The 57,671-nt window shown below is 73.7% G+C and carries 44 protein-coding genes (1 of these 44 running past the window's edge); 31 read left to right on the top strand and 13 right to left on the bottom strand.

What is annotated here, in order from left to right:
• Together GCU60_RS16250 and GCU60_RS16245 are read right to left on the bottom strand one after the other, a co-directional pair.
• Positions 1-409 carry the start of an NAD-dependent epimerase/dehydratase family protein gene (locus GCU60_RS16250; protein ID WP_345770644.1) on the bottom strand. The gene continues 422 nt to the left of window position 1, outside the view, so only the first 409 of its 831 coding nucleotides appear in the window; it begins with the start codon at positions 407-409; the stop codon falls past the left edge of the window.
• Between the two features lie 77 nt (positions 410-486).
• Positions 487-1,296, bottom strand: coding sequence for a purine-nucleoside phosphorylase (locus GCU60_RS16245; RefSeq protein WP_345770643.1), 810 nt, complete (start codon positions 1,294-1,296; stop codon positions 487-489).
• A gap of 68 nt (positions 1,297-1,364) precedes the next feature.
• Here GCU60_RS16245 and GCU60_RS16240 point away from each other — a divergent pair, with 68 nt between their 5' ends.
• The 6 genes from GCU60_RS16240 to meaB all read left to right on the top strand — a co-directional run bounded on the left by GCU60_RS16240 (position 1,365) and on the right by meaB (position 9,661).
• Positions 1,365-1,913 (top strand): GNAT family N-acetyltransferase, encoded by a 549-nt coding sequence (locus GCU60_RS16240; protein ID WP_163207125.1) that lies wholly within the window; start codon positions 1,365-1,367, stop codon positions 1,911-1,913.
• 67 nt (positions 1,914-1,980) lie between these two features.
• Complete coding sequence (locus GCU60_RS16235; protein ID WP_163207123.1) at positions 1,981-3,186, top strand: glutamate--cysteine ligase; 1,206 nt, start codon at positions 1,981-1,983, stop codon at positions 3,184-3,186.
• Positions 3,183-4,472: an amidohydrolase gene (locus GCU60_RS16230; RefSeq protein WP_163207121.1), complete on the top strand. Its 1,290-nt coding sequence runs from the start codon at positions 3,183-3,185 to the stop codon at positions 4,470-4,472. The genes GCU60_RS16235 and GCU60_RS16230 overlap by 4 nt, the downstream gene beginning before the upstream one ends.
• Entirely contained in the window at positions 4,469-6,409 is a 1,941-nt protein-coding gene (locus GCU60_RS16225) for a methylmalonyl-CoA mutase family protein (RefSeq protein ID WP_163207119.1), read from the top strand. The genes GCU60_RS16230 and GCU60_RS16225 overlap by 4 nt, the downstream gene beginning before the upstream one ends.
• Positions 6,406-8,631 carry a methylmalonyl-CoA mutase gene (scpA, locus tag GCU60_RS16220; RefSeq protein ID WP_163207117.1) on the top strand — a complete coding sequence of 742 codons (2,226 nt, stop codon included), beginning with the start codon at positions 6,406-6,408 and terminating at the stop codon, positions 8,629-8,631. The genes GCU60_RS16225 and scpA overlap by 4 nt, the downstream gene beginning before the upstream one ends.
• 43 nt (positions 8,632-8,674) lie before the next feature.
• The gene (gene meaB, locus GCU60_RS16215) at positions 8,675-9,661 is read left to right on the top strand and encodes a methylmalonyl Co-A mutase-associated GTPase MeaB (RefSeq protein ID WP_163207115.1); all 987 of its coding nucleotides are present in this window, start codon (positions 8,675-8,677) and stop codon (positions 9,659-9,661) included.
• 24 nt (positions 9,662-9,685) lie between these two features.
• Here the strand turns inward: meaB and GCU60_RS16210 are convergent, their stop codons facing one another.
• Positions 9,686-10,138 carry a gamma-glutamylcyclotransferase family protein gene (locus GCU60_RS16210; protein WP_163207113.1) on the bottom strand — a complete coding sequence of 151 codons (453 nt, stop codon included), beginning with the start codon at positions 10,136-10,138 and terminating at the stop codon, positions 9,686-9,688.
• 116 nt (positions 10,139-10,254) lie between these two features.
• On the opposite strand from GCU60_RS16210, the gene GCU60_RS16205 reads away from it, so the two are divergent.
• The 3 genes from GCU60_RS16205 (at position 10,255) to GCU60_RS16195 (ending at position 16,297) form a co-directional block, all read left to right on the top strand.
• Positions 10,255-11,658, top strand: a complete 1,404-nt coding sequence (locus GCU60_RS16205; protein WP_163207111.1) for an NAD(P)H-quinone dehydrogenase — start codon at positions 10,255-10,257, stop codon at positions 11,656-11,658.
• A 106-nt stretch (positions 11,659-11,764) separates the two neighbouring features.
• Complete coding sequence (locus GCU60_RS16200) at positions 11,765-13,465, top strand: reprolysin-like metallopeptidase (protein WP_163207109.1); 1,701 nt, start codon at positions 11,765-11,767, stop codon at positions 13,463-13,465.
• 78 nt (positions 13,466-13,543) lie between these two features.
• Positions 13,544-16,297 (top strand): S8 family serine peptidase, encoded by a 2,754-nt coding sequence (locus tag GCU60_RS16195; RefSeq protein ID WP_163207107.1) that lies wholly within the window; start codon positions 13,544-13,546, stop codon positions 16,295-16,297.
• Positions 16,298-16,351: 54 nt separating this feature from the next.
• Here GCU60_RS16195 and GCU60_RS16190 read toward each other — a convergent pair whose 3' ends face one another.
• From GCU60_RS16190 to GCU60_RS16165, 6 genes are all read right to left on the bottom strand, one after another.
• Positions 16,352-18,115 carry a biotin carboxylase N-terminal domain-containing protein gene (locus GCU60_RS16190; RefSeq protein ID WP_163207105.1) on the bottom strand — a complete coding sequence of 588 codons (1,764 nt, stop codon included), beginning with the start codon at positions 18,113-18,115 and terminating at the stop codon, positions 16,352-16,354.
• Positions 18,116-18,189: 74 nt separating this feature from the next.
• Positions 18,190-18,687 carry a hypothetical protein gene (locus GCU60_RS16185; RefSeq protein WP_163207103.1) on the bottom strand — a complete coding sequence of 166 codons (498 nt, stop codon included), beginning with the start codon at positions 18,685-18,687 and terminating at the stop codon, positions 18,190-18,192.
• Complete coding sequence (locus GCU60_RS16180; RefSeq protein WP_163207101.1) at positions 18,684-20,672, bottom strand: serine hydrolase; 1,989 nt, start codon at positions 20,670-20,672, stop codon at positions 18,684-18,686. The genes GCU60_RS16185 and GCU60_RS16180 overlap by 4 nt, the downstream gene beginning before the upstream one ends.
• Positions 20,673-20,739: 67 nt before the next feature.
• Entirely contained in the window at positions 20,740-21,348 is a 609-nt protein-coding gene (locus GCU60_RS16175; RefSeq protein ID WP_163207099.1) for a Maf family nucleotide pyrophosphatase, read from the bottom strand.
• On the bottom strand, positions 21,345-21,560 hold the full coding sequence (locus tag GCU60_RS16170; protein ID WP_163207097.1) for an acyl-CoA carboxylase epsilon subunit: 216 nt from the start codon (positions 21,558-21,560) through the stop codon (positions 21,345-21,347). Before GCU60_RS16170 ends, GCU60_RS16175 begins: the two co-directional genes overlap by 4 nt.
• Positions 21,557-23,185: a carboxyl transferase domain-containing protein gene (locus GCU60_RS16165; protein WP_163207095.1), complete on the bottom strand. Its 1,629-nt coding sequence runs from the start codon at positions 23,183-23,185 to the stop codon at positions 21,557-21,559. Before GCU60_RS16165 ends, GCU60_RS16170 begins: the two co-directional genes overlap by 4 nt.
• Positions 23,186-23,477: 292 nt before the next feature.
• On the opposite strand from GCU60_RS16165, the gene GCU60_RS16160 reads away from it, so the two are divergent.
• The 9 genes from GCU60_RS16160 (at position 23,478) to GCU60_RS16120 (ending at position 34,570) form a co-directional block, all read left to right on the top strand.
• A complete protein-coding gene (locus tag GCU60_RS16160) occupies positions 23,478-24,458 on the top strand; it encodes a decaprenyl-phosphate phosphoribosyltransferase (protein ID WP_163207092.1) in 981 nt (326 codons plus the stop codon).
• A complete protein-coding gene (locus GCU60_RS16155; protein ID WP_163207090.1) occupies positions 24,451-25,815 on the top strand; it encodes an FAD-binding protein in 1,365 nt (454 codons plus the stop codon). The genes GCU60_RS16160 and GCU60_RS16155 overlap by 8 nt, the downstream gene beginning before the upstream one ends.
• Complete coding sequence (locus GCU60_RS16150) at positions 25,812-26,567, top strand: decaprenylphospho-beta-D-erythro-pentofuranosid-2-ulose 2-reductase (RefSeq protein ID WP_163207088.1); 756 nt, start codon at positions 25,812-25,814, stop codon at positions 26,565-26,567. Before GCU60_RS16155 ends, GCU60_RS16150 begins: the two co-directional genes overlap by 4 nt.
• A 21-nt stretch (positions 26,568-26,588) precedes the next feature.
• Positions 26,589-27,425: a biotin--[acetyl-CoA-carboxylase] ligase gene (locus tag GCU60_RS16145; RefSeq protein WP_163207086.1), complete on the top strand. Its 837-nt coding sequence runs from the start codon at positions 26,589-26,591 to the stop codon at positions 27,423-27,425.
• A 31-nt stretch (positions 27,426-27,456) separates the two neighbouring features.
• The gene (locus tag GCU60_RS16140) at positions 27,457-28,074 is read left to right on the top strand and encodes a PH domain-containing protein (protein ID WP_163207084.1); all 618 of its coding nucleotides are present in this window, start codon (positions 27,457-27,459) and stop codon (positions 28,072-28,074) included.
• 78 nt (positions 28,075-28,152) lie between these two features.
• Positions 28,153-29,301, top strand: coding sequence for an exonuclease SbcCD subunit D (locus GCU60_RS16135; RefSeq protein ID WP_163207082.1), 1,149 nt, complete (start codon positions 28,153-28,155; stop codon positions 29,299-29,301).
• A complete protein-coding gene (locus tag GCU60_RS16130; protein ID WP_163207080.1) occupies positions 29,298-32,258 on the top strand; it encodes an AAA family ATPase in 2,961 nt (986 codons plus the stop codon). Before GCU60_RS16135 ends, GCU60_RS16130 begins: the two co-directional genes overlap by 4 nt.
• 327 nt (positions 32,259-32,585) lie before the next feature.
• The gene (locus GCU60_RS16125; protein WP_163207078.1) at positions 32,586-34,157 is read left to right on the top strand and encodes a methyltransferase domain-containing protein; all 1,572 of its coding nucleotides are present in this window, start codon (positions 32,586-32,588) and stop codon (positions 34,155-34,157) included.
• A complete protein-coding gene (locus GCU60_RS16120; protein ID WP_163207076.1) occupies positions 34,154-34,570 on the top strand; it encodes a DUF6752 domain-containing protein in 417 nt (138 codons plus the stop codon). Before GCU60_RS16125 ends, GCU60_RS16120 begins: the two co-directional genes overlap by 4 nt.
• A 117-nt stretch (positions 34,571-34,687) precedes the next feature.
• Here GCU60_RS16120 and GCU60_RS16115 read toward each other — a convergent pair whose 3' ends face one another.
• Entirely contained in the window at positions 34,688-35,179 is a 492-nt protein-coding gene (locus GCU60_RS16115; RefSeq protein ID WP_163207074.1) for a GtrA family protein, read from the bottom strand.
• A 71-nt stretch (positions 35,180-35,250) separates the two neighbouring features.
• On the opposite strand from GCU60_RS16115, the gene GCU60_RS16110 reads away from it, so the two are divergent.
• The 4 genes from GCU60_RS16110 to GCU60_RS16095 are packed head-to-tail and all read left to right on the top strand — an operon-like array spanning position 35,251 to position 38,876.
• Positions 35,251-36,462: a 5-(carboxyamino)imidazole ribonucleotide synthase gene (locus GCU60_RS16110; RefSeq protein WP_345770642.1), complete on the top strand. Its 1,212-nt coding sequence runs from the start codon at positions 35,251-35,253 to the stop codon at positions 36,460-36,462.
• A 10-nt stretch (positions 36,463-36,472) separates the two neighbouring features.
• Positions 36,473-36,979 (top strand): 5-(carboxyamino)imidazole ribonucleotide mutase, encoded by a 507-nt coding sequence (gene purE / locus GCU60_RS16105; protein WP_163207072.1) that lies wholly within the window; start codon positions 36,473-36,475, stop codon positions 36,977-36,979.
• A 23-nt stretch (positions 36,980-37,002) separates the two neighbouring features.
• Entirely contained in the window at positions 37,003-38,160 is a 1,158-nt protein-coding gene (locus GCU60_RS16100) for an acyl-CoA dehydrogenase family protein (RefSeq protein ID WP_163207070.1), read from the top strand.
• Positions 38,161-38,183: 23 nt separating this feature from the next.
• The gene (locus GCU60_RS16095) at positions 38,184-38,876 is read left to right on the top strand and encodes a GDSL-type esterase/lipase family protein (protein ID WP_163207068.1); all 693 of its coding nucleotides are present in this window, start codon (positions 38,184-38,186) and stop codon (positions 38,874-38,876) included.
• A 45-nt stretch (positions 38,877-38,921) separates the two neighbouring features.
• On the opposite strand, the gene GCU60_RS16090 is transcribed toward GCU60_RS16095, so the two are convergent.
• The gene (locus GCU60_RS16090; RefSeq protein WP_345770641.1) at positions 38,922-39,740 is read right to left on the bottom strand and encodes a TIGR03089 family protein; all 819 of its coding nucleotides are present in this window, start codon (positions 39,738-39,740) and stop codon (positions 38,922-38,924) included.
• Positions 39,741-40,013: 273 nt separating this feature from the next.
• Here GCU60_RS16090 and GCU60_RS16085 point away from each other — a divergent pair, with 273 nt between their 5' ends.
• The 6 genes from GCU60_RS16085 to GCU60_RS16060 are packed head-to-tail and all read left to right on the top strand — an operon-like array spanning position 40,014 to position 47,082.
• On the top strand, positions 40,014-42,293 hold the full coding sequence (locus tag GCU60_RS16085) for a hypothetical protein (RefSeq protein WP_163207066.1): 2,280 nt from the start codon (positions 40,014-40,016) through the stop codon (positions 42,291-42,293).
• Positions 42,290-42,757, top strand: a complete 468-nt coding sequence (locus tag GCU60_RS16080; protein ID WP_163207064.1) for a GtrA family protein — start codon at positions 42,290-42,292, stop codon at positions 42,755-42,757. The genes GCU60_RS16085 and GCU60_RS16080 overlap by 4 nt, the downstream gene beginning before the upstream one ends.
• Complete coding sequence (locus GCU60_RS16075; protein ID WP_163207062.1) at positions 42,754-43,356, top strand: HAD-IA family hydrolase; 603 nt, start codon at positions 42,754-42,756, stop codon at positions 43,354-43,356. The genes GCU60_RS16080 and GCU60_RS16075 overlap by 4 nt, the downstream gene beginning before the upstream one ends.
• Positions 43,356-45,575 carry a lysylphosphatidylglycerol synthase domain-containing protein gene (locus GCU60_RS16070; protein ID WP_163207059.1) on the top strand — a complete coding sequence of 740 codons (2,220 nt, stop codon included), beginning with the start codon at positions 43,356-43,358 and terminating at the stop codon, positions 45,573-45,575. Before GCU60_RS16075 ends, GCU60_RS16070 begins: the two co-directional genes overlap by 1 nt.
• Complete coding sequence (locus tag GCU60_RS16065) at positions 45,572-46,342, top strand: glycosyltransferase (RefSeq protein WP_163207057.1); 771 nt, start codon at positions 45,572-45,574, stop codon at positions 46,340-46,342. Before GCU60_RS16070 ends, GCU60_RS16065 begins: the two co-directional genes overlap by 4 nt.
• Positions 46,342-47,082 carry a glycosyltransferase family 2 protein gene (locus tag GCU60_RS16060; RefSeq protein ID WP_163207055.1) on the top strand — a complete coding sequence of 247 codons (741 nt, stop codon included), beginning with the start codon at positions 46,342-46,344 and terminating at the stop codon, positions 47,080-47,082. Before GCU60_RS16065 ends, GCU60_RS16060 begins: the two co-directional genes overlap by 1 nt.
• 49 nt (positions 47,083-47,131) lie before the next feature.
• Here GCU60_RS16060 and GCU60_RS16055 read toward each other — a convergent pair whose 3' ends face one another.
• Positions 47,132-49,354, bottom strand: a complete 2,223-nt coding sequence (locus GCU60_RS16055) for an SGNH hydrolase domain-containing protein (RefSeq protein WP_163207053.1) — start codon at positions 49,352-49,354, stop codon at positions 47,132-47,134.
• Positions 49,355-49,760: 406 nt separating this feature from the next.
• On the opposite strand from GCU60_RS16055, the gene GCU60_RS16050 reads away from it, so the two are divergent.
• The gene (locus tag GCU60_RS16050) at positions 49,761-52,115 is read left to right on the top strand and encodes a hypothetical protein (RefSeq protein WP_163207051.1); all 2,355 of its coding nucleotides are present in this window, start codon (positions 49,761-49,763) and stop codon (positions 52,113-52,115) included.
• Positions 52,116-52,169: 54 nt separating this feature from the next.
• Complete coding sequence (locus GCU60_RS16045) at positions 52,170-52,847, top strand: GDSL-type esterase/lipase family protein (protein ID WP_163207049.1); 678 nt, start codon at positions 52,170-52,172, stop codon at positions 52,845-52,847.
• 16 nt (positions 52,848-52,863) lie between these two features.
• Here GCU60_RS16045 and GCU60_RS16040 read toward each other — a convergent pair whose 3' ends face one another.
• Positions 52,864-54,405, bottom strand: coding sequence for an LCP family protein (locus GCU60_RS16040; protein ID WP_163207047.1), 1,542 nt, complete (start codon positions 54,403-54,405; stop codon positions 52,864-52,866).
• A gap of 399 nt (positions 54,406-54,804) precedes the next feature.
• On the opposite strand from GCU60_RS16040, the gene GCU60_RS16035 reads away from it, so the two are divergent.
• Positions 54,805-57,671: N-acetylmuramoyl-L-alanine amidase (locus GCU60_RS16035; protein WP_163207045.1), on the top strand; the 2,867-nt coding region annotated here is incomplete at its 3' end.

The following is a 57,671-nucleotide window of genomic DNA, read 5'->3' as shown; positions in this document are numbered from 1 at the left end:
GCGGCGGGGCGTCCTCCTCCCGCAGCAGGCCGTCCTCCGGCCGGGGCGTGTACCCGGTGGCGTGGTTGCTGCTGGCCAGCACCACCCGCGGGACGCCGGCCCGGCGGGCGGCCTCGAGCGCGCAGTAGGTGCCCTCGATGTTGGCCTGCGAGATCGCCGGCCAGGTCGACTCACCGGAGATCCCGGCCAGGTGCACGATCGCCGAGGCGCCGCGGGCGGCGTCCACCATCGCGTCGAGGTCGGTGACGTCGGCGACCAGGTGCTCCTCGCCCGGGCGGACGTCGACCAACGGCACGACGTCGAGGGAGCGCAGCGCCCACCCGCGCTCGGGCAGGCCGCCGCGCAGGACGGTGCCGATGCGCCCGGCGGCGCCGGTCACCAGGACCGGGCCGCTCACCTGTCCGCTCACGGTGCCTCCTGGTTCGCTGCCGCGGACCGCTCCGCTCCTCGCTCGTTCCTCGCTGCGATGCTCACGGTCCTGTCCGCTCACGGCAGCCGCCCGATGAACTGCACCAGGAACTCGCCCAGCCGGCCGGCCGCGGCCTTGCCCGCCGCCAGCACCTCCTGGTGGTCGAGCACCTCGCCGGTGATGCCGGCCGCGGCGTTCGTGACCATCGACAGGCCGAACACCTCGACCCCGGCGGCCCGGGCGGCGATCGCCTCCAGCGCCGTGGACATGCCCACGAGGTCCGCGCCCATGGTGCGCAGCATCCGGATCTCCGCCGGCGTCTCGTAGTGCGGGCCGGGCAGCTGGGCGTACACGCCCTCGACCAGGGACGGGTCGAGCTCGCGGGCCAGCGCGCGCAGCCGCGAGGAGTAGAGGTCGGTGAGGTCGACGAAGTCCGCGCCGACCAACGGCGAGCGGGCCGTCAGGTTCAGGTGGTCGGAGATGACCACGGCCTGACCCACCCGGTGCTCGGGCGCCAGGCCACCGGCGGCGTTGGTGAGGACGACCGTCTTGACGCCCGCGGCGGCGGCGGTGCGCACGCCGTGGACGACGGGCTCGACGCCCCGGCCCTCGTAGAAGTGGGTGCGCCCCAGGAACAGCAGCACCGAGCGGTCGCCGACGCGCACCGACCGGACCTCGCCGCCGTGCCCGACGGCCGTGGGGGCCGCGAACCCGGGCAGGTCGCCGATCGCCACCGAGCCGGCCGGCTCGCCGAACGCGTCGGCCGCGGGGGCCCACCCGGAGCCCATGACGACGGCGACGTCGTGCGCTCCGCCGAGGGCGCCGGTCAGTGCTTCGGCGGCCTGCGCGGCCAGGGTGGAGGGGTCGGTGCCAGGGTGCTCGCTCACGCGGGGACGCTAGCGCAGTGCGGGGAAAGCGATGGATCCCCGCCGCCGCCCTGGGACACGATGGGCCGGTGAGCGGGACCGGACGGAGCGCGCAGCCGACCCTGATCGGAGCCCGGGTGCGGCTGCGCCCCTGGCGCGCCGACGACGCCGCCGACGTGCTGGCCGCCTGCCAGGACTCCGAGATCCAGCGGTGGACGCAGGTCCCGGTGCCCTACGCCCCGGAGCACGCGCAGGACTTCGTCGGGAGCATCGCGCCCCGGACCTGGGCCGAGGGTGGCGCGCTGTTCGCCGTCGAGCCGCTCGACGGCAGCGCGCTCGTCGGCAGCATCGGGCTCTTCCCGCCGCGGGACGGCGTCGGCGAGGCCGGCTACTGGACCGCCCCCGCGCACCGCGGCCGCGGGCTGACCGCCGCGGCGCTGGGGATGCTCGCCGGCTGGGCCCTGGACCGGGTGCACCGGGTGGAGCTCCTCGTCGACCCGGCCAACACCGGCTCCCGGCGGGTCGCCGAGGCGGCGGGCTTCATCGCCGAGGGCACGATCCGCCAGCGGTTCCTGCACCGCGGCCGGCCGGGCGACGTCGTCCTCTACGCCCGGCTGGCCGCCGACGGGGCCGGCTGATCCACCGAGGGAGTGATCTCGCTCCGCCGCCGGGTGGGGTGGCGGCGGCGTCCCTAGACTCCGGGAGGTGGAGATCCCCTTCCGTAGCTCGGAACGCGCCAGCCTCGGTGTGGAGTGGGAGCTGCAGCTCGTCGACCGGGAGACCCGGGAGCTGTCGCCCGGCGCCGTCGAGATCCTCGAGGAGCTCCGGCCCGAGGGCGCCGAGGAGCACCCCAAGGCCAAGCACGAGCTGCTGCAGTCGACCGTCGAGATCATCACCGGCATCTGCAGCACGGTCGGCGAGGCCAAGGCCGACCTGGCCGGCACGCTGGCCGAGGTCGTCGCCGCGGCCGACCAGCGGGGCCTGGGGCTGATGTGCGCCGGCACGCACCCGTTCACCGACTGGCAGACGCAGGAGATCTCGCCCAAGGAGCGGTACGCGCAGCTCGTCGAGCGCATGCAGTGGCTGGCTCGCCGCATGCAGATCTTCGGCGTGCACGTGCACGTCGGCGTCCGGGCGCCGGAGAAGGTGATCCCGGTGGTCAACGCGCTGTGCCAGTACGTGCCGCACTTCCTGGCGCTGTCGTCGTCCTCCCCGTTCTGGGTCGGCTGCGACACCGGGCTCGCGTCGGCCCGCACCAAGATCTTCGAGGGGATGCCCACCGCCGGCCTGCCGTTCCGGCTCGCCGACTGGGAGGCGTTCGAGGACTACATGGAGACGCTCATCGACGCGGGCGCCATCGAGAGCGTGCGCGAGGTGTGGTGGGACATCCGCCCGCACCCCGACTTCGGCACCGTGGAGCTGCGCATCTGCGACGGCCTGCCCACCCTCGACGAGATCGGCGCCATCGCCGCCCTCGCCCAGTGCCTGGTCGAGCAGTTCGACACCCAGCTCGACCGCGGCTACACCCTGCCCAGCCCGGCCGAGTGGGTGGTGCGGGAGAACAAGTGGCGCGCGGCCCGCTACGGGCTGGACGCCGAGATCGTCGTCGACGAGACCGGGGTGGTGCGGCCGGTCCGCGAGGCGATCAGCGAGCTGGTGGAGGAGCTACGGCCCACCGCCAAGCGGCTGGAGTGCGAGACCGAGCTGGACGACGTCCTGCGCATCCTGGCGGTGGGCGCGTCCTACCAGCGGCAGCGAGCGGTGGCGCTGGCGCACGACGGCGAACTGGTGCCGGTCGTCGACAGCCTGCTGGCCGAACTGCGCGACGGTCTTCCCCAGGACGGCCCGGCGGGACGGCCGTCCGGTCCGGTGCCCGGACCGGCCGAGTGCGCGGGCGGGCACGCGGCATGACCCCGGTCGTGGAGAAGCTGGCGGTGGCCGTCGACGAGTGGACCGGCGCCCACCACGGCGACCTGGTGTCCATCCGCCGGCACCTGCACGCCCACCCCGAGCTGGCCTACGCCGAGTTCGAGACCACGTCCTTCATCGAGCAGCGGTTGCGCGCGGCCGGCCTCAAGCCGCGCCGGCTCCCGACCGGCACCGGCCTGGTCTGCGAGGTCGGCGCCGGCGAGGGGCCGACGGTGGTGCTGCGCGCGGACATCGACGCGCTGCCGCTCGCCGACCTCAAGGACGCTCCCTACGCCTCCACCCGCGAGGGCCTGTGCCACGCCTGCGGCCACGACGTGCACACCACGGTGGCGCTCGGGGTCGCCCTCGCCCTGGCCGAGCTCGACGGGCTGCCCGGCCGGGTGCGGCTGGTGTTCCAGCCGGCCGAGGAGACGGTGCCCGGCGGGGCGACCGAGGTCGTCGCCTCCGGCGTCCTCGACGGCGCCTCGCGCGCCTTCGCGCTGCACTGCGACCCCTCGGTGCCGGTCGGCCGGGTCGGGCTGCGCACCGGCGCGATCACCGCCGCCTGCGACCGGATGGACGTGACGCTCACCGGGCCCGGCGGGCACACGGCGCGGCCGCAGATGACCGTCGACCTGGTCGACGCCCTGGGCCGGCTCATCACCGACCTGCCCGGCCTGCTCTCCCGGCAGGTCGATCCGCGCTCCGGGATGAGCCTGGTCTGGGGTGCGGTCAACGCCGGGGTGGCCGCCAACGCCATCCCGCAGCGCGGCACCCTGCGTGGCACGGTCCGGGTGCTCGACCGCGACGCGTGGAAGGGCGCGGAGGAGCTGCTGCGCTCGCTGGTCGAGCGGGTGGCCGCGACGACCGGCGCCGAGGTCGGCGTCGACTACATCCGCGGGGTGCCCCCGGTGGTCAACGACCCGCGCGCCGTGGCCCTGCTCCGGTCGGCCGCAATCGGCACCGTCGGCGGGGACAACGTCGTGCTGTCCGCGCAGAGCATGGGCGGGGAGGACTTCGGCTGGTTCGCCGACGTCATGCCGATCGCGCTCGCCCGCCTGGGCACCCACGGCGGCGGCGCCCCCCTGGACCTGCACCGGGGCACCTTCGACGTCGACGAGCGGGCCATCGGGATCGGCGTCCGGCTGATGGCCCGCACCGCGCTGCTGGCGCTCGAGGCCGACGCCGAGCCGGCCCCCACCGGCTCCCCGGCACCCCCTCGCACGCGCCGCCCCGCGCCCGGAGACACTTCTGGCCGCCCGTCTGTTGAGGAGAGCCACCGACGATGAGTTCCACCGACCAGCAGGCCAGCGGTCCGGCGCGGACAGCGGCCGACGCAGACGTCCCGGCCGAGCACGAGGTCCCCGAGGACCTCGCGCTCGCCGGCGAGTTCGACGCGGTCACCCGCGACCAGTGGCGGGACCTGGTCGCCGGAGTGCTCCGCAAGGCCGGCCGCGAAGAGCTCCCCGAGCCGGTCGAGGACGCGCTGCGCCGTCCGGTCGCGCCCGGCGTGACCGTCGCCCCGCTCTACACCGCCGAGGACGCCGCCGGCCTGAGTGCCGGCGTCGGTGTCCCCGGCCTGCCGCCGTTCGTGCGCGGCTCCCGCCCCGCTGGCGGCCCGGCCGGTTCGGCCGACGTGACCGCCGCGGGTGGGGCCGACGGCGGCGCGTCGGGCGGCTGGGACGTCCGCCAGCGCCACGCGCACCCCGACGTCGCCACCACCAAGGAGGCCATCGCGGCCGACCTGGAGAACGGCGTCACCTCGCTGTGGCTGGTGGTCGGCGACGGCGCCGTCCCGGTCGACTCCCTCGGCGACGTGCTCTCCGACGTCTTCCTCGACCTGGCGCCGGTCAGCGTGCAGGGCGGGGTGCCGGCCGCCGAGGCGTTCCTGCAGCTGGTGGAGGGCCGGACCGACCTGGCGCCCGGTGGCTCGCTCGGCCTGGACCCGCTCGGCCTCGAGGCCGCCTCCGGGGAGCAGCAGGACCTCTCCGGGCTGGCCGACGTCGCCCGTCGCGCCGCCGCGCATCGCGGGCTGCGCACCGTCGTCGTCGACGGCACCGTCTTCGCCGACGCCGGCGCCTCGGTCGTGGAGGAGCTGGGCTGCTCGATGGCGGCCGGGGTCGCCTACCTGCGGGCGCTCACCGGGGCCGGGCTGTCGGTCGACGAGGCCGTCGCCCAGCTGGAGTTCCGCTACTCCGCCTCCGCCGACCAGTTCGCGACGATCGCCGCGCTGCGCGCCGCCCGCCGGCTGTGGGACCGGGTCGGCGAGGTCAGCGGCGCCTCGGCCGAGGCCCGCGGCCAGCGCCAGCACGCGGTCACCTCCTCGGTGATGACGACGAAGCGCGACCCGTGGGTCAACATGCTGCGCACCACGGTGGCCTGCTTCGCCGCCGGCGTGGGCGGCGCCGACGCCGTCACCGTGCAGCCCTTCGACGCCGCGCTCGGCCTGCCCGACTCGTTCTCCCGGCGGATCGCCCGCAACACCCAGAGCCTGCTGGTCGAGGAGGGGCACCTCGGCCGCGTCCTCGACCCGGCCGGTGGCTCCTGGTACGTCGAGTCGCTGACCGACGACCTCGCCCGCGCCGCCTGGGACTGGTTCACCGAGATCGAGCGGGCCGGCGGGCTGTCGGCCGCGCTGGCCTCCGGGCTCGTGCGGGACCGGATCGCGCAGGCCTGGGACGCCCGCGCGAAGCGGCTCGCCACCCGCGCCGACGCCCTCACCGGCGTCAGCGAGTTCCCGAACCTGGCGGAGAAGCTGCCCGAGCGCCGGCCCGCGGCGGACCTGCACCCGACCGGCGGACTGCCCCGCGTCCGGGCAGCGCAGGAGTACGAGGCGCTGCGCGACGCGGCCGACGCCGCGACCACCCGGCCGAGCGTCTACCTGGCCACGATCGGCCCGATCGCCCGGCACACCGCGCGGGCGTCCTTCGCCGGCAACCTGTTCCAGGCCGGCGGGCTGGCGACGCCGTCCGGGGACGGGGCGAGCGGGCTGTCCGAGGCCGGGACCACCGTCGCCTGCATCTGCGGCACCGACAAGGACTACGCCGAGACCGCCGCCGGTCTGGCGAAGGAGCTCAAGGAGGCCGGCGCCACCCAGGTGTGGCTGGCCGGCAAGCCCGATCTCGCCGTGGACGGCGTCGACGGGTACGTGCACGCCGGGTGCGACGCCCTCGCGGCGCTGCGGACGGTCCACGAGCAGCTGGGTCTCGAAGGAGTGCAGGCATGAGTGCGATCCCCGACTTCGGCGACGTCGAGCTGGGCACCCCGGCCGGTCCCTCCTCGGTCGACGACTGGGCCAAGGCGTTCGAGGAGACCACCGGGCGCGGCGTCGAGGAGGCGACCTGGGAGACCCCCGAGGGCATCGCCGTCCCGCCGCTCTACACCCACGAGCACCTCGAGGGCCTGGACTTCCTCGAGACCCTGCCCGGGCTCCCGCCCTTCCTGCGTGGCCCCTACCCGACGATGTACACGACCCAGCCGTGGACGGTCCGGCAGTACGCCGGGTTCTCCACCGCGGCGGAGTCCAACGCCTTCTACCGGCGCAACCTCGCCGCCGGCCAGAAGGGCCTGTCGATCGCCTTCGACCTGCCCACCCACCGCGGCTACGACTCCGACCACCCGCGCGTGCCCGGCGACGTCGGCATGGCCGGTGTGGCCATCGACTCGATCCTGGACATGCGGCAGCTGTTCGACGGCATCCCGCTGGACAAGATGAGCGTCTCGATGACCATGAACGGCGCCGTGCTGCCGGTGCTGGCGCTCTACATCGTGGCGGCCGAGGAGCAGGGGGTGGAGCCGGAGCAGCTGACCGGCACCATCCAGAACGACATCCTCAAAGAGTTCATGGTGCGGAACACCTACATCTACCCGCCCAAGCCCTCGATGCAGATCATCAGCGACATCTTCGCGTTCACCTCGCAGCGGATGCCGAAGTTCAACTCGATCTCGATCTCCGGCTACCACATCCAGGAGGCCGGGGCGACGGCCGACCTGGAGCTGGCCTACACGCTGGCCGACGGCGTCGAGTACCTCAAGGCCGGCCAGGCCGCCGGGATGGACGTCGACGCGTTCGCCCCCCGCCTGAGCTTCTTCTGGGCCATCGGCATGAACTTCTTCATGGAGGTCGCGAAGCTCCGGGCCGGGCGGCTGCTGTGGGCCAAGCTGGTGAAGGAGGCGGGCGCGCAGAACCCGAAGTCGCTGTCGCTGCGCACCCACTCGCAGACCTCGGGCTGGTCGCTGACCGCGCAGGACGTCTACAACAACGTCGTCCGCACCTGCCTGGAGGCCATGGCCGCCACCCAGGGGCACACCCAGTCGCTGCACACCAACGCCCTCGACGAGGCGCTGGCGCTGCCCACCGACTTCTCCGCCCGGATCGCCCGCAACACCCAGCTGCTGCTGCAGCAGGAGTCGGGCACCACCCGGGTCATCGACCCGTGGGGCGGCTCGGCCTACGTCGAGAAGCTCACCTACGACCTGGCCCGCCGCGCCTGGGCGCACATCCAGGAGGTCACCGAGGCCGGCGGCATGGCGCAGGCCATCGACGACGGCATCCCGAAGCTGCGCATCGAGGAGGCGGCGGCCCGGACCCAGGCCCGCATCGACTCCGGCCGCCAGCCGGTCATCGGCGTCAACAAGTACCGGGTCGACGCCGACGAGGCCATCGAGGTCCTCAAGGTCGACAACGCCGACGTGCTGGCCCAGCAGAAGGCGAAGCTCGAGCAGCTGCGGGCCGACCGGGACGGCCGTGAGGTCGAGGCGGCGCTGGCCCGGCTCACCGACGCCGCCCGCGCCGCGGCGGAGGGCCGCCGGGGCAACGACCTGGACAGCAACCTGCTGAAGCTCGCCGTCGACGCGGCGCGGGTCAAGGCCACGGTCGGGGAGATCTCCGACGCGCTGGAGGCGGTCTACGGCCGGCACGCCGGCCAGGTCCGCACCATCTCCGGCGTGTACCGCGACGAGGCGCTCGCCGGGCAGCGGGCGGGGGAGGACAGCCCGATGGAGCAGACGCGCCGGCTGGCCGAGGAGTTCGCCGAGGCCGAGGGGCGCCGACCGCGCATCCTCGTGGCGAAGATGGGCCAGGACGGGCACGACCGCGGGCAGAAGGTCATCGCCACCGCCTTCGCCGACCTCGGCTTCGACGTCGACGTGGGTCCGCTGTTCCAGACGCCGGACGAGGTCGCCCGGCAGGCGGTGGAGGCCGACGTGCACGTCGTCGGCGTCTCGTCGCTGGCCGCCGGTCACCTCACGCTGGTGCCCGCGCTGCGGGACGCGCTCGCCGAGCTCGGTGCCGACGACGTGCTGATCGTGGTCGGCGGGGTCATCCCGCCCGACGACGTGCCCACGCTCAAGGAGATGGGTGCCGCCGCGGTCTTCCCGCCCGGCACGGTCATCGCCGAGGCGGCGCAGGAGCTGCTGCGGACGCTGTCGCAGCGCCTGGGTCACTGATGAGAAGGGCCAAAGTGGCCACTTTGGCCCGGGGGAGGGTGCGGTGAGCCGGGAGATCGACGTCCCGGCCCTGGTCGAAGGGGTGCTGGCCGGGGACCGCCGGGTGATGGCGCGAGCCATCACGCTGGTGGAGTCCCGCCGGGCCGACCACCGGGAGAGGGCGCAGGAGCTGCTGGTCGAGCTGCTGCCGCACGCCGGGGGAGCGCGCCGGATCGGCATCAGCGGGGTCCCCGGCGTGGGCAAGTCCACCTTCATCGACCAGCTGGGCGTGACGCTGACCGCGGCCGGCTCGAAGGTGGCGGTGCTCGCCGTCGACCCGTCGTCGGCCCGCTCCGGCGGCTCGATCCTGGGCGACAAGACCCGCATGGCCCGGCTCGCCGTCGACGAGAACGCCTTCATCCGGCCCTCGCCGACCTCCGGCACGCTCGGCGGGGTGGCCCAGGCGACCCGGGAGTCGATGGTCGTGGTCGAGGCCGCCGGCTACGACGTCGTGCTGGTGGAGACCGTGGGCGTCGGGCAGTCGGAGATCACCGTCGCCGAGATGGTCGACTCGTTCCTGTTCCTGACCATCGCCCGCACCGGCGACCAGTTGCAGGGCATCAAGCGCGGCATCCTCGAGATCGCCGACGTCATCGCCGTCAACAAGGCCGACGGCCCGGCCGCCGCCGACGCCCGCAAGGCCGCGCGCGAGCTCTCCTCGGCCATCCGGATGCTGCGCGGGCGCGGAGAGCCGTGGGACGTGCCGGTGCTGACCTGCGCCGGGCTGACCGGCGAGGGCATGGACGAGGTCTGGGCCAAGCTGGTCGAGCACCAGGAGCGGGCCAAGGTGTCGGGTGCGTTCGACGAGCGCCGTCGCACCCAGCAGGTCCGCTGGACGTGGCAGTTGGTCCGTGACGGGCTGGAGCACGCGTTGCGGGCGCACCCGGGCGTGCGCACCGTCGTCCCGGACCTGGAGCAGCAGGTGCTGGCCGGGGAGCTCACCCCGGCGCTGGCCGCCCAGCGAATCCTCGAGACCTTCCGCTCCGACTGACCCCCACGACGGACGGGCGGTGGTTCAGAAGGCGGTGCGGCAGGGGCGGCCGCGGAGTTCGCGGACGTAGTCGTCGGGCGCGCCGGCGGCCTCGGCGGCGTCGGCGATCGCCCCGAGGTGGCGGGCCGACGGCAGCCCGCCCTCGAAGGCGTCGAGCACGTACACGTAGGCGACGACGTCACTCGACAGCGCGTGCGCCCGCAGGTGCACTCGGCGGTAGAGGCCGTGGTCGGCGCCCTCCCACGCGTCCAGCGACCGCTCGTCGGCCTCGGTGAGGTCGTAGAGCGCCACGAAGATGCCCGGGGACCGCTCGTCCGGGACGAGGGTCGCCAGCGCCCCCTCCCACCCCAGCTCCTCGCCGCCGAAGGTCAGCCGCCAGCCGCGGATCCAGCCGGTCCCGGTGTGCGGCGACGACGGACAGCGGCGCAGCATCTGCGCGGGATCCATGTTCGACCCGTAGGCGGCGTAGAGGCCCATCGGGGGCGAGACTAACCAGCGGCGGGGCTGGCCGGGGCAGGGCGGTCGCACGGAACCGGGCCCGCACCGGGGACAATGGGCCCCGACGGACCGCTCGGCGACGAAAGATGGACCCCATGACCCGCATCGTGATCATCGGTGGTGGCCCGGCCGGCTACGAGGCCGCCCTGGTCGCCGCACAGCTCGGTGCCGAGGTCACCGTCATCGAGCGCGACGGCATCGGGGGAGCCAGCGTGCTCACCGACTGCGTGCCCTCCAAGGCGCTGATCGCGGCGGCCGGCGCCATGACGTCGGTGCGCGACTCGGCCGTCCTGGGGGTGCACGGCGCGGAGCTGGCGACGGTGAGCCTGGACCTTCCGGCCGCCAACCAGCGGGTGAAGAACCTGTCGATGGCCCAGTCGGCCGACATCCACGCCCGCCTGGAGGGCGAGGGGGTGCGGATCGTCCGCGGCCAGGGGCGGCTCGCCGACGACGTCCCCGGGCTGGCCACGCACGAGGTCGAGATCCTGGACGACAACGGCACCGTCGTCGACGAGATCGAGGGCGACGTCGTCCTCATCGCCACCGGCGCCGACCCGCGGGTGCTGCCCGGCGCCGAGCCCGACCACGAGCGCATCCTGGACTGGCGCGACGTCTACGAGCTGCAGGAGCCGCCGCAGCACCTCGTCGTCGTGGGTTCCGGCGTCACCGGGGCCGAGTTCGCCTCCGGCTACCTCGAGGCCGGCGTCCCGGTCACCCTGGTCTCCAGCCGCGAGCGCGTGCTGCCCGGCGAGGACTCCGACGCCGCCGAGGTGCTGGAGGAGGTCTTCCAGTCCCGGGGCGGCCGGCTCGAACGAGGGCGGGCGGCAGGCGTGCGGCGCACCGAGAAGGGCATCGTGGTCGAGCTGACCGGCGGGCACACCGTCGAGGGGTCGCACGCCCTGATGACCGTCGGCACCGTGCCCAACACCAGCGGGCTGAACCTGGAGTCCCACGGCGTCCAGGTCACCGGGTCCGGCCACGTGGTGGTCGACCGGGTCTCCCGCACGTCGGTTCCGGGCATCTACGCCGCCGGCGACGTCACCGGGGTGTTCCAGCTGGCGTCGGTGGCGGCCATGCAGGGCCGGATCGCCATGTGGCACGCCCTGGGCGAGGCCGTGGCGCCGATCAAGCTGAAGACCGTCGCCGCCAACGTCTTCACCCACCCCGAGATCGCCACCGTCGGCGTCCAGGAGAAGTCGCTGGCCGACGACTCCGACGTCGAGGTCGTGCGGCTGCCGCTGGCCACCAACGCCCGCGCCAAGATGAGCGACCTGCGCGCCGGCTTCGTGAAGCTCTTCGCTCGCCGCTCGACCGGCGTCATCGTCGGCGGCGTCGTCGTCTCCCCGGGGGCCTCGGAGCTGGTGCTGCCCATCGCGCTCGCGGTCACCAAGGGCCTGACCGTGGCCGACCTGGCGCAGACGTTCGCGATCTACCCGTCGCTGTCGGGCTCCATCACCGAGGCCGGGCGCCGGCTGATGGGCGCCGACGACCTCGCCTGAGGAGCCGCCGGGGGCGCCGGGGCGCCTGCGGCGGATGTGACGGGAGTTCGGCTCAACTTCGCGCCGACGGTGCCGACGGCCGCGCGGGCCGCCGATTCAGGAGTCGATGTCTCCTGACCTGGACCTCCGTCGTCCCCGCGGCCCCCGTCGTCTGCTGCGCGCCGTGGCGCTGGCCGGCGCGCTGACCGCGTCCGCCGTCGCCGTCCCGGCCGTCGCCGCCGCGGACAGCGGCACGACGGTCGTCGGTGAGTTCGTCCAGGCCTACGCCGAGGGCGAGCCCGGCGCCGCGCACGGGCACGGGCACGACGCGATGCTGAGCTGGGTGGACACCGTGGACGGCGCGGTGCGGGTGCCCACCGGGCAGATGACGGACGTCCCGGCCGGCGCGACCGTCGAGGTCACCGTCGGTGGCACGGTCGAGGACGACCACAGCGAGGACGGCGGTGACCCGGCCCGCGACGTCCTGGAGAGCGAGGTGCTCTCCCCGCCCTCCACCACGGGCAGCACGCCGGTGCCGGCGCCCCGCGGAGGGCTGACCAACGAGGTGACGGTCGTCCTCGTCGCGCCGGCCGGCACGGCCCCCGACGGGACGCAGCTGGCCGACGTCGTCCGCACCGTCGACGGCACGGTCGCCGACTTCTGGGCGAAGCAGACCGGCGGGGCCATCCAGATCGGTGTCGTGGCCTCCAGCCCCTGGGTGTCCACCACCGCAGGCTGCGCCGACCCGAACGCGCTGTGGACCGAGGTGGCCGCGGAGATCGGGTTCGTGCCCGGCCCGCGCAAGCACCTCCTGCTCCGCCTGAGCGGCCAGACCGCCACCCAGCCCGGGTGCTCCTACGCCCTCGCTCAGGTGGGCGCCGAGCCCGCGTCCGGCGGCTACCTCTACGTCCGCGAGGATCTGCCCGCCGTGATCGCCCACGAGCTGGGCCACAACTTCGGCCTCGGCCACTCCTCGGCGGCGCAGTGCGACGCGTCGGTGGAGGGCGGCTCCTGCCGCACCAGCGGGTACCGGGACCTGTACGACGTCATGGGCGCCTCCTGGGCGCAGCTCGGTGCGCTCAACGCCGGTCAGGCCGCGGCCCTGGGGGTGCTCCCCGAGGCGGCGGTCCGGACGGTCTCGGTCGGCGGCGCCGCGACCAGCGTGACGCTGGGCCCCCTGGCCGGGGACGGCGCCGTGCGCGCCGTCCGGCTGGTCGACGCCGAGGGCGTCGAGTACTGGCTGGAGCTGCGCGCCGCGACGGGTCAGGATGCCTGGCTGGGCACCCGCGACAACGTGTACCGGCTGGACTCCGGGGTGCTGCTGCGCCGTGCAGGGCAGTTCCCCGACACCACGCTCCTGCTCGACGGCACGCCGAGCCCGGCGTCGCGCTGGGACGACGACCTGCAGTCCGCCCTCCCGGTCGGTGCCGCCGTCCCCCTCTCCGGCGGCGACATCACGGTCACGGTGCAGCAGGTCGACGGCGCCGGTGCGGTGCTCCAGCTCGTCCCGGCGGCGCGGGGCACCCAGGCGGCGGCCGCACCCCGGTCGGTGGCGAGCGCGCGGGGGGGCGCGGGCCGCGGCACCACGATCGCCGCCGACACGGCCGCCGAGTCCGCGACGGCGCTCACCCCCGAGCAGGTGTCCTGGGTGCCGCCGGTCCCGCCGTTCGCGGCGCGCGGCACGGTCGCCCCGGACCAGGTCGAGCTCGACCCGGTCGCGGACAGCTCCGGCCCGATCGCCGCGGTGCTGGTCGTGCCCGGCGCCGTCCTGTCGTTCGCCGGTGTGTGGCTGGTCCGCGCGCGCCAGCTGCGTCGTCGTCGGCCCTGAGAATGCCCGCACCCGGGCGAGTGCGAGTTCCCCCTCCAGGTGATACATCGAGCCGGGGCAACTGCCGATACACCTGACATGCCGCCCGTATCGACCCCTCAGCGTTTCGGCGCGGCCCTCACCGCCGCCCTCGCGTCCGCGCTGCTGCTCCACGCGCCGCCGGCCCTCGCGGCCGGCGATCCGGTCACGCTGGACGTGCTGCGGGTCGTCGACGGTGAGTACGTGGTCGAGACGGTCACCGTGTCGGCCCGGAGTGCCGACTCGACCGAGGCCTCGCTCGAGGCCCGGGCCGACGTCGTCCATGCCTCCCCGGCGGTCAGCTACCGCGTGCAGGCCCCGGCGGACCCGTACTGGGAGGTGGACGACCCGCAGGCGGTGAGCTCCGTCCTGGACGTCTGGCCGAGCACCCGGGGTGCCGGCCAGGTCGTGGCGGTCCTCGACACCGCGGTGGACACCACCCATCCCGACCTCGCCGGAGCCTTCGTACCCGGGACGGACACGACCGGAATGGCAGCAGACGCCGCTGAGTGGCACGGCACGGGGGTGGCCGGTGTCATCGCCGCGCGCGCCGACAACGGTGAAGGCAGCGCCGGCATGGCGCCGGAGGCCCGGATCATGCCGATCCGGGCCTGCACCGAGGACTTCGGTTGCTCGTCGGCGGCCGTCGCACGAGGCGTGCTCTGGGCCGCCGACCACGGCGCCGACGTCATCAACATGTCGTTGGCGGGCGCCGGGTACTCCGACGTCACCGCCGCGGCGATCCAGTACGCGTTGGACAGGGGCATCTCGGTCGTCGCGTCGGCCGGCAACTCCGGGGACACCGGCAACGAGGTGATGTACCCGGCGGCCAACAGCGGCGTCATAGCCGTCTCCGCGACGACGCCCGCGGGTGTTCCTGCGCCGTGGGCCCAGCACGGCTGGCAGGTGGACATCGCCACCGTCGGCGAGCAGGTGGTGCTGCCCTACCTCGGCGGTGACTACATCAAGGCGCGGGGCACCTCCTTCTCCGCCCCGGCGGTCGCCGGGGCGGTGGCCCTGCTCCGCAGCAGCCACCCGGGGATCACCCCGGAAGAGGTCCAGGCCGCGCTGCAGGCAGGCGTGGACAGCTCGGCCTGGGACCGGGCCTGGGGTGCCGGCCGGCTGACCATGGGGGCTGCCGTCGCGGCCGCCGGGCGCACCGGCGACGCACCGACCGTCACTCCGTCGAGCGGCTCGATCAGCGTCGCGTGGTCCGCGGTCATCGGCGCGACGGGCTACACGGTGCGGGTCGACGGCGTCGTCCGGGCCACCGTGACCGGCACCAGCGCCACGATCCCCGGGCTGCTCGACGGCCAGCAGGTCGCAGTCGACGTCCAGCCGAGCAACGACGTCCGCAGCGCGCCCGTCCTGGCGACCGTGGGCCCCGCGGCGCCGGCCGCCCCGACGCTGAGGTCGGTCGCCACGTTGGGCGTCACCGGTGGCAGGCCGTCGGTCACCCTGTCCGCGTCCACCCCCGGGACGGACACCGGCAGGTACTCCCTGGTGCGAGACGGCTTGAGCCTGGGCACCTATGGCCTGACCCTGAACGCGACGCCGGCGAATCGCACGTTCATCATCGATGCGATGCCCGACCAGCCGACGCGCTGGCAGCTGCGGGCCGTGGACTCCCTCGGGCGCACCTCGGCACTGAGCGGGGAGGCCGTCGCCGACCTCACCCACCACCCCGTCACCGTCGCCCACGAGGCGCGCGGCGGGAGCGGGGGTCCTCTCGGGGTCGCGACCCGGACCCTCACGTGCGGGCTGCGCGACGGCGGGTGCTTCAACCACTACGAAGGCGGATCGATCTACTGGTCGCCGTCCACCGGGGCGCGCAGCGTCCAGCACTCGCTCCGGGACCGCTGGGCGAGCTCGGGCTGGGAGAACGGCAGCCTCGGCTACCCGGTGTCCGACACCGTGTGCACGCTGCGCGACGGCGGGTGCTACCAGCACTTCCGGGGTGGGTCCCTGTACGCCACCGGCGCCCAGGCGCGCGCCTACGTCGTCCAGGGGCGGACCCGCGACCGGTGGGCGGCCTCGGGGTGGGAGAACGGATCGATGGGGTTCCCGACGACGGACACCACTTGCGGCCTGCGTGACGGGGGGTGCTTCCAGCACTTCCAGTCCGGGTCGATCTACCTGTCCGCGTCGACGGGCGTCCGGCTGGTGGGCACCGCCATCCGGTCGCGGTGGGGCGGGACGGGCTGGGAGAACGGGCCCCTGGGCTACCCGACCTCGGACCAGGTCTGCGGGCTCCGTGACGCAGGCTGCTTCGTCCACTTCCAGCGGGGGTCGGTCTACGCCTCGGCCGCCACGGGCGTGCACGACGTCTCGTTGGTCATCCGGGACGCGTGGTCCAGGGCCGGGTGGGAGGGCGGGGTGCTGGGCTACCCGACCACCGGCACCTCCTGCGGGCTGCGGGACGGCGGCTGCTTCCAGCACTTCCAGCGCGGCTCCGTCTACTGGTCGCCGGGCACCGGATCCTGGCTGGTCGACGTCGCGACGCGGGGCGTCTGGGCGTCGACCGGGTGGGAGAACGGCGTGCTCGGTTTCCCGGTGACCGACCAGCGGTGCGGGCTCCCCCGGGGCGGGTGCTTCGTCCACTTCCAGGGTGGGTCGGTGTACACGTCGCCCGAGAGCGGGACCCACGTCGTCATGGGCTGGACACGCGACGCCTGGGCGGCCACCGGGTGGGAGGGTGGCTCGCTCGGCTACCCGGTGGAGGGCCGGCTCTACTTCCGCGACGGTGAGTCGCAGCGGTTCCAGGGGGGAACGCTGCGGTGGGACTACCGCAGCGGCCGGATCCAGCGCCTCTGAAGGCAAGGGCTCGCCACCGTGCAGCGGTGGCGAGCCCTTGCCCGACAGCCGTGCCTATTCGGCGGCGTCGGCGATGGTGCAGATGACCGCGCCGCTGGTGACCGAGGCGCCCACCTCGGCCGACAGGCCGGAGATCGTCCCGGCCTTGTGCGCGGTGATCGGCTGCTCCATCTTCATCGCCTCGAGGACGACCACCAGGTCCCCGGCCGCGACCGTGGCGCCGTCCTCGACGGCGACCTTGACGATCGTGCCCTGCATCGGCGAGGTGAGGGAATCACCCGAGGCCGCGGAGCCGCCGCCGCCACCACCGCGCTTGCGCGGCTTGGCGGCCGCACCGGGAGCGGCGCCCCCTCCGCCGGTGGCCAGCCCGGCCGGCAGCGAGACCTCGAGCCGGCGGCCACCCACCTCGACGACGACGGTCTGCCGCGGGGCGTCCTCGTCGGCCTCGGCCGGGGCGGCGTCGTAGGGCGGGACCTGGTTGTCCCACTCGGTCTCGATCCAACGGGTGTGCGCCGTGAAGGGCTCGGTGGTGAACGCCTCGTCGCGGACGACCGCGCGGTGGAACGGGATCACGGTGGGCATGCCCTCGACGACCAGCTCGTCCAGGGCGCGGGCAGCGCGCTGCAGCGCCTCCTCGCGGGTGGCGCCGGTGACGATGAGCTTGGCCAGCATGGAGTCGAACGCGCCGGCCACCTCGCCGCCGGTCTCCACGCCGGAGTCCCAGCGCACGCCCGGGCCCTGAGGGATCTCCAGGCGGTTCACCGGGCCGGGGGCCGGCATGAAGTTGCGGCCGGCGTCCTCGGCGTTGATCCGGAACTCGATGCTGTGGCCGCGCGGCGTCGGGTCCTCGGTGATCTCCAGCGGGAGGCCGTCGGCGATGCGGAACTGCTGCCGGACCAGGTCGATGCCGCTGGTCTCCTCCGACACCGGGTGCTCCACCTGCAGGCGGGTGTTGACCTCGAGGAAGGAGATCGAGCCGTCGGCGCCGACGAGGTACTCGACGGTGCCGGCGCCGTGGTAGCCGGCCTCGGCGCAGATCGCCTTGGCCGAGGAGTGGATCCGCTCGCGCTGCTCGTCGGTGAGGAACGGCGCCGGGGCCTCCTCGACCAGCTTCTGGTTGCGGCGCTGCAGGGAGCAGTCCCGGGTGCCGACGACGATCACGTTGCCGTGCTGGTCGGCGAGCACCTGGGCCTCGACGTGCCGGGGCTTGTCGAGGAAGCGCTCCACGAAGCACTCGCCGCGGCCGAAGGCGGAGACCGCCTCGCGGACGGCGGAGTCGAACAGCTCGGGGATCTCCTCCATGGTGCGGGCGACCTTCAGACCGCGGCCGCCACCACCGAACGCCGCCTTGATGGCGACCGGGAGGCCGTGCTCCTCGGCGAACGCCACGATCTCGTCGGCGCCGCCGACCGGGTCCTTGGTGCCGGGCACCAGGGGAGCGCCGGCCTTGGTGGCGATGTGCCGGGCCTGGACCTTGTCGCCGAGAGCGATGATCGCCTCGGGGGAGGGGCCGATCCAGGTGAGGCCGGCGTCGAGAACGGCCTGGGCGAAGTCGGCGTTCTCCGACAGGAAGCCGTAGCCGGGGTGGATCGCGTCGGCGCCGGACTGCTTTGCGGCGTCGAGGATCTTGTCGATGACCAGGTAGGAGTCACCGGGCGTGGTGCCGCCGAGCGCGAACGCCTCGTCGGCGACGCGCACGTGCAGCGCGTCGCGGTCGGGGTCGGCGTAGACCGCCACGCTGGTCAGACCCGCGTCCTTGCACGCGCGGGCCACGCGGACCGCGATCTCGCCACGGTTGGCGATGAGGACCTTCTGCACCGGTGCACTCCCTCTCGTCTGAACCGGACGGAGCCTAGCCAGTGCGGCACCGCGGGGCGGCGGCAGGTCGGCACTCAGGCCCCGCAGTCGATCTCCAGGTCCGCCGAGCCGACCGGCTCGCCGTCGTGAGCCAGCCCCGCCTGCAGGGAGAGGTGGTTCCCGGTGACGTCGTACTGGCCGGTCGTGAGGTCGGCCACCATCGACAACCCGACGTCGTCCAGGGTGAGCTCCAGGCCGTCGGGGGCGACGTCGACCCGGATACGGGCGGTGTCGGCCATTCCCTCCAGACGGACCGTGTTCCCGGAGGTCACGCACTCGCCGAGGAACGGCGCTCGGAGCTCGCCCACCCCGATGTAGCTGAGCACAGCCGTACCCGTGGCCGGCCCCTCCGGCAGCGTGCCGAGCAGCTCGGCCTCCTCGACGCCGGCGAGCTCGGGCGCCGTGGTCGGCCCGGCCGTCGCGCTGCCGCCCGCGGCTGCCCCCTCGTCATCGGTGCAGCCGGTCGCGACGAGCAGCACCGGCACCAGGGCCGGCGCCAGGACCGCCGCCCGGAGGATCCTCGGTCGGCTCACGGGGTCGGGCCCGGCGTCGGTCCGGGCGCCTCGGTCGTCCTTGTCCCGGTCGCCGGAGCCGACGTCGCCGCCGGTGCCGAGGTGGGAGCCGGGGCGGTGTTCGGAGCGGGGGTGGAGGTGGGAGCGGGGGTGGAGGTCGGCGCGGGGGCGGACCGGCGCGCCGCCGGCTCGTCCGGCGTCGCAGGAGCGGTCGGCGGGGGATCGAGCTCGGTGACCACCGTGCCGCCGGAGGTGAGTGTGAGGAAGCCGTGCTCGAAGTCGGTCCGGGTGCCCACCCCGTCCACCACGTAGGGGTCGCTGGTGGGGTAGCCCAGGGGGCCGGTCTCCCAGCGCTGGGCGCCGTAGGCGTCCAGGACGGGTCCGCTGACGGTGCGCGCGCCGGTGGCCGGTGACCAGTAGATGTAGCCGCCCTGGAAGCGGTTGAGCGCTCCGCCCTCGCGCAGGGCGATGCGGCTGCTGGTGGGGTAGCCCAGGGGGCCGTTCTCCCAGCGCTGGGCGCCGTAGGCGTCCAGGATCGGGCCGCTCACCGAGTGTGCGCCGGTCGTGGGGGAGGCGTAGATGTAGCCGCCCTGGAAGCGGTTGAGCGCTCCGCCCTCGCGCAGGGCGATGCGGCTGCTGGTGGGGTAGCCCAGGGGGCCGGTCTCCCAGCGCTGTGCACCGTAGGTGTCGAGGATGGGCCCGCTCACCGAGTGGGCGCCGGTCGCGGGGGAGGCGTAGATGTAGCCGCCCTGGAAGCGGTTGAGCGATCCGTTGTCGCGCAGGGCGATCGTGCTGCTGGTGGGGTAGCCCAGGGGGCCGTTCTCCCAGCGCTGTGCACCGTAGGTGTCGAGGATGGGCCCGCGCACCGAGTGGGCGCCGGTGGCCGGGGACCAGTAGATGTAGCCCCCCTGGAAGCGGCTCAGGGCTCCTCCGGGCAGGCCGATCTCGTCGCTCGTCGGATACCCGAGCGGGCCGAGCTCCCAGCGCTGCGCGGCGTAGGTGTCGAGGATCGCTCCCCATACGGCGTGCGTACCGGTGCCCGGCGACCAGTAGATGTAGCCGCCCTCGAAGCGGCTGAGGGCTCCGGCCGCCAGGCCGATCTCGTCGCTGGTCGGGTAACCGAGCCGGCCGGAGGTGCCCCCCATCGCGTACCAGTGCTCACCGATGGTCCCCTGCACGCGGGGGATGAGGCCCTCGGGGAACATCGCCCGCACGGCCCCGCTGATCGACTCCTCGATGTGCGCGCCGCCGCGCGAGGAGGGCTCACGGCTCAGCACGACCAGGATGTAACGGTTGTCCGGGCCGACGAAGCCGGAGGAGTGCCGGAAGATGTCGCCGTCGACGCAGCACATCCAGCCCTGCTTCTGGGCGATCGCCCCTTCCCGGGGCAGCCCGTCGTGCAGGCCGAAGAACTGCCGTCCACCGTCGCCGTACATCGTGGACTGGCGCATCTGGTCGACGATCCAGTCGCGGGAACCGGCGGACAGGCCACCGGACCCGTCCATCAGCCGACGGTAGAAGACGACCATGTCGTGCGCGGTGATGAGCGTGTTGCCCCAGTAGCGCGGGTTCGACGTCAGGCCGGTCTGGGTCAGCCCGTAGCGGTTGATGACGTCCTGCACGATGCCATTGGCCCCGTACGCGCTCCAGAACCGGTTGGCCGGCGCGTTGGCGGAGTCGCGCAGCATCGCCGCCATGTCGTTCATGTCGGTCGCGGACAGGTGGATCTGCCCGAGGTCGCGCCGACGGAGCAGGTGCTCGGCGATGAACACCTTCATCACCGAGGCGGACTCGATCCTCGTCGTCGCGGCCGCACCGTTGTTGCGGTATTCGCCGGTGCGCTGGTCGAGCATCGCGATGGCGACGGTGGTGCCGCGGCTGCCGGCGAAGTTGCTTCCGGCCCAGACCCGGTCCTGCCAGGAATCGGCTCTCGCGGCGCCGCCCGGCAGCACGAGCACGATGCCCAGCGCTGCGGCGACGAGGACGCGCATCCAGCGCTTGGTCATCTCACACCCCCGTGACGAGACCTTCACCCTCTCACGGAGAACGGTCGGTTTCGGGACTTGTGAGGCCTCAGCGGCGCCAGAGATCGGTGATGGTCAGACCCCGCTTGGACAGCTGGGTCCGCAGGACCGTCAGGGACAGCCCCACCACGGCCGCCGGATCGCCCTCGACCCGGCGGACGAAGGGCGCCCCCAGCCCGTCGAGGGTGAAGGCCCCGGCCACGGCCAGCGGCTCGCCGGTGGCGAGATAGGCCTCGACCTCGGCCGGGGTGGGGTCGGCGAAGTAGACGACGGTCGAGGCGACCGCGATGTCCCGGCTGACCACTCCGCCGTCGCGGACGTCGAAGAGCGCCTGACCGGTGTGCAGGACGCCGGAGCGCCCGGCCATCCGCCGCCACCGGTCCCGGGCCTCCGCGGCGTCGGCCGGCTTGCCCTGGGGCTTGCCGCCGAACTCCAGCAGCGAGTCCGCACCGATGACCAGCGCGTCGGTCTCCTGCTTGGCCACCGCGGCGGCCTTGGCGGCGGCCAGCAGGGCGACCTGCTCGGCCACCCGCGGGGCGGTGACCGACGACTCGTCCACGTCGCTGACCACGACCTCCGGCGCCAGCCCGGCCTGGCGGAGCAGGGAGAGCCGCGCGGGGGACGCGGAACCGAGCACCAGCCTGCGGTCGGCGCTCACGCCGGGCTCCCCGCGGAACGCCAGCCGCCGGCACCGGGGTGCAGCGGACGGCGGTGCGTGCGGCCGAAGGACGCCCACGCCCCCACGGGGGTGGCGCGCCTGCGGCTGCGGCGCTGCGAGAGCGCGGCGACGACGACGGTGAGCGCGGCCAGCTCCTCCGCGGACGGCTCCCCGCGGACGACGCGCAGCAGCGGCACCTGGTCCTCGGTCACAGCGGGATGTTCCCGTGCTTCTTCGGCGGCAGGGTCTGCCGCTTGTTGGCCAGCACGCGCAGCGCCTTGGTCACCTGCACGCGGGTGTGCGACGGCGGGATCACCGCGTCCACGTATCCGCGGTCGGCGGCGATGTAGGGGTTGGCGAGCGTGTCCTCGTACTCCGCGATGAGCTCCGCGCGGCGAGCCTCGGGGTCCTCGGCCGCGGCGAGCTCCTTGCGGTAGAGGATCCCGACCGCGCCCTGCGCGCCGACGACGGCGATCTGCGCCGTCGGCCAGGCGAGGTTCACGTCGGCACCCAGGTGCTTGGAGCCCATGACGTCGTAGGCGCCGCCGTAGGCCTTGCGGGTGATGACCGTGATCAGCGGGACGGTGGCCTCGGCGTAGGCGTAGATCAGCTTGGCGCCGCGGCGGATGATGCCGTCCCACTCCTGCGACGTCCCGGGCAGGAAGCCGGGGACGTCGACGAAGGTCAGGACCGGGATGTTGAAGGCGTCGCAGGTGCGCACGAAGCGCGAGGCCTTCTCGCTGGCGTCGATGTCCAGCGTCCCGGCGAACTGCGTGGGCTGGTTGGCGACGACGCCCACCGGGCGGCCCTCGACCCGGCCGAAGCCGATGAGGATGTTCGGGGCGAACAGCGGCTGCACCTCGAGGAACTCGCCGTCGTCGAGCACGTGCTCGATCACGGTGTGCATGTCGTAGGGCGTGTTCGCCGAGTCCGGGATGAACGTGTCGAGCTCGAGGTCGTCGGCGGTGAGCGCGTCGGGGAGGACCGTCTCGACCGGCGCCACCTCGACGGCGGGCAGCGGGTCGAGGTTGTTGCTCGGCAGGTAGGACAGCAGCGCCTTGACGTAGTCGAGGGCGTCGTTCTCGTCCTCGGCCAGGTAGTGGGCGACCCCGGACTTGGTGTTGTGCGTCCGGGCCCCGCCGAGCTCCTCGAGCGTGACGTCCTCGCCGGTCACGGTCTTCACGACGTCGGGGCCGGTGATGAACATCTGGCTGGTCTTGTCGACCATGACGATGAAGTCGGTGAGCGCGGGGGAGTAGACGTGCCCGCCGGCCGCCGGGCCCATCACCAGGGAGATCTGCGGGATGACGCCGGAGGCGTGCACGTTGCGCTGGAAGATCTCGCCGTAGAGGCCGAGGGAGACCACGCCCTCCTGGATCCGGGCGCCACCGCCCTCGTTGATGCCGATGACGGGGCAGCCGCTCTTGATCGCGAAGTCCTGGACCTTGACGATCTTCTCGCCGTAGACCTCGCCGAGGCTGCCGCCGAAGACGGTGACGTCCTGGGAGAAGATCGCCACCGGCCGTCCGTCGACCGTGCCGTAGCCGGTGACGACGCCGTCGCCGAAGGGCCGCTTGTCACCCATCCCGAAGTTCGTCGACCGGTGCCGGGCGAACTCGTCGAACTCGGTGAACGAGCCCGGGTCCAGCAGCGCCTCGATCCGCTCGCGGGCGGTCATCTTCCCCGCGGCGTGCTGCTTCTCCACGGCCCGCTCGGAGCCCGCGTGCTGGGCCTCCTGGACCCGTCGCTCGAAGTCGGCGAGCTTCCCGGCGGTCGTGTGGATGTCGACGTCGTCGGGGACGTTCTCCCCGGCGCTCTGCAGTTCGGCGGCACTCACGCGTCCTCGGTCTCCTCGCTGGCGCTCGTCGGCCGCCGCAGCGGCACTGCTGTTGCCCGTGACCTCGCGTACCCGGGCCACGGGGTACGTAGCGTAGGGGAGTCGCCGGCGGCCTTCCTGCCGGTGTCCCGCCGTCCGCCGTCCGGGTGATCCGCGGCGTCCACCTCCGCGGGGGTACGTCGGCTGTCGCCTGCCCGATGGGCAGTGCACTATCCATCCGGGCGACCGGGTCCCGCGTCGCGGTCGGCGGGGCGTCCGTGGTTCCACCCGATGCGGACGGAGAGGGCAGACGATGACCGACGCGGCAGCGCCCGTCCCGCCGGCCCGCTACGCCGGTGCGGCGCCCGCACCGGTCGCGGCCGGGGACGCCGGACCGTCGGCACCGCCCCCCGGCCCGCGGGGGTCGGTCGTCGGCGGGCTCGTGCGCGCGGTGCGGCCCCGGCAGTGGGTCAAGAACGCGCTGGTGCTGGCCGCGCCGCTGGCCGCCGGCCGGATCGCCGACGTCGAGGTGCTCGGGCCCACGCTGCTGGCCTTCGTGCTGTTCTGCCTGGTGTCGGGGGCGGTGTACCTGGTCAACGACGTCATCGACGTCGAGGAGGATCGCCGGCACCCGCGCAAGCGGCTGCGGCCGATCGCGGCGGGGACCGTGCCCCGGCCGGTCGCCGTGGTCGTCGCCGTCGTCCTCGCCACCGTCGCCCTGACCGCTGCGGTGCTCCTGACCCGGCCGGCGCTGGCCTGGGTGCTGGCGACCTACGTCGTGGTGCAGCTGGCGTACTGCCTGGGCCTGAAGAACCAGGCGGTGCTCGACCTCGCCGTCGTCGCCTCGGGCTTCCTGCTGCGCGCGGTGGCCGGCGGGGTCGCCGCCGGGCTGCCGTTGTCCCAGTGGTTCCTGCTCGTCGCCTCGTTCGGCTCGCTGTTCATGGTGGCGGGCAAGCGGTACTCCGAGCTGGTCCTGGTGGGGGACGCCGCCCAGACCCGCCGCACGCTGCAGGAGTACTCGGCCAGCTACCTGCGCTTCGTCTGGGGACTCTCGGCGGGGGTGGCCTGCACCGCCTACAGCCTCTGGGCGTTCGAGATGGGCGAGACCCGGCCCGGCATCCCGTGGGCGACGCTGTCGATCGCCCCGTTCGTGCTGGGCGTCCTGCGGTACGCCGTCGACGTGGACAAGGGCACCGCCGGCGCACCCGAGGAGATCGTCCTCCGGGACCGCACCCTGCTCGCCCTCGGCCTGGTGTGGGCCGCGACCGTGGGGGCGGGGGTCTTCGGTGGCTGAGCACGGGGAGCCGGCTCCGGTCCCGCTGACCGGCTGGGGTCGCACGGCGGCCACGCCGGCGACCGTGGTCCCGGTCCGCACTGCCGACGACGCGGCCGCGGTCCTGCGGGCGGCCACCCCGCGGGGCGTCGTCGCCCGGGGGCTGGCGCGCAGCTACAACGACGCGGCCCAGAACGCCGGTGGGCACGTGCTGGACATGACCTCGGCCGACCGGGTGCTCGACGTCGACCTGGCCACCGGCGAGATCGAGGTGGAGGCCGGGATCTCCCTCGACCGGTTGATGGACCTCCTCGTCCCGCTGGGTCTGTTCGTCCCGGTCACCCCGGGCACCCGCTACGTCACCGTCGGCGGGGCGGTCGCCGCGGACATCCACGGCAAGAACCACCACGTCGCCGGCACGTTCTCCGAGCACGTGGTCCACCTCGACCTGCTCACCGCGGACGGCGAGGTCCGGCGGATCGGCCCCGACAGCGACCCGGAGCTGTTCTGGGCCACCGCCGGCGGCATGGGCCTGACCGGCGTGATCCTGCGCGCCCGCGTGCGGATGACGCGCATCGAGTCGTCCCGGATCCTCGTCGACACCGACCGCACGCCCGACCTCGACTCCCTTCTGTCGCTGCTCGCCGGGACCGACCACCTCTACGACTACTCGGTGGCCTGGATCGACTGCGTGGCCCGGGGCACACGCATGGGGCGGTCGGTCCTCACCCGGGGGCGGTTCGCCCGCCGCGGCGAGCTGCCGCAGGCGCAGCAGGCCGACCCGCTTCGCTACGCCGGCTCGGTGAAGCTCGGCGCACCCGACCTGTTCCCGCCCGGGCTGCTGAACCCGGCGACGGTCGCCGCCTTCAACGAGGTCTGGTACCGGAAGTCGCCCCGCCGGAAGCGGGACCAGCTGCAGAGCATCGGCGCCTTCTTCCACCCGCTCGACGGCGTGCGGAACTGGAACCGCGTGTACGGCCCCCGCGGGTTCGTCCAGTACCAGTTCGTCGTCCCCGACGGCGGTGAGGAGACGATGCGGCGGGCGCTGGAACGGATCAGCCGCTCCGGGCACGCCTCCTTCCTCGCGGTCCTCAAGCGGTTCGGCGCCGGCAACCCGGGGATGCTGTCGTTCCCGATGCCGGGCTGGACCCTGGCGCTGGACATCCCGGTCGTCGGTGGCCTGGCGGCCCTCCTCGACGAGCTGGACGAGCTCGTCGCCGACGCCGGCGGCCGGGTCTACCTCGCCAAGGACCCCCGCGTCCGCCCCGAGGTGTTCGAGCGGATGTACCCCCGACTGGAGGCGTTCCGGGACGTGCGCAGGCGCGTGGACCCCGCGGGCGTCCTCACCTCCGACCTGGCCAGGAGGCTCTCCCTGTGATCGACGCCCTCGGTTCCGTCGGCTCGCTGCTGCTCGTCGGCGGCACGTCCGACATCGCCGTCGCCACCGCCCGCCGCTACCTCGCGGAGCGGCCGCTGCGCATCGTCCTCGCCGCTCGGGAGACGCCGCGCCGCGCGGCCGTCGCCGAGGAGCTCCGGGCGGCCGGCGGGCAGGTGGAGGTCGTCGACTTCGACGCCGACGACCCCGGCTCCCCGGCGCGGATGGTCGCCGCCGCGGCCGCGGGCGGCGACATCGACGTCGCGGTGGTCGCCTTCGGCCAGCTGGGCGACGCCGACCGGTTGCGCACCGACAGCGCGGCCGCGGCGCACCTGGCGCAGGTCAACTACGTGGCCGCCGTGGCGGTCGGCACCGAGCTGGCCGTCCGCCTGCGGGCGCAGGGCCACGGCGTCGTCGTGGCGCTGTCCTCCGTCGCGGGGGAGCGGGTGCGCAAGGCGAACTACGTGTACGGCTCCACCAAGGCCGGCATGGACGGCTTCTACTCGGGCCTCGGCGACTCGCTGGCCGGCAGCGGGGTGTCCGTGCTCGTCGTCCGCCCCGGGTTCGTGCGCTCCAAGATGACCGAGGGCCTGCCCGACGCCCCGCTCTCCACCACGCCGGAGGCGGTGGCCGAGGCGATCGTCGCCGGCGTCCGCGGCGGCCGGCACACGGTCTGGGTGCCGGGAGCCATGCGCTGGGTGATGAGCGGCCTGCGGCACACCCCCCGCGCGGTGTTCCGGCGGCTGCCCTTCTGAGCGCTGGCTAGCGTGGGGCCCGTGCCCGACGACCCCGCCCGCTTCTCCGACCTCTCGCGCCCGGCGCTCGACGCGGCCGCGCTGCAGTCCGCCCTGACCCGGGACAGCGCGCTGTGGCGCTCGGTCGAGGTCGTGGACGAGATCGGTTCGACCAACGCCGCGCTCGCCGCCGCGGCGGCGGACGGCGCCGCCGAGGGTGCGGTCCTGGTGGCCGAGCACCAGGTCACCGGCCGGGGCCGGCTGGACCGCGTGTGGGCCTCCCCGCCGCGGGCGGGGCTGACCGTCTCGTTCCTGCTGCGGCCCGACGTGCCGGCCGCCCGCCGGGGGTGGCTCCCGCTGCTCACCGGTGTCGCGCTGGCCGAGGCGGTCGGCGAGGTCACCGGCGTGCTCGCCTCCGTCAAGTGGCCCAACGACCTGCTGGCCCGGGACGGCCGGAAGCTGGCCGGGATCCTGGCCGAGGCGTCCAGCGGGGCCGTCGTCGTCGGCGTGGGGCTCAACGTCTCCACGTCGGAGGCGGAGCTGCCCGGTACGGGGACGTCGCTGTCGGTGGTCACCGGGGCGACCGTCGACCGGGCGCCGGTGCTGCTGGCGTTCCTGCGGGCGGTCGAGCGGCGCTACCGCGGCTGGGTGACCTCGCTGGGGGACCCGGTGCTGTCCGGGCTGGCGCGCGACTACCTGGCGTGGTCCTCGACCGTCGGCAGCGCCGTTGAGGTGACGATGCCGGACGGCTCCACGCTCCTCGGGACCGCCCGGGCGGTGGACTGGGACGGGCGCCTGGTCGTGGACACGCCCGAGGGCACGGTGGAGCTGGCCTCCGGCGACGTGCGGCACGTCCGGACACGCCCCGCGGAGGCATGACGGGCGCCCTCGGCTCCGTCATCCTGGCGGGGTGCCCTACCCCGACAAGCTGCTCGCCGACGACGAAGAGGTCGTCCGCCACCTGCACCCGCACTGGCTGACCGTCTTCTGGCCGGTGGTCCTCCTCCTGCTGGTCGTCGGCGGCGCCTCCTTCGGTGCCGCGGTCGTGCCGCCGGGCCGCCAGCAGGGGATGTTCCGGCTGGGCATCGTGGTGCTGTCGGTGCTGCTGCTGGTCGTGTTCGTCCTCGTCCCGCTGCTGCGCTGGCGATGCACGCACTACGTCGTGACCACGCACCGCCTGCTGTTCCGCGAGGGCATCCTGGCCCGCCGCGGGCGGGATCTGGGGCTGTCCCGGATCACCGACGTCTCCTACACCCAGACCCTGTGGGAGCGGATCATCCGGTCGGGCACGCTCACCGTGGAGACGGCCGGTGACGGCGGGGCCACGGTGCTGCGGCAGATCCCCGACACCGCCGGGGTGCAGCAGCTGCTCGCGCACATGATCGAGGAGGACGCCGACCGCCGCGTCCGGGGGCCCGGACACGCCGACGACGGGTACGACGACGGGTACGACGACCGGTACGACGACCGGTACGACGGGTACGGCCATCCGCCCGAGGACGGCTGGCGGCCGACCGCCGTCCTCTGACCTCGGGAACGGGATGTGACGGGTCCGTCACGGCGCGCCTGAGCCGTTCTGTCGTACCCCCTCCCTACCTTCGCGCTCATGCGGCTGCTGCACACCTCCGACTGGCACATCGGTCGGACGCTGCACGGCACCGACCTGCTCGCCGAGCAGGAGGCGGTGCTCGGCGGCCTGGCCTCGGTCGTGACCGCCGAGGGGGTCGACGTCGTCGTGGTCGCCGGTGACGTCTACGACCGGGCCGTCCCCTCGGCGGATGCCACCGCGGTGCTCGACCGGGTGGTCGGCCGGCTGCTCGCGACCGGCGCACGCGTCGTGCTCACCCCCGGCAACCACGACTCGGCCCGGCGGCTCGGCACGTTCTCCGGCCTGCTGAGCGCCGCGGGCCTGCACGTGCGCGCGGCCACCCCGCTCCTGGACGAGCCGGTGCTCCTGGCCGACGAGCACGGCGAGGTGGCCATCTACGGCATCCCCTACCTGGAGCCGGAGGTGGCCCGTCACGAGCTCGGCATCCCGGCCGCCCGCGGGCACGAGGCGGTGCTGCGAGAGGCCATGGACCGGGTGCGCGCCGATCTCTTCCTCCGCCCGGGGGTGCGGTCGGTGGTGCTCGCGCACGCCTTCGTGGGCGGCGGGGTCGCCAGCGAGAGCGAGCGCGACATCTGCGTCGGCGGCGTGGACCTCGTCCCGGCGTCGGTGTTCGACGAGGTCGACTACGTGGCCCTCGGTCACCTGCACCGGCCGCAGACGCTCAGCGCCCGCATCCGCTACAGCGGTTCGCCGCTGGCCTACTCCTTCGGGGAGGCCGGGCAGCAGAAGCAGGCCTGGCTGGTCGAGCTGGACGCCGGTGGCCTCGGTGAGGTGCGCGCGGTGCCGCTGCCCACGCCCCGCCCGCTCAGCGTGCTCATCGGCACGCTGGAGGACCTGCTCGCCGACCCGGTCCACGCCGGGGCCGAGCAGCACTTCGTCTCCGCCCGGCTCACCGACGCCGTCCGCCCGGCCGATCCCATGCGGCGGCTGCAGAGCCGCTTCCCGTTCTGCGTCCACCTGGACTGGACGGGGTCGGTCGCCCCCTCGGAGAGCGGCAGCTACCAGGAGCGGATGCGGGGCCGCAGCGCCCTCGACGTCGCGGGCGAGTTCGTCAGCCATGTCCGCGGCGTGCCGGCCAGCCCCGCGGAGCGCGAACTGCTCGCGCGGGCACTCGGCGCCGCGGACCGCGCGGAGGCCGCCCGATGAGGCTGCACCGGTTGTCGGTCACCGCCTTCGGCCCGTTCGCCGACACGGTCGAGGTGGATCTGGACGAGGTCGGTCGCGACGGCCTCTTCCTGCTGTGGGGCCCCACCGGTGCGGGCAAGACCACGCTGCTCGATGCCGTCGTCTTCGCCCTGTACGGCCGGGTGCCCGGCGCGCGGGGCGAGGAGAAGCGGCTGCGCAGCGACCACGCCGGCGACGGCATCCGCACCGAGGTCACCTGTGAGCTGACCCTGGGCGAGGAGCGGCTGCGCGTGGTCCGGCGGCCGGAACAGCAGCGTCCGAAGAAGCGGGGGGAGGGCTGGGCCACCGAGCAGGCCAAGCTCGTGGTCTCCCGTCTCACCGACGGCGGATGGGAGCCGGTCAGCACGCGGATCGACGAGGGCTCGGAGCACCTGCGCACCCGATTGGGGCTCGACGTCCACCAGTTCTGCCAGGTGGTGCTGCTGCCGCAGGGTGACTTCGCCCGGTTCCTGCGCGCCGAGCCCGAGTACCGGGCCGAGCTGCTGCGCACCCTCTTCGACGTCGACCGCTTCGCGCGCGCCGAGGAGTGGCTGGCCGAGGAGCGCAGCGCCGCCCGGGAGCGGACCGCGGCCCACCGGGCCGAGCTGAGCACCCTGCTGGCACGGGTGGCGCAGATCGCCGACATCGACGTGCCGGAGGAGCTCGCCCCCGAGCTGGTCGGCGCCGCACCGGGCGCCCGTGTGCTCCCGTGGGTCGACCAGGTCCGTGCCGCGGCGGCCGGACGGCTGACGGCGGCGACGGCGCGGGCCGAGGCCGCGGCCGCCGAGGTGGCGGTCGTGGACGCCGAGCTGGCCGAGGCCCGGGTGGTCGCGGAGCGGCACGCCCGCCGTGACCAGGCGGTCCGGGAACTCGCCGTGCTGGACGAGCAGGAGCCCGCGCTCGCGCCCCTGCGGGCCGAGCGCGACGCCGGCCGGCGGGCCGAGCCGCTGCGGGACACGTTGCAGGCTGCCGGCGCCGCCGCGGTCGTCGCTGAGCGCGCCGCTGCCGCGCTCACCGCGGCCCGGGGTGCCTGGGTACCCGTCTCCGAGGGGCAGGACGCGTCCACGACCCTGGTCCGGTCGCTGCGGGACAGTGCCGCCGAGGCGCGCGCCCTGCTGCCCGAGGTCGACCGCGCGGCTGCGGTCGAGCGTTCGGTGGCGGCGCTGGACCGGGAGCTGCGGGCGCTGACCGAGCGCACCGCCGCGGGGGAGCGGGCCGCCGCGGGGTTCCCGGACCGGCTCGCCGAGGCCGAGGAACGGCTGGGGTGGGCGCGCGCCGCCGCGGGTGAGCTGCCCGCGCTGCGCGCGGCCCTCGAGGCCGCCCAGGCGGCTCTGGCCGCCGGCCGGTCCGCCGATCAGCTGGAGCGCCGGCTGGTCGGCCTGCGCGACGGGGTGCGTGCCCGCCGGGACAGCTGGGGCGACGCGCGCGAGCGCTGGTTGGACCTGCGCAGCCGGCGGCTCGACGGGATGGCCGCAGAGCTGGCCGCCGCTCTGGTCGACGGCGCCGACTGCCCTGTCTGCGGGGCCACCGAGCACCCGCGACCCGTGGCCCACGACGGCGGCCTCGTCACGGCCGCGGACGAGGACGCCGCGCACGCCGTCGCCGATGCCGAGGAGGCCGCGCTCGCCGAGCTCGTCGGACAGCTCGAGGCCGCCGAGCGGGAGCTCGCCGGCCTGCGTGCGAAGGCCGGTGACCTGCCCGTCGACGGCCAGGCCGCGCGGGTCGCCGAACTGACCGCGAGCGTCCGCGCCATCGAGGAGCCGGCCACCGACCTCGGCCCAGCCGAGGCGCTGCTGCGGCAGCTGGGCGCGGACCGCGACGAGGCAGCGGCCCGGCTCGCCGTCGACAGGGAGGAGCTGCGCGCCCGCAGCGCCGAGCGCGAGGCGCTCGCCTCAGGGCTGGCCGAGCTGCTCGACCGGCTCGCCTCCCGCCGCGGCGAGGACGCCGACCTGCCCTCCCGCGTCGCCCGGCTCTCCGCCGCCGCGGACGCCTGCGATGCGGTGCTGACCGCCGAGGTCGACGAGCTGCGCGCCCGGGTTCAGGCCGACTCCGCCCGCCGGGTCGTCGAGGAGCGGGCAGAGGCAGCGGGCTTCGACGACGTGCTCGACGCCGCGGCGGCCCTGCTCGAGCCCGGCCGGCTGGCCGCCCTCGACCGGCAGCTCGACCAGCACGACCAGCGGACGGCGCTGCTGCGCGACCGGCTGGCCGACCCGGAGCTCGCCGACCTGCGCTCCCCGCCTGACACGGCGCTGCTCGAGGACCGGTGCGCGGGGAGCACCCGGCGCCGCGAGGAGGCGGTCGCGGAGCTCGAGCAGGCGCGCCGCTGCACCAGCGCGCTGGCCGACCTCGTCGGCCGGGTCACGGCGGCCGAGCTCCAGCTCGCCGAGCACCGCGACCGGGCCGACCAGGTCACTGCGCTGGCCGACCTCGCGCACGGCCGCGGGGCCAACAGTCGGCGAATGCGGTTGCAATCCTTCGTGCTCGCGGCGCGCCTGGAGCAGGTGGCCGAGGTCGCCAGCCGGCGGCTGCTGGACATGTCGGGGGGCCGGTACACGTTCCTGCACAGCGACGCGCAAGGGCGCAACGGTGCACGCGGTGGACTGGGCCTGGACGTATTCGACGAGTACACCGGCATGCGCCGGCCCACCAAGACCCTCTCCGGCGGGGAGAGCTTCATGGCCTCCCTGGCCCTGGCCCTGGGCCTCGCCGACGTCGTCACAGCCGAGACCGGCGGGGTGCGCATCGACACGCTGTTCGTCGACGAGGGGTTCGGGACGCTCGACGCGCAGGCACTGGACTCGGTGATGACGGTGCTCGACGAGCTCCGTCGCGGAGGCCGCACGGTCGGGGTGATCAGCCACCTGGAGGAGCTGCGAACCCGGATCCCCACGCGGCTGGAGGTCATCGCCGGCCGGAACGGATCGCGCCTGGCGGGGTGACGGCGGGTGGGGCCCGAGTCCCACGGAGGGCGGTGGTCTGGAGCGGGCGAGGCGGTTCCCGCTCGTTCACCGGCGAAGGCCACGCCCGGACGGCGAGGTAGCTTCGAACCTGGCCGTCGTGGGGGTTCCGCCGGCATGACCCCACAGCGGGTGGGGGGGGGCGCCGGTCTGCATGGAGGAGTGGGTGAGCATGCTGCGTAGTGATCGAGGCGGCACGGTCGGTCGCGACCGGTCGGGCCGACCAGCCGCCGGCGACCCTCCCGGAGCAATGCCCGCCCGGACCGCAGCTTCGCCGCAGCCTGCGGTCGACGTGCGGTCCAGCCGCTCGTGAGGCTCACGGCAGACGCGACCTCGCTGGACCTCGAGTTCCCGCCGGAGGCGGACGTCCCGGCGGTGTTCGACGTCCTCCTGGAAGGGCGGCGAACGGTCTCCTTCCCGGTGACGGCTGCGACCGAGACGGTGTCTGCGTCCGGTGAGCGGCGGATCACCTTCGCATGGCCTCCCGCCCTGGCCCAGGCCCTGTCGGGCCGGGCCACCATCCTGCTCCGGGACGCCGCCGACAAGCGACCCCTGGGGACGGCGGAGGTCGTGCTCGGCTCCTCGACCAACCTGCTCGATCTCCGGGATCCCGCCGGGAGATGGCTGTCGGTCAACAAGTGGGGCCGACTGGCGCCGAGCTTCGACGGACTGGAACCGGACGCCGCGGCGGCGCTGCAGGACCGGCTGCTCGACAGGCTCGCGGAGCTGCAGGCCGAGCTCGAGGCCCTCGGTGTGGAACCGTTCATCTGCTACGGCACGCTGCTCGGCGCCGTGAGGGACGGGGACCTCATCCCGCACGATGACGACGCCGACCTCGGGTACCTGTCGCGCCACGAAGACCCCGCGGACGTGGTGTGGGAGAATTTGCGGCTCAGCAGGGCCTTGGTCGCCCGCGGGTACTCCGTCCTCCGGCACAGCGGGGGGCATCTGCAGATCACCTTTGCCGACCCCGGTGCGGGGCAGGACCACTACATCGACATCTTCACCGCTTTCCGGGTCGAGGGCCGGACCTACCTGTGCTTCCAGGTGGGCGACGAGGAACTGGACCTGCGGGAGCGGGAGCAGCTGTCGCTGCGGGGGCGGTCGTACCCGGCGCCGGCGAACAGTGACGCGCTGCTCGCGGCCACCTATGGCCCCGGCTGGCGGGTGCCCGACCCGTCCTTCACCTTCACCACGCCTCCTCGAGTGAGGTCTCGGCTCAGCACATGGATCGGAGAGTTCAACATGGCGCGTGACTACTGGCAGGACTTCTATCAGAGCCCCGGTGTCGACCGGGTGCCCGCGACGGAGTCCACGTTCGCCGGCTGGGTCGCCGAGCGGCTGCCCGAGGGGGCCGGGGTGCTCGACATCGGCACCGGCACCGCCCGCGACGCGCGCTTCTTCGCCCGCGAGGGACGGCGGGTCCTCGGGATCGACTACTCCTCGGCCGCCATCGAGCGCGCCCGCGGTCTGGCGGCCCAGGAGGGCTGGTCCGCCGATTTCCGCGTCGTCAACCTCGGTGACCTGACCTCCGTGGGCGACCTGGTGGCCGACCTCGACGGCACGGTCGACTGGCACCTGTACGCACGCTTCCTCCTGCACGCCATCGACGACACCGCCCGGGCCAACCTGTGGACGTTGGCCGGCGCCGTTGCTCGCCGCGGAGGCGAGTGCTGGTTCGAGTTCCGAACCTCCGAGGACCAGGACGCCACGCACGTCTTCGGCGAGCACTTCCGGCGTTACCTGTCACCCGAGCAGGTCACGGACGAGCTGGCCGAGCACGGGATCGAGGTGGTGGAGCGCGTGCACGGCCAGGACCTCGCCCCCTACCGCGACGAGAACCCCTGGGTCGGCCGGCTCCGCGTCAGGGGCTCGGCATGAGCCCTCGGGAAGCCCTCGTCCGGGCGTTCCGCAGGATCGCCCCCGGCACGATCGCCCGGCTCGACGACGTCTCCCGGCTGCGGCAGGAGGTGGACCGGCTGAGCGCCGGCTCCGAGGCGCAGAGCCGCGACTTCGACACCCGCATCGCGGCCGGCGCCCGAGACCTCGCCGCGCTCGCCGAGGTGCTCGAGGACGCGCGGCGGCGCGGCGGGCTGGCCGACGACGCGATCGCCCGGATCATCGAGCGGCTCGAGGTTCTCGAGCGGCGGCTGGACGAGGTCACGACCGATCTCCAGGAGTCCCGGCGGCTGTCACTGCGCGTCGCGCAACTGGCCGACCTGGTGTTCGACCGGCTCGCCTCGGTCGGTCCCGCATCGGGTGGCGACGTCACCACCTCCCCGGCGGACCGCTGACCGGCCGTTCCGCCCGTCCGCGAGGGAGCTCGGCGAGGCGGACGGCTGGATCAGCCGCCCGGTTCGACTCGATGCGGGCTCGGCGACCGGCGCGGGAGCCCCGCCGGACGTGTCCGGTCAGCGGGCCAGGTCGCCGGCCTGTCGCTGCACCCAGGGCGGTCGCGCAGCCGGATCGAGGAAGACCCAGCGGCGGTACGCCGTGAAGCGGACGACGGTGCCCGTGATGATCGAGAACACGTTGGCCGCCTGGAGCACGAGCGCATCCTCCTGCCCCAGCGGGTAGCGGACCAGGGCCACGATGCCCAGGCTGAGCAGTAGCGTCGCGCCGTTGATCGCGAGGAACAGCGGGTACTCGCGGCGCAGGCCCGTGCGGGCCCGCGCCGCGAAGGACCAGAACCGGTGGCCCACGAAAGCAGCGGTGGTCGAGACGCAGCTCGCCAGCAGCTTCGACGTGACGGCTTCCAGACCACCGTGCGCGTACAGCAGCTGGAAGACGGCGAGGTCGAGCACGAAGCACGCCGCGCCCACGACGCCGAAGGCGCCGAGCTCCCGGGCCAGCCGGCCGTGGCTCCCGCGCAGGAGGCTGCGCAGCCGTGCGAGGAGTCCCACGAAAGGCAGTCTACGGAGGGCGGCGCCCCACGCCCGGCCCGCGACCGGGCGCCCGGCTAGCCTTCGGGACCGTGCCCGCCTCCCTGCACCCGCACACCGGCCTGCCCGTGGTCGCCATGGTCGGCGGCGGCCAGCTGGCCCGCATGACCCACCAGGCCGCCGTGGCGCTGGGCCAGTCGCTGCGCGTGCTCTCCGCCGGTCCTGCCGAGTCCGCCGCGCTCGTCGCCGCCGACGTCCGCATCGGGAACCACGACGACCTGGACGCGCTCCGCGACCTCGCCGACGGGGCCACCGTGCTCACCTTCGACCACGAGCACGTGCCCACCGCCCACCTCGAGGCGCTCGAGATCGCTGGCACCCGGGTCGCCCCGCCGCCCACCGCGCTGGTGCACGCCCAGGACAAGCTGGTTCTCCGCCGGGCGCTCGCAGCCGCGGGGGAGCCGCAGCCGGCGTGGGCGGAGGTCGGGTCGGTGGCCGACGTCGCGGCGTTCGCCGGCGACCACGGCTGGCCCGTCGTCCTCAAGACCCCCCGCGGCGGCTACGACGGCAAGGGCGTCTTCGTCGTCGGCGACGAGGCCGAGGCCGGCGCCCTGCTGGAGCGGCACGGCGTGCTGCTGGCCGAGGAGCGGGTGGCCATGGTGCGGGAGCTGTCGGCGCAGGTGGCGCGGTCGCCGTTCGGCCAGGTCGCGGTGTGGCCGGTGGTGGAGACCGTGCAGCGCGACGGCGTCTGCGCCGAGGTCTACGCACCCGCCCCCGGGCTCTCCGACGAGCTGGCCACCGCGGCGCAGGAGCTGGCCGTGCGCATCGCCGACCGGCTCGGCGTCGTCGGCATGCTGGCCGTGGAGCTCTTCCAGACCGAGGACGGCGTGCTGGTCAACGAGCTCGCCATGCGCCCGCACAACTCGGGGCACTGGACCATCGAGGGCGCGCGCACCAGCCAGTTCGAGCAGCACCTGCGGGCCGTCCTCGACTACCCGCTGGGCGCCACGGCGATGACCGCCCCGGTCGTGGTGATGGCCAACGTCCTCGGCGGCGCCGCGGCCGACGACGACTGGTCCGGGCCCGCGCTGGACGAGCGGATCCACCACTTCATGGCGCACTGGCCCGACGTGAAGCTGCACTGGTACGGCAAGGGGCAGCGGCGTGGTCGCAAGCTCGGGCACGTCACCGCGCTGGGCGAGGACCTCGCCGAGGTCCGGGCGCGGGCCGTGGCCGCCGCCCGCTACCTGGCCGACGGCGTCGTCGATCCGGTCTTCGCCTTCGCGCACGACCACGAGCACTGAGGAGCAGGGCATGAGCGACCCGGTCGTCGGCATCGTCATGGGCAGCGACTCGGACTGGCCGATGATGCAACCGGCCGCCGAGGCGCTCGCGGAGTTCGACGTCGCCTGGGAGGCGCACGTCCTCTCCGCGCACCGCACGCCCCGCCGGATGCTCGACTACGCCGAGGCCGCGGCCGGTCGCGGCTTGCGGGTGATCGTCGCCGGCGCCGGAGGTGCCGCGCACCTGCCCGGGATGGTGGCCGCCGCGACGCCGCTGCCCGTCATCGGCGTGCCCCGGCCGCTGGACCGGCTCGACGGCCTGGACAGCCTGCTGTCGATCGTGCAGATGCCCGCGGGCGTGCCGGTGGCCACGGTCGGCATCGGGGGCGGCCGGAACGCCGGCCTGCTCGCGGTGCGCATCCTCGCCGCGGCCGACGCCGAGCTGCGCGGCCGGGTCGAGCGGTTCCAGGCCGAGCTCGCCGAGAGCGTCGTCGCCCGCGACCTCACCCTGCAGGAGCGCCTCGCTACCGGCGGGTAGTCGGACGTCCTACGATTGCGCCCGTGGGTAACGACGCTGCGGGGCTCTACGCCCTGACCGAGGAGCACGAGGCCATCCGCGCCGCCGTCCGCGACATCGCCGAGCGGGAGATCGCCCCGTACGCGGCCGAGGTCGACGCCGACTCGCGGTTCCCGGTCGAGGCCCTGAAGGCCCTGACCGCCGCCGGTTTCCACGCCACCCACATCCCCGAGCAGTACGGCGGCGAGGGCGCCGACGCGATCGCGACGTGCATCGTGATCGAGGAGGTCGCCCGGGTCGACGTCAGCGCCTCGCTGATCCCGGCGGTGAACAAGCTCGGCTCGATGCCGATCATCCTGTCGGCGTCGGAGGACGTGAAGCAGAAGGTGCTGCCCTCGATCGCCTCCGGGGACGCGATGATCAGCTACGGGCTCTCCGAGCGCGAGGCCGGCTCCGACGCCGCCGCTATGACGACCCGGGCCCGCCGCGAGGGCGACACCTGGGTGCTCAACGGCACCAAGGCCTGGATCACCAATTCCGGCGTCTCCGAGTGGTACACGGTCATGGCCGTCACCGACCCGGAGAAGAAGGCCAACGGCATCTCCGCGTTCGCCGTGCACCGCGACGACCCGGGCTTCGCCGTCGGCCCCAAGGAACGCAAGATGGGGATCAAGGGCTCGCCCACCTGCGAGCTCTACTTCACCGACTGCACCATCCCGGCCGACCGGATCATCGGCGAGCCCGGCACCGGCTTCAAGACGGCGCTGCGGACGCTGGACTTCACCCGGCCGACGATCGGCGCGCAGGCCGTCGGCGTGGCCCAGGGCGCATTGGACGCCTCGGTCGCCTACGTCAAGGAGCGCAAGCAGTTCGGCACGAGCATCGGCAGCTTCCAGGGCGTGCAGTTCATGCTCGCCGACATGGAGATGAAGATCGAGGCGGCCCGCCACCTGGTGTACGTCGCCGCGGCGGCGGGGGAGCAGGGCCGGCCCGACGTCACCCGGGTCTCCGCCTCGGCCAAGGCCTTCGCCTCCGACGTGGCGATGCAGGTGACCACCGACGCCGTCCAGCTGTTCGGCGGCGCCGGCTACACCCAGGACTTCCCGGTCGAGCGGATGATGCGCGACGCCAAGATCACCCAGATCTACGAGGGCACCAACCAGGTGCAGCGCATGGTGATCGCCCGGAGCCTCCTGCGGTAGCCGGCGACGGCGATACTCGCGGGGTGAAGCCACTCGCCGCCGCTGTCCTGTCGCTGGCCGCCTGCCTGGCGCTCGGTGCGTGCGCCTCCCCGCCCCCGGTGTCCGCCCCGGTGTCCAGTGCTCCCCCGGCCGGGGAGCCGCTGGACGAGGACGAGGACGTGGACGTCGCGGTCTTCCTGGGCGATTCCTACACCGTCGGCCTGGGTGGTGAGGGCTACGTCGAGCGCACGGCACGGGCGCTCGGCTGGTCCGGCGTCGCGGAGGGGCAGTCCGGCACCGGGTACGTCAACCCCAGCGGCGTGGCGGGCCAGCAGGCATATGGCGAGCGCGTCGACGACGTGGCGGCGCACCGGCCGGACGTCGTCGTCGTCCAGGGCAGCACGAACGACGCGGGTGCCGCTCCCCCCGAGGTGAGCGCGGCTGCCGCCCAGCTGTACGCGGACCTGGCCGAAGCGCTGCCGGCCGCCTCGGTCGTGGTGGTCGGCCCGGTGGCCCCGCCGGGCATCCCCGTCGAGGAGGTGCGTGCGGTCCGGGACGCCGTGGCGAGAGCTGCCGAGGGTGCCGGGCTGCCGTTCGTGGACCCCGTGGCCGAGGACTGGCTGAGGCGCCCGGACGGGCTGTTCACGGAGGACGGCATCCACCCGAACCAGGCCGGCTACGACGAGATGGCCGAGCGGCTGGCGGCGGCCCTCCGCGAACTGGTCCCCGCGGCCTGAGCGCGAGCGCACGACCGCCGCCCGGGAACGACGGCGCCCGCTCGGTCAGGCGTCGCGGCCCAGCTCGCGGATGCCGTCGAGCCGGTGGCCGAAGGTTGCCGTCACCCGCTCGCTCGCCGCCCGCTGCGCGAGCCCGGACACCTCCGCCGAGCTCACCAGGACCATGGACGCGCCGGCTGCCAGCGGCGCGAGCAGCCAGGCGACGGGACCGGCCTCGGCCGCCACGCGGGCATCGACGAGCACACGGTCGCCGGCGCCGAGCCCCATCCGCCGGGCCAGTTCCGAGGCGGCTTCGACCAGGCCACCGAGCGTCAGCTCGAGCTCACCGACGCGCAGGCCCGGTGCGACCGGATCCGGTCGCTGCCAGGGCGCGAAGTGGTCGCCGTGCGTCCGTACCTCCAGCGCGAAGTCCCGAGCCGGGCCGGAGTAGCCGGCCATTCCCATGCCCAGCGGGTGCAGGGAGAGGCCCAGCAGTTCCGGGACGTCCAGCTCCTCGAGCGGGGCCAGACGGTCCTGCGACGCGAGGACGACGTCGGCGCCGCTCAGCCGTCCGTCGTCCTGAGCCGCGGTGTCGAGCACCGTGGCACCGCAGCCCCACACGGCCAGGAGGACCGCCGCGGTCTGCCAGTGCACCGGGAGTGCGACGGCCACCGTGCTGCCCGCGGTGACGTCGAACTCGTCCTGGAGCAGATTGGCCGTCTTGGCCACCCAATTGGCGAGGGTGGCAGCGGACAGTTCCGTCCGTTCGCCTGACGCGTCGTCGTAGTAGGTGATCAGCGGTGCGGCCGCGTTCCTCCGCAGGGAAGCGTCCAGCAGTGCGACCGGATTCGTGATGTTGGGACCCGTGGGGTCGATGTGCGCCACGGGATGAGGGTGGCACCCTCCTCGGCCAAACGTCCCCGCACGGTGATTCCGCGGTTACAGTTTGGCCGAGTGCTCACCGGCACGCATGTGGTGCCGCGTGGGTGTGGCGGGCGGCTGATGCCGCCGACCGAGGTCCGGATGCATCGGGTGACGGATGTCCCGGAGGGCTCGCCGGCCGGCCCGGGTGGGCCCCGACGGAGGCTCGCCTTGTCCCACTACGAGAGGTCGCACGACGTGCTCGACGTGTCTGCCGCAGAGCGGGACGATGTCCCGGTGGCTTCCCGGGCTGCAGCAGTCCCGCCCGTTCCCCGGCGCCCGGACGCGCGGGGCGTGCTGGTCGCGGTCGGCGCCTACCTGGCGCTCCAGGCGCTCGTGCTCCTGGAGCTGGCCCGCAGCGCGCCGCGCTTCTTCTACCTCGATGACTCCCTGGCGCAGTTCCTGCCCATGATGTGGTGGCTGGGGCGCAACGCCGAGGGCGGTCGCCCGCCGATCCTCGACCCCGAGCAGGGCATGGGCGGCAACTTCCTCGGCGACATCCAGTACGGCGCTCTGGATCCGCTGCACTGGGTCATGCAGGCCCTCGCCGCGACCTCCGGGGACTTCCTCCTCATCTCCTTCCTGTTCGGCGCGGTTTCGGTCACGTGGCTGGGACTCGGGTCGCTGGCGATCCTGCTCACCCACCGGGTGCCCGTGGTGCTGGCCGTCGCCGGCGCCGTCGGCATGGCGTCCAGCGGGTTCTTCCTCTGGTACGGCAGCTCGTGGTGGCCGCTGCTGTGGAGCGTTGCCTGGCTGCCGTGGTTCTGGTTCGGGCTGGTGGGCCGTGGCGCACCTGCGGTGCTCGCGATCGGGGTGTCCAGCTGGGCGCTGCTGACCTCGGGGAACCCCTACGTCCTCTTCTTCGTCGTCGTGCTGGTCGCCGGCCACCTCGTGGAACGCCGCCGGTCGGCCGGCGGCTGGCGCGGCGTGGTGGACCGGGTCCTGGTCATCCGCACCGTCTCCGCGGTCGGGGGCTGCATCGTCGCGCTCCCCACCCTGCTGACGGCCCTGCAGCTCTCGAGCGTCATGGGCCGGCCCGAGGGCGACCCGTTGATCGGCAACATCGGCTTCGCCGTGACGAACTTCGCCGATGTGCTGCTCGGCGGGGCGACGCTGATGGGCCAGACCAACGCCTGGAGCGGGAACATCGGGCTGGTCCCGGCCATGGCCACCATGCTCGTGGCGCTGCCGGCGCTCGCCCTCGTCGACTGGCGGCGCGCCCTGGCCGCCCCGGGCGTCGTGACGGCCGGCCTGGTGTACCTCGCCGCCGTGGTGGCCACCCAGCTGCCGACCACCGTGGCGGTGTTCCGGTACCCGGTGCGCTACCTCGTCGTGGCCGAGGTGTTCCTGCCGGCGCTGGCGCTCATCGCCCTCGTCGCCGCGCGGAGGATCACGCGCACACGGGTCCGCGTGGCCGCGGGCATCGTGCTCGCCCAGTTCCTCCTGGCCTGCTTCCGCGCGCCGGTGTTCTACAAGTGGCACGTGGTCGCCGGCGTGGTGGCCGCGGCAGGCCTGGCGGCTCTCGTCGTCCACCTCGCCGGTCCCCGGTTCCGGCGCGAGGCCGGGGTGCTGGTCGCCCTGCTGGTCACCATCGCGCCGCTGGTGAGCGTGCACATGATGGTCGCCGTGCAGGAGCGGGTGGACGCCATCGAGGGGACCGACAGCGACGGTCAGCCCTTCCGGGCCCTGGCCAACGGCTACTGGGTGGGCACCCGGACCGACGACTACCGGGAGCGGTCGGTCCGGACCGACACGGCGGCGACGGTGGTCACCTTCGGCATCGATCCGGACTGGGGCTGGGACTCCGGTGTCCTCGTGGGCAACGCGAACCTGCCGGCCGGTCTGCGTCCGGGTTTCGGCTCCCTCGCCGTCTGGCACGACGGGATCAACGAGAAGTGGTGCCGCAACTACCAGGGCGCCACCTGCTCCACGCCGGCCCAGCTGCTCGCTCCGGCCGGGGACACCGGTGTGTCATGGCTGGAGCTCCTGGCCTCGGACACGGTGCTGCTCGACGACGATGCGCCGCCGGAGATCCGCGAGCACTTCGACTCCGGCTGGCGGACTGCCGGGACCGACGGCGCCTGGACGGAGTACCAGCGGGACGACGTGCTGCCTGGTCGCATCACCGCCGCCGCCGGCGTCACGGTCTCCATGGAGGGCTGGCGCTCTGACCTGGCCCGGATGGACGAGCCGATGGACAGCTACGCGGTCTCCACCGGCAGCGAGCCGGGCCGGCTCGCCTTCCGCACCCCGTACTACCCCGGCATCGAGGCCACCCTCGACGGCCGGCCGGTCGAGGTCACCAGCATCGAGGGCGCGGCCCTGGCGATCGAGGTGCCGGCGCAGGTGACGGACGGCCGTCTGGAGGTCTCGTTCCGCCCGATCGGCGTCGCGCTGATGACGCCGGCAGTGGTCCTCGGCCTGCTCGTCATCGTGCTCGCGAGCTGCGCCGTGGCCATCGTGGAGCGCGGGACCGGGCGCCGGCGCGCCGTGCTGTTGGCGGGTGGGGGGCGGTGAACGGGCGACAGCGGTTGGGCTCCCTCGCGCTCGAGGTCCTCCGCTTCCTGGTCGGTACCTGCATCGGCCTCACGGTCGACCTGGCGGTGTTCGAGGCCGGCGTGCGGCTGGGCGCTCCGCCGGGCGTCGCCAACGTGGTGAGCTCCGGCTGCGCCGTCGTGGTGATGTATGCCGTGGTGACGAGGTACGTCTTCCGGGCCGAACGGTCACGGACGTCGTTCGCGGTGTTCGTCGCCTACTACGCCGTCTCGATCGCTGCCTTCTCCGTCGTCATCCAGATCCTGCACGACACCACGGGATGGCTGCCCTTCATCTGTAAGTTGGCCTCGTTGCCCCTGTCCTTCGCTGCCAACTTCGTGTTCAGCAGAGTGATCTTCCGGCGTTCCGGGCGCCCGGCGGAGTCCCCGACCGACGGTCCCCTCGCGGGCCGGGACGTGGTCGAGGTCAGGGAGGGGACTCGGTGACGAGCGCGATGGTGGGGGAGCGGGACATGAGCAGGTACGTGAGCACCGTCCGGGCACTGCTGTTCGACCTGGACGGCACGCTCGTGGACACACGGGAGGCCAACTACCAGGCCTACCGCGGCGCCTTCGCCGGCGCTGGGCACGAGCTGACCCCCGAGCAGTTCGAGACGACGTGGGGACGGGACTCGCGGGACTTCATCCCCGACCTGCTGCCCGGGATCGACGGCGCGGCCGTGGACTCCATCCGAGCCGCCAAGAGCGTGCTGTACGCCGATCTGCTCGACCGCACCACGGTGAACACCGCGCTCGTCGCGTTCCTGCGGCTGGTGGCTCCCAGCCACCGGACCGCCCTGGTCAGCACCGCGAAATCCGGCAACGGGGAGCAGATCCTGGCGGCGCACGGGCTCCGGGAGCTCTTCGACGTCGTCGTCTGGGGGGACGACGTCGCCCGTAGCAAGCCGGATCCGGAGGGTTACCGGAAGGCGCTGGCCGGGCTCGGCGTGGACGCTGCCGACGGCTTGGCCTTCGAGGACTCCGAGACCGGTCGCCAGGCAGCCCTGGCAGCCGGCCTGTCCGTCCTCGAGGTGCCGCACTTCTGATGTTCCCCCGCTACTCCCGCGGCCGGCTGGCCCTCATCGTCGTCGCGCTGCTGTCCCTCGCCGGCTTCGTGGCCTTCACCTGGCCATCTCTGAGCGACATGTGGCAGCGGCTGTCCTCCGGGCTCTCCGGGGCCGGCTGGGGCGTCCTGCTCGCGGCCTCCGCTGTGCAGCTGCTCGGGCACGTCCTGCGCGCCGCGCGCACGAAGGTGCCGATCGACAACGTCCGCCGGGGCAGCCTGGCCGGTCAGTTCCGGCACCTGGCGATCGGATATCTCTTCAACGTCGTCTGGCCGCTCCGGATCGGCGAGGTCGTCCGGTCCTACCTGGTGGCCAAGACGCTGCGGATCAGCTTTCTGTACACCTTGCTGGCGGTCGTGCTCGAGCGACTGATCGACGTCGTGCTCGTCTCGGTGGCGTTCCTCGTGCTGCTTGCGGTCGTCGGCACCTCCGACTTCGGTGTCGTCCCGGTCGCCGCGATGGTGGCGCTGGCGGTGTCGGTGCTGCTCATCGCCTCCTTCGCCGCGCTGGTACGGGAGAACACCCTGCTCATGCGGGTGGCCTGGCAGGCGACCAGCTGGCTGAACCACGACCTCGAGAACCGGGCCAGGTTCAAGCTGTGGTCGGTGATCTTCGGCTTCCAGCGGTTCTTCCGCCAGCGGCGCCAGCTCGCCCGCTACGCCGTCCTCACCCTGACCTCCTGGGCCTGTTACGGGGCGGCCGCGGCGATGGCGGCGTTCACGGTCTTCCCGGTGCTCGGTGGCCAGGCGGCGCTCGTCGCCGCCGCCGCACCGGCCGGGGTGGTCAGCCCCAGCATCGGCAACGGCGCGCCGGGGACCTATGCCGAGAACGTGCAGAGCTTCTTCGCCGGCAGCACGTCGCTCGACGTCGGCACGGTGGCGCTGTTCGCCGCGGCGTCGTGGGCAGTGGTCACCATCCCGGTGCTGGTGGTGGCGGTGATCGCCCTGTTCGTCAACTGGGCCCGGCGCACCAGCGCCCCGATCGCTGGTGCCGAGCTCGCGCCGTCCGACGGCTACGCCAACAAGCTGGGCCGCGAGCAGGACATCTCCGGTTCGATGACCCATTTCCTCGACGCCTACTTCCAGCGTCAGCGCCTCAGTCAGGTGATGCACCGGCTCGAGGTCGACGGCAACGTCAGCCTGGTCCGGTTCTTCAAGGGCGGCTCCAACGCCGTCACCCTGCTGGCCACCAGCAGCGACGGCGAGCTGTTCGTCAAGAAGATGGTCCCCCCGGAGTACGCGCACCGGCTGAAGAACCAGTACGACTGGCTGGCCGAGCGGGCCGACCACGGCGAGCTGGTCACGGTGCTCCGCGAGCAGCACGCACCCGACCACTACGCGATCGACCTCGAGTACCGGCCCAGCAGCGTGCCGCTGTTCGAGTACGTGCACGAGAACTCGTTCGCCGAGAGCGCGGCCAAGCTCAGCGAGGTCTGGGCGTACATGTACGGCCGGGTCTACGACCTGGGGCAGCTCGAGAACCGGCCCGACGTCCGCGACGACTACGTGACCGAGCGCTTCGTGCTGCGCGTGCGCGCGGCCGCCGAGTCGCACCCCGCGCTGGCCGAGGCGCTCAAGGCCGACCGGATCGTGGTCAACGGCCAGGAGCTGGACAACTTCGACCGGGTGCTCGCCCGCATCCAGAGCCACGAGATCGCCTGGAACGACCTGGCCACGTTCCGCTCGTCGGCCCAGATCCACGGCGACCTCACCGTCGACAACATCCTCGTGGACCTGCCCGCCCGGGACGTGCTGATCATCGACCCGTCCGACGACAACCAGCTGCGCGGGCCGGTCATCGACTTCGCGCGGCACATGCAGTCGCTCCTGTACGGCTACGAGTTCCTCAACGACGACGACGACCCCGTCGTGCTCGGCGAGCAGGACGGCCTGCCCGAGATCACCTACCGGGACGCCCGTTCGGCCCGCTACGCGGAGCTGGCCGATCACGTGGAGACCGAGATCATGCCGCGGCACCTCACCGTCGCCGAGCAGCGCGCGGTGCTCTTCCACGTCGGCCTGTTCTACGGCCGCATGCTCACCCACCGCGTGGCGATCAATGCGGGCACGGTGCTGAAGTACTACGGCGTCTGCATCCAGGCGCTCAACGGCTTCCTCGACCAGTACGACCCGACCGCCCAGGACGAGGACCGCGCGGCCGTCGGTGGGCCGCCGAGGCGCCAGGAGATACTGAGCCGGTGAACACCGTGATCGCCATCCCGGCCTACAACTGCGCGCCGCAGATAGGCCGGGTGCTCGACGAGATCACCCCCGAGCTTGCCGCCCGCGTCGCCGAGATCTGGGTCATCGACAACCGCAGCACCGACGACACGCTCGAGCGGGCGCTCGAGTACCGCCGCACCGGCCGGTTGCCGAACCTGCGGGTGTTCCGCAACCGGCAGAACAACAGCCTCGGCGGCACGCACAAGGTCGCCTTCGAGCACGCCCGCGCCGCGGGCCACACCCACGTGGTGATCCTGCACGGCGACAACCAGGCCGCGAGCGACGAGGTGGCCCTGCTCCTGGACCACGCAGCGGCGCACCCGGACACGCAGACGGTCCTCGGCTCGCGGTTCAGCCGCAGGTCGAACCTGCACGGCTACGACGCCAAGCGGGTCTGGGGCAACCGGGTGCTCAACACCGTCTACAGCGCGGTGGCCCTCCGCCCCCTGCAGGACCTCGGCTCGGGGCTCAACCTCTTCGCCCTGCGCGACCTCGACCCGACCACCTACCTGCGCTTCGCCGACAAGCTGACGTTCAACTACGAGCTCATCCTCGATCTCGTGGCGCGCAAGGTCCGGTTCGCCTTCGTGCCGATCACCTGGCGCGAGGAGGACCAGGTGTCCAACGCGCGCAACTGGAACATCTTCCGGACGGCGCTGGTGAACCTGGCCCAGTGGCGGGTGGGCCGGCGCACGTCGGAGCCGCCGGCCGAGCCGCGCGACTACGAGTGGGACGAGGTGCAGTGATGGCGACCCTGCAGGTGCTCATGCCGATGGGCGGGCTCGGCACCCGGTTCCGCAAGGTCGGCATCACCACGCCCAAGCCGCTCATCGAGGTCGACGGGGGCCCGATGTTCCAGCGCGCGCTCCGCTCGTTCGCCCCCTGGGCCGGCGACAAGACGGTGACGGTCGTCGTCCGCGCGGACGACGACGCCGAGCACGGCCTCACGCCGCAGGTGCTCGCCGCCGAGCCCGGGGCGCGGATCGTGCAGCTCCAGCAGAACACCCGCGGCGCCGTCGAGACCTGCCTGGAGGCCCGGGACCGGCTCGACCCGGACCAGCCGCTGGTGATCATGGACTGCGACATCGCGTTCGACAGCCCCGGCTACTTCGCGGCGCTGGACAAGGCGGTCGAGCAGGGCGACCTGGACGGTCTCCTGCTGTCCTTCCGCTCCACCGAGCCCCGGTACAGCTTCGCCGAGGTGGGTCAGGACGGTCTCGTGGTCCGTACCGCCGAGAAGCAGGCCATCTCCTCGGACGCGCTCATGGGCGTCTACTCGTTCACCTCCGCCCGGGTGTTCCTGGAGGCGGCGGACCGGCTGATGGCCAAGCAGATCGACGCCGCCATGCCCGAGTACTACGTGTCGCTGATCTTCAACGAGCTCATCGCCTCCGGCCGCCGGGTCGGCCTGGTCCGCGGTGACTTCTACTGCTTCGGGACGCCGGAGGAGCTGGCCGCCTACCAGGCCACGGGCCGCCCCGTCTGAACGCGTACGGCCGGCTCCCGCATCGGGAGCCGGCCTTCCCGGTGGGGCCTCAGCGCTGGAGCTGCCGGTCCAGGAACTGACCCAGGGTCCGCGAGAACGTGCTCGTGACGTGGCTGCCGTCGGAGTAGACGGTCACGCCGCCGATGAGCGTGTGGCAGGTCTGCGCGTCGCAGAAGGCGTCGGTCAGGTCGAGGACCGAGACCCGGTCGTCGTTCATGGCGAGGGCGGCGTCGGCGAGGTGGTCGGGAGCGACGCGCACCGCACGAGGACCGGCGCAGGGGTCATCGGCTCCGACGGCGGTCGCGATGCAGTCGGGGACGTTGAACTCGAGGGTCTTCAGCTCGCCCAGGTGCACACCGCCGGTCGTGGGCACGGCGCGGACGACGTGCACCTGCTTGCCGGCCTCGGCCAGCATCCGCAGCGGCGCCTGGGCTGCCTCGACGGGGATGCCGTCGAGCAGCGTTCCGTCGTCCTCCGCCCACTTGTAGATGTCGTTGCGGTAGCTGGTGAACACGCGGGTGATCGACTCGTCCTGGGCGATCTGCTCGAGTGCGTTCTGCGACCAGCCGCCGCACGCGGTTGCCTCGTCCAGCGGCATGCCGGGCCCGAGCATGCGATCGGTGCCGAGCGCCGGGCAGCCGAACTTGAAGTAGGTGACCACCGCCCAGTCGCGGTCCTCGGCCACCTGCTGGAGAGCCTCGTAGAGGCTCGCGGTGTGCGAGTCGCCGATGAGCGCGACCGTCTCCGTGGGGGTCGAACTGCCGAAGCGACACGTCCTGGGAGTCGTATCGGTGCCGCCCTGCGCGCACTGCAGGCCATCCGAGGCGTCGGACTTGGCGAAGATCGGGTTGGCCGCGTCGCCCTGGTTGGCGAAGGGATCGGCGCAGTCCCGCCCCGGGAGCATCGCGCCGGCCCCGAAGCAGGGGTCCGAGCTGCTGGCGGCCGCCTGCGCAGCCACCTCGGCCTGCGCGACGGAGTTACTCACGTGCAGCCAGCCGGCCGCGGCGACGGCGACGACGGCAGCCGTGGCGACCGCCGTGGCCAGGAAGGTGGTGCCCGTTCCGCGCCGGGACAGGAAGGTTCCGGTGCGCACCGGGTCCTCGACCCAGATCTTCGTGACGTACGCGGCGACCAGCGTCGCCACGATGATCCCCGCCTTCGACGTCGTCCCGAGCGGGTGGCCCAGCGCGAACGGCAGGATCACGACCAGCGGCCAGTGCCACAGGTAGGCCGAGTAGGAGATGTCGCCGAGGAAGCGGACCGGGCCGAAGTCGGCGAGCTTGGTCGGGCTCCAGTCGCCCTGCGGCGCGCCGGCCCAGATGACCGCCACGGTGCCGAGCACGGGGAGCAGGGCCGCCGTCCCCGGGAAAGGCGTCTCGGCGGTGTACTCGAACGCGGCGTAGGCGATCGCGCCGAAACCGGCCCACGAGACGACCGAGCGGAGCCGGTGCCGGCCCGCCGGGGGAGTGGCCGCCCACACCGCGAGGAGACCGCCGAGGCCGAACTCCCAGGCGCGTGCGGGAGTGGTGAAGTAGGCGTCCGGCGGGGAGGTCTGGGTGGTCCAGAGGGAGTAGGCGAACGAGCCGACGGTCAGCACGCCGAAGACCGCCGCGATCGCCGCGCGCCGGTGGATCCGCAGCCGGCTCGCGAGCCAGACCGAGCCGACGACCAGCAGCGGCCAGAGCAGGTAGAACTGCTCCTCCGTGGCCAGCGACCAGTAGTGCTGCGCGGGCGAGGCGACGTTGTGCGCGGCCAGGTAGTCGACCGCGTCCCAGGCCAGCACCCAGTTCTCCAGGTAGATCGCCGAGGCGCCGATCTCGCGCAGCCAGCCCTGCCAGTAGGTCTGCGGGACCCAGAGCACCGTGGCGGCGGCCGAGGCGAGCAGGACGAACAGCGATGCGGGGAGGAGCCGCCGGGCCCGGCGGGCCCAGAACCTCGCCAGCTGGATGCGCTGCGTCCGCTCCACCTCCCGCAGGAGGTGAGCGGAGATGAGGAAGCCCGAGACGACGAAGAAGACGTCGACGCCGACGTAGCCGCCGGGCATCCGCAGCGGCACCACGTGGTAGATGACGACCAGCGAGACGGCCAGGGCGCGCAGCGCCTGGATCTCGACGCGCACAGCCGACGTCGCCTCGGCGCGCGGCGCGGGGCGGGCGGCCCGGGCGGGGGCCCGGCCGGCACCGACAGGGGCGATCCGGGCCGTCACGTCGTCCGCCGGCGGCATCTGTTCGCCGGTGCCTCGCTCGATGGTCGTCTCCCGGTGAACCGGCACGCTGCCCTCATCTCACGTCCGTGGGGGCCCCACGGCCCAAGTGCTCGTCGATCGGTTCGCGGCGCTCGCCGGCGCCGACGCTCCCGTGCCGGGAGCCCTCCGGATCGCCCGCTCGTCGCGGCGCCACAGGAGGCGCTCGGCCGCCCGGACGGCGTCCACCCGACCTGCTGTTCACCCGAAGTGTAACGAAACGGAGACGGATAAGGACCCATCGTGACGAGAGGCGAGACACTCGGAGAAGGTCCTGCACCGTCCGTCCCATGCGACACGGTGCGGGGCGCCTCCTCGCGACGCCTGGCTATCGTCGTCGGCAAGCAGCCGCGTCGCCCGGGCCCGCCCGGGGACAGCGTCCACGCCCCGCGCCGTCGTCCGGCTCCCTTGCGCGTGCGCCCCGAACGGAGTCCTCATGAGCCTGTCCCGGCCGATCGCCGAGCCGCCGACCGACGACGCGCCCGGCGTCGGGGCGGCGGGCCCGGTGCCGACGGTCCGGGACCCGGACGGGAGGAGGACGTGGACCGGTCGGCGACCGGGGCTGTGGGCGTTCCCGCTCTACCTGGTCGTGCAGCTGTGCCTGCTGGCCGTGCTGCGCGCCGTGGCTCCGCGCTTCTTCTGGTTCGACGACGCCCAGATCCAGTTCATGCCCATGTACTGGTGGCTCGGCCGGCAGCTGGGCGACGGCTCCCTGCCGCTGCTGGACCCGGACCAGGGCATGGCCGGGAACCTGACCGCGGACATGCAGAACGGGACGCTGGACGTCCTCCGCTGGCCATTCATGGTGTGGGCCGGGGATCAGCAGGACCTGGTCCTCGTGTCCACCGTGCACGGGTGGGTGTGCCTGCTCGTCCTGGGGGCGGCTGCCCTCGCGCTCCTGCTGAACCACCACGTACGGCCCGCGCTGGCCGTCGCCACGGCGCTCGGGGTGACGACCAGCGGGTTCCTCATCTGGTACGGACCGGCCTGGACGCCCTCGATGTGGAGCCTCGCCGCGCTCGTCTGGCTGTGGGCCTCGCTCAGCTCGCGGCGCTGGTACGGCGTCCTGGGGGTCGGGCTCGCGTTCGCCGCGGCAGTGGGTGCGGGGAATCCCTACATCTGGCCGCTGCTCCCGATCCTGGTCGCCTGCCAGGCCTACGAGCGCTGGCGCGTCGGCGGCCGTGCGGTCCTCCGGGAGCGGCGGACGTGGTCGACCGTCCTGGCGCTGCTGGCCGGGACGGTCCTCAGCGCACCCACGCTGGTGAACGCCCTCGACGTCGCGCCCTGGATGTGGCGCCTGCCGCCCGCGGCGACGATCGGGGCCGCCGGCACCGGCACCAACCTGCTGGACATCGTGGTCGGCGGCCCGACCCTGCTGAACGCCTCGAGCCTCCCCATCTTCAGCACCACGGTCATCGCCCTGCCCCTGGTGGCGCTGGTCGACTGGCGGCGGGCCGTGCGCGGGCCGGGTGTGGTCACGGCCGCCGCCCTGTGGATCGCCGCGGTGCTGTGGACGCAGCTCCCCGACTACTTCCTGGTCTTCCGCATCCCGTTCCGCCTGCTCTCGGTCGTGCAGGTCGCCTTCGGGCTGCTCGTGGTCCTCGCCCTCACCGCGGCGACGACGCTCACCCGGCGCCGGGTGGCCGTCGCCGCGGGGCTGATCGGTCTGCAGCTGGTCGTCGCCACGATGCGGTCGCCGGTCCTCTGGCGCTGGCACGTCATCGGCCTGCTGCTCGCGGTGGCGGGCCTCGCGGCCGTCGTACTCCTCCTGCGCCCCGGAGCTTCCCCTCTCCGGTTCGCCTCGCGGCGCTGGGTGCGGCCGGCAGCGGCCGCGACGGTGCTCGCGGTGTGCGCGTCGACGCTGCCCCTGCAGCTCGCGCTGCAGTCGACCGTCCAGGAGAGGTACGAGCTCATCGTCCTGGACGAGGACCAGGAGGGGGTGCCGATCTACCGGCCCCAGTCCGGCGGCTACGACGTCGGCACGACCGTGGAGGAGTTCCGGCGGAACTCCTTCGCGACCGACACCTCCCTCACCGTCTACCCCTTCCGGGCCTTCGACGACTTCGACGATCGTGGCTGGGAACAGGGGGTGCTGGGCGGGAACCTGAACCTGCTGGCCGGCCTCCGACCCGGGTACGGCTCGCTGGCGGTCTGGCCCGAGGGGGTCCAGCGATACGTCCGAGCCGACTTCCAGAGCTCGCTGGAGCCGAAGCAGCGGGCCTGGTTCCGCATCCCGGAGGGGGCGGACGTCCCCTGGGTGGACCTCCTGTCGTCGAACCGCGTCCTGCTCGGTGTCGAAGGTGCGGTGCCCCTGTCGATCGGCACCTACTTCGCGAAGAACTGGGACCAGGGGGAGACCCGCGACGGCTGGACGGAGTACGTGCGACGCGAGCCGCTGCCCGGCCGGGTCGGTCTGGCCCCGACCGGAGGCGTCTCCGTGGAGGACGCGGCACCGAACGACGGCGTGGCCACGCTCGGCAGGCCGCTGGAGAGCTACACCGTGTCGACCGGTGACGACGAGGGCCGCCTGGTCTTCCGGACGCCCTACTGGAACGGCTTCCGGGCGACCCTGGACGGCCGCCCCGTGGAGGTGTCGGCCTTCGCCGACGCGGTGCTGCAGGTGGAGCTCCCCGCCGGCGTGGACTCCGGCCGGCTCGAGATCTTCTTCGAGCCGATCGGTGCGCGCGTGCTCCCGTGGTGCACCGGGCTCGGCGCGCTCCTCCTCGTGGGAGCGCTGGTACCGGGCCTGCGTCGCGACCGCCGGGCCGAGACGGGCCGCTCCGCGGGCTGACGCCCTCCCTCGGGCGGGCCCGGGCGGTGTCCGACGCTCTGGGACACTGGAAGGGTGTTCCGCACCGCGTCCCGTCCTCTGACCATCGGCCGCGGTGCGGTCCTCGTCGCTGCCGTCGGCACGCTCCTCGCGGGGTGCGCCGGCGGCGATGGCCCCGGCCCGGGTCCCGCGGCACCGGCGGCCGGCGCGGGCGCCGACGTCCGGCTCGCGGTGATCGGCGACTCCATCACCCAGGCGGACGGCGACGTCCCCCGCGGGAGGATCGGGCCGACGTCCTGGCTGGACACCGCCACCGGTCAGGGGGCGCGCTTCGCCGGCGGTTGGGCCCGCGCCGGCGCGACGACCGAGGACATGCTGGCCGCCGCCACCCCGGTCGACGCGGACGTCCTGGTGATCCTCGCCGGCACCAACGACCCCCGCGCCGGGATCTCCGGCGAGGGGACCGCCGACAACATCCGGGCCGTCGTGGACCGCGTGGGTGTCGAGCAGGTGGTGATCTCGGCGGTACCCCCGCGGGATCCCGCACCGGAGATCGCGGTGGCGACCAACGAGGTGCTGGCCGAGCTGGCCGACGACGAGGGGTGGGACTTCGTCGACGCGATGGAGGACGTCCGCGAGGACGACCGCTACGCCCCGGGCATGACCGACGACGGCATCCACCCGACCGCCCGCGCCGCTGCGCTCATCGGCGAGGCGCTGGGCGAGGCGGTCGTGGCGGCAGCGGCGGACTGACCGGCCGCCCCGGTCGTCAGTTGATGCAGGTGGTGTCGGCCGCGGTGCGGGCGTCCGCGCCCTCGGTCTCCGCGACCGGTGCGGCCGGGGTGACGGCCTGGCCGACCCCGTTGAAGTCGCTGCCGAGGATCACCTGCACGGTGCCGCTCGAGGGGTCCTGGCTCTCCTTGAGCACGGCGCCGGGGATGGCGGCGGCCACGGTGTTGGCCAGGTCCTCGTCGCCGGCGACGTAGCGGATCTCGGTCTGCTCGAAGTCCATCGAGGCGGCGTTGCCCGTGGAGCCGACCGGGAAGCCCGCGGCGGAGAGCGCGCTGGACGCCTTGGCGGCGAGGCCCGAGGTGCCCGAGCCGTTGAAGATGTCGACCGGGACCTGCGCGGGGGCGACGGTCGCCGGGGCCTCGGTGGTCACCGGCGCCGCGGGCTCGGGCGTCGCGGAGAGGTCGGCGAAGAAGTCGTGCAGGGTGTCCTCGTCCTCGAGCCGGATGATCGACCGGTTCTGCGAGTCCCGGTCGGTGCCGACGTAGGGGATCGTCTGGAACTCGATGCTGCCCGCGGTCACCGACTGCATCTGCTCGGCGAGCTGGAGCAGGTCGAGGTTCTTGTCCACGGTGAGCGACTCGGCGGCGGCCTGCACCAGCTCGCGCTGCTTGCCCAGGTCGAGCAGCACCTCGTCGGAGAGCATCTTGCGGAGCACGCCGGCGATGAACACCTGCTGGCGGATGATCCGGTCGAAGTCGCCGCGGGGGAGCTCGTGGCGCTGGCGGACGAACTTCAGCGCCTCGGCGCCGCTGATCGTCTGCGGCCCGGCGGCGAACACCGCGCCGGAGTAGAAGGAGTCGTCGACGGCCTGGCAGAGGTTGACCTCGACCCCGCCCACGACAGAGCTCAGGTTGAAGAAGCCGAGCAGGTCGACCTCGGCGTAGTGGTCGATCTTCAGCCCGGTGAGCTGGCTGATCGTGCGGACCAGCAGCTGGGCGCCGGAGGCCTGCTTGGCGTTCTCCGCGGCCTCGTCGTCGGCCTCGGCGTAGCCGTAGGCGTAGGCGGCGTTGAGCTTGTCCTTGCCGTAGCCGGGGATGTCGACGTAGGAGTCGCGCGGGAAGGAGACGAACGATGCCCGGGACCCGTCCGCGGGCACGTGCACCAGGATCATCGTGTCGGTGTTGACGCCCGAGTCGGTTCCGGCGTTGAGCTGCGCCAGCTGCTCCTCGGACAGCGAGCTGCGGCTGTCGTTGCCGACCAGCAGCAGGTTCATCGCCGCGCCGGCGTTCCCGGTGCCGTCGTTGCCGTCGGTCGGGATCGCATCGGTGCGGTTGACGGTCGCCGAGGCGACCTGCCCGAGGTACCAGCCCCACCCGGAACCTGCGAGCAGGGCCGCCGACAGGAGACCGGCCACCACCCGGACGGTGACCGCGGCGCGACCGCCACGACGGCCGGGGCTGCGCGGCTCGCCGGCGTCGCTGTCGGTGCGCGAGCGCGGCGGCAGGCCGGCTCGCGGGTCGAGGCGCGCGGGCAGCGAGCGGCCGGCGGGGCCGTCCTGCTGGTGGCGGTCTCGGCTCACGGGGGTTCCTCACTCACGGGATCGGCCCCGCGACGGGGGCGTCGGCGCGGCCTCGGTGGCCGATCGGCGCTGACCGGTTCGGCGCCGTCGATCGGCGCCCGGAACGGGCGGACGACGGGCTTCAGACGGGTTCGATCGTGTCAGGCCGGGCCGGGACGGACCGGTTCCGACACCCACCCCGGGAACCCGGCAGACCGTCTGGCCCCCGCGTCCGCACGCGCCTCACCCGTCACACCGGTCACTGTCCGGGGTGCGACCGTGGACCGAGAGAGCCTGCCCGGGACCGCATCGACTTCTCGGGGTGTCGACTCAAGTCGCCCCCGCGCCTGACGATGTTCCCAGGTGGACGACTGCGCCCCGATCGGGCGCGGACCACCGCACCACCGGAGGACAATTTTCGTGCGCCGACTGACCGCCGGACTCATCGCCTTCGTCGCCATAGCCGGCCTCCTGCTGGTCCTGCCCGTGTACTCGGCGCCGGCACCCGAGCCGGTGCCCGTGACCGTGGCCAGCTCCGAGATCGAGCTGGGGTCCCTGGAGGCGCCGGTCGGTTCCGCCGAGGTGCAGCGAGGGACGACCGCCCCGGTCGACGGCGTGAGCGACACCGCGCCGGTGCTCACCGTGGCCCGCACGGACGTGGAGGAGTTCTCCATGGTCGGCGTGACGTGGGCCTACGACCCGGCCGTCACCGACGTCCGCGCGCAGCTCCGGACGCAGGACGCCGCCGGCGCGTGGGGCGAGTGGACCGAGGTGGGCACGGACGACGCGGGCCCCGATCCGGAGCAGCGCCCCGGGGGCGAGGAGATCCGCGGTGGCACGGCGCCGTTGTGGACGGGGTCGAGCACGGGCGTCGAGGTGGAGCTGGTGACGCGGTCGGGAGCGGCGCCCACCGACGTGCAGCTCGACCTGATCGGCTCCCCGGTGAGCCCGGCGGACACCGCCCTGGGGTCCCCGGACATCCAGGACACCGCGGACGCCTCGATGGCGATGCCGAACGTGTACTCCCGCGCGCAGTGGGGCGCCGACGAGCGGATCCGCACCTGGGCCCCGGCCTACGCGCCCACGATCAAGGCCGCGACGCTGCACCACACCGCGGACTCGAACAACTACACGGCCGACCAGGTGCCGCAGATCATGCGCAACATCTACACGTACCACTCGCAGAAGCTGGGCTGGGGCGACATCGGCTACAACGTCATCGTCGACAAGTTCGGCCGGCTCTGGGAGGGGCGCGCCGGCGGCCTGGCGAGCACCGTCATCGGTGCGCACGCCGGCGGCTTCAACACCGGGACGTTCGGCGTCTCGATGCTGGGCAACTACGACGTCGTCGACACCACGCAGTCGATGATCGACTCGGTCGCGGCGATCATCGCCTGGAAGTTCTCGCTGTACGGGGTGGACCCGCGCGGCAGCACGACGCTGGTGTCCGGCGGCGGCGGCACCTCGAGGTACGCGAGCGGCGTCGCCGTCACCGTGCCCACGATCTTCGGGCACCGCGACGTCGGGAGCACCGCCTGCCCGGGCCGGTACGGCTACCCACGCCTCGACGAGATCCGGGGCAAGGCCAGCGGCATCCTCGGAGCGGTGGTCCCGCTGGTGCACCAGCGCTACGCCTCCGATGCCGAGGCCCGGCGGCTGCTCGGCACGGTGACCTCGACGCCCGCGCGCACGCCGGACGGCGGCGGTGCCTACGCGCACTACGCCAACGGCTCCATCTACGCCTCGTACGAGACCGCGGCGCACGTGATCCGCGGTCCGGTGCGCGACCGGTGGGCGGCGCAGGGCTGGGAGACCGGCGCCCTCGGTTATCCGGTGTCGGACACGGTGTGCGGTCTTCGCGACGGTGGGTGTTTCCAGCGTTTCCAGGGTGGCTCGGTGTACTGGTCGCAGGCGACCGGTGCGCGGGTGGTCTCCGGTGCGGTGCTGGACCGGTGGGCGGCGCAGCGCTGGGAGACCGGCTCGCTCGGCTATCCCACGACCGATGTGACGGCCATCCCCGGTGGGCAGTTCGCGCACTTCCAGGGCGGGTCGATCTACTCGTCGCAGGCCACGGGGGCGCGGGTGCTGTCCGGAGTGGTGCGGGACCGATGGGCGGCGCAGGGCTGGGAGACGGGGTCGTTGGGTTATCCGACGACCGACGTGACGGCGATCTCCGGTGGGGCGTTCGCCCATTTCCAGGGTGGGTCGGTGTATTGGTCGCAGGCCACGGGTGCGCGGATGCTGCCGGTTGCGGTGCGTGATCGGTGGGCGGCGTGGGGCTGGGAGGGTGGTCCGCTGGGCTATCCGGTGGCGGAGCTGGTGGCCACGCCGGGCGGCAAGGGGCAGATGGCGCAGTTCGAGCGGGGTTGGATCTACTGGTCGCAGGCGACCGGGGCGCGGCGGGTCGATGGGCCGGTGCGGGACGCGTGGCTGGCCGCCGGTGGTGACGGTGGTGCACTGGGCATGCCGGTGGCCGATGCCGGGACCACCGCCGACGGTGAGGCGCGGTTCGGGGACTTCCAGGGCGGCTCGGTCTACGGGCATCCGGAGTCGGGCACGCATGTGCTGCCCACCGCGGTGGTGGCGGCGTGGCGGGCGGCCGGCGGCGAGCGCGGGACGCTGGGGTACCCGACCAGTGGCGCGGTGCCCACGGCTGATGGCCGGTCGATGGTGACGACGTTCGAGGGTGGAGAGGTCCACGCCACTGCCGCGGCGGGTCAGGTGCTGTCCGGTGCGGTGCTGGACCGGTACCGGGCGGCCGGCGGGCTGGGCGGGGAGCTGGGCCGGCCGATGACGGGTGTGACGACCCTGCCCGGGGGTGGGCAGTTCGCCCACTTCCAGGGTGGGTCGATCTACTGGACGCAGGCCACCGGGGCGCGGGTGCTCTCCGGAGCGGTGCGTGACCGGTGGGCGGCGCAGGGCTGGGAGAACGGGCCGCTGGGCTATCCGACCTCGGATGTGACCGTGCTGGCCGACGGTGTGCAGTTCGCCCGCTTCCAGGGTGGGTCGGTCTACTGGACCCAGGCTGCCGGGGCGCGGATGCTCACCGGCGCGGTGCGTGACCGGTACGAGGCGGCCGGCGGGCCGGGCGGGAGCCTGGGGCTGCCGGTCACCGACGTGCAGGCCCTGGCCGCCGGTGGGCGGTACGCGCACTTCCAGGGCGGGTCGATCTACTGGACGCAGGCGACCGGGGCGCGGGTGCTGACCGGGGCGGTGCGTGACCGGTGGGCGGCGCAGGGCTGGGAGAACGGGCCGCTGGGCTATCCGACCTCGGATGTGAACACGCT

This window comes from Blastococcus saxobsidens (assembly GCF_010682065.1).
GTDB classification, from domain to species: domain Bacteria; phylum Actinomycetota; class Actinomycetes; order Mycobacteriales; family Geodermatophilaceae; genus Blastococcus; species Blastococcus saxobsidens_B.
Note: the sequence above shows the minus strand (reverse complement) of the source record. Positions and strands in the feature narration are given on the sequence as shown.

Excerpts from the sequence above, each read along its gene's own strand:
- GCU60_RS16230 (WP_163207121.1), top strand. The coding sequence starts at position 3,183 with ATGACCCCGGTCGTGGAGAAGCTGGCGGTGGCCGTCGACGAGTGGACC.
- GCU60_RS16225 (WP_163207119.1), top strand. The coding sequence starts at position 4,469 with ATGAGTTCCACCGACCAGCAGGCCAGCGGTCCGGCGCGGACAGCGGCC.
- scpA (WP_163207117.1), top strand. The coding sequence starts at position 6,406 with ATGAGTGCGATCCCCGACTTCGGCGACGTCGAGCTGGGCACCCCGGCC.
- GCU60_RS16210 (WP_163207113.1), bottom strand. The coding sequence starts at position 10,138 with ATGGGCCTCTACGCCGCCTACGGGTCGAACATGGATCCCGCGCAGATG.
- GCU60_RS16205 (WP_163207111.1), top strand. The coding sequence starts at position 10,255 with ATGACCCGCATCGTGATCATCGGTGGTGGCCCGGCCGGCTACGAGGCC.
- GCU60_RS16200 (WP_163207109.1), top strand. The coding sequence starts at position 11,765 with ATGTCTCCTGACCTGGACCTCCGTCGTCCCCGCGGCCCCCGTCGTCTG.
- GCU60_RS16195 (WP_163207107.1), top strand. The coding sequence starts at position 13,544 with ATGCCGCCCGTATCGACCCCTCAGCGTTTCGGCGCGGCCCTCACCGCC.
- GCU60_RS16180 (WP_163207101.1), bottom strand. The coding sequence starts at position 20,672 with ATGACCAAGCGCTGGATGCGCGTCCTCGTCGCCGCAGCGCTGGGCATC.
- GCU60_RS16160 (WP_163207092.1), top strand. The coding sequence starts at position 23,478 with ATGACCGACGCGGCAGCGCCCGTCCCGCCGGCCCGCTACGCCGGTGCG.
- GCU60_RS16135 (WP_163207082.1), top strand. The coding sequence starts at position 28,153 with ATGCGGCTGCTGCACACCTCCGACTGGCACATCGGTCGGACGCTGCAC.
- GCU60_RS16130 (WP_163207080.1), top strand. The coding sequence starts at position 29,298 with ATGAGGCTGCACCGGTTGTCGGTCACCGCCTTCGGCCCGTTCGCCGAC.
- GCU60_RS16120 (WP_163207076.1), top strand. The coding sequence starts at position 34,154 with ATGAGCCCTCGGGAAGCCCTCGTCCGGGCGTTCCGCAGGATCGCCCCC.
- purE (WP_163207072.1), top strand. The coding sequence starts at position 36,473 with ATGAGCGACCCGGTCGTCGGCATCGTCATGGGCAGCGACTCGGACTGG.
- GCU60_RS16070 (WP_163207059.1), top strand. The coding sequence starts at position 43,356 with ATGTTCCCCCGCTACTCCCGCGGCCGGCTGGCCCTCATCGTCGTCGCG.
- GCU60_RS16060 (WP_163207055.1), top strand. The coding sequence starts at position 46,342 with ATGGCGACCCTGCAGGTGCTCATGCCGATGGGCGGGCTCGGCACCCGG.
- GCU60_RS16050 (WP_163207051.1), top strand. The coding sequence starts at position 49,761 with ATGAGCCTGTCCCGGCCGATCGCCGAGCCGCCGACCGACGACGCGCCC.